We start from the raw sequence: 57,671 nt of genomic DNA, 5'->3' as shown, positions 1-57,671 counted from the left end.
AAATGTTTTAATTTTAAAAAACCACTAGTGTAAAATGGTTTGATGTGAGGGGTATGTATTTTTATAAAGTTGAGTTTTTTGAATTTTAACGTGTTAAATATATTTTACTATCTTAATTTTTTTTGTTTTTTATAGTGCTAATTATTTGAAAGTGTAAATTATTAACTTGAGGGTGGTTTGGTTGTAATTATGGGTTCGGATAAGTTGGTGGTTTAAATTGTTTAATTTTATTGAAATAAAGACCTAATATGGCTGAATAATATATTGGTTATATCGAAATGTTTAAAGTATCGAGTTGTTAGTTAAATTAATTATCTACTACTTTTAGAAGAATTCTTTAGAGGTGTTAAATGAGTCAAGGTTTGGATGAAATAGAGGTACGTCTTACTATAGAAGAAGACTGGGAAATTCTTAAAACAGTTCGTTTGGAGTCACTTCTAGATAGTCCCGATGTTTTTTCTGCCACTTATGCCATTGTTGAGAAATATAGTGAATCTGAATGGCGTGATAGGGCTGCGCATAAAACTAAATATCAATATATTTTAGCAATCAAAGATACCCAAGCTATTGGAATTGTTGGCGGGATACAAAATTCAGCTCATGATTTTAACTTAGTGGCGATGTGGGTAAATCCTAAATTTCGTGGAAAGGGAATTGCAGATATTTTGATCTCTACTATTAAGGAGCTAGCGATTTCTAAAGGGCACAATAGGATTGTATTAAGTGTATCACCTGGAAACTCTAGAGCTGTTGATGTTTATTCTAGACATGGTTTTGTTTTTATATCTGAGTGGGAGGTTTTACCACTTAGTTCTGGTGAAAAAAATCAAAAAATGGAATGTTCCGCATTATTTTAATTTGCATTAGGAACTGGTCAAAAATCAAAATGTGCAAGATTATATTCTACTATTTAGTAGGTGAATATGTTGAGTACTATTAAATTAATTTTGGAAGTATAATTAATGAAGTCATTAATTAAAAATTCAACTAATTTTTTTCCTCTTTCATTTGAACAAGAGCAATTTCTGTCCAAGGAGGAGGTCAAATGTGTTAATGAATTTAATAATATATCTGCGATGACTCGACTAATTGGGCAAGTTCAAATACCAGAGATGCTAGCTGCCTTGAATGAAATTGTGCGTCGTCATGAGATATTTCGTACCACATTTAATATATCTGACCAGTTTTTAGTACAAACCATTGCAGCACAATCCTTTAATCATTTCCTGATTCATGCTCTTAAAATTATGATTTATCTCACTTTTAATTGTTTTATTGGCTTTTGAAAAGTTATTTATAATTTTTTTCTTTATTGTCATATATTTATTCAAGTTTTCTTTAATTTTTTGAATTTCTTTTAACGTGAGTTGTGGTTGTGATTGGATGCTTAAGTATTCATCAATCAAAAAGTTGTAAAACTTTAGAAAGGATCTAATTCTATGACCAATTGTTGTGTAATTGGTATGGTCTGTATTTCTTAGCCGAATAAGATTGCTATCAACTTTTTTATTATTTTCTAAATAGACAATGAAATTATCAATTTCACCTTGAATGATCTCAAAATTGTAGGATGTCGAGTAGAACGACTCACAAAAGGATGTTGAAAACTTTTCATGCCAAAATTCATACCAAAATTTTATTGCGATTAAATCTGCATGCTGTGTGGATATGCTTTGAAATCTAAGGAATTTCATTGTGTACAGCATAGGGTACAAACATGGACAAGATGAATTTAGATCAAATAAAAGAATAATTTGATTTTCGTTTGAGACTTTCTTTTCTAAATGAATTGTTTTTAAAGCAAACATAGTAAAGTTTATGAAGTATTCTCAAGGTAAACATATCATATTTTATAAGTGAAATAGAAATCACTTAAGTTATTGAATTTTGGTTTAAGTAAGAAGGATATGAAGTTATGGTTAGGTGTATCGGATTTAACATAAAATTACGTTATGCGACATCAAGCGCAAAAGAGAAGGGCGATAAATTCGCCCTTTTTTATTTATAAATCTAATAGTCTGGATCGACATAGATTATCAGTCTTTTTTTAGTACTTCTTCACGATATTTCATTACATCGGAAGTTTTTATATCTTTTAGATGTTTTCTTATAAGTGTATGAAGAACATCAGATTCTTTTATGCGTGACTTCGTTTCAATCATCATATTTAAAGTAAGTTCCTGAAGCATTTCTTCCTCTTCATCTCGAATTCTAACTGTAGTGGACATTTAGTTGCTCCATGTGATTTGTAATTTATATCGTATTACATGTTGTTTTGTAACATCTGACATATTATTTTTCAGTCAAATGTAACTTGTGACAAATTACAAATGACTAAAGAACAAGCTTTTGAAGACGTATCTAAGATTATTTTCGACCGTGCATGTCAATTAATTGTCGGGGGAAATCCTGCTTACGAATCAGAGATGGTTCTTTTTCACATTGAAATGGTCATGACAGAGTGGGGCTATCGTTCTGCAAAAGTTGCTGAGTACTGCGATTCACTAAAACAAGAAAACGACATCATGCGTAATATGGGGATTGAATAATGTTGAACAAAAAACAATCAATACCGCAAGTTTGTACGTGGGGAATGGGATTTTTAGATACCCCCATTAATAAGATGCCGGTAAAGATTTATGCGTGTAAACCCACATTTGTACAAAACTGGAAGCTATGACAGATCAAAGGGCGTTTTAACCAAGGCTGACTATGTGTACATGCGCGATCTACTGGAGACTGTGCTAGAACAACTGCAAAATTCAGAATTAGATAACGATAAAGAAATAGATCAGCTCAAACAGTTTTTTATTAAGTTAGATCATCACATCGATAGGCTGCGCGCGTAGATTTCGGCATAACGTATATTATGTTCATTAGCGTACTCGGCATTGTGAATATAATTTTACTGAGATTCACAATGTCGAGCTGTAGCACCAACTGAGGTTGCGTAGGCTACAGTCTTGGATATTCTATTTAACATAATATACATTATACGTAATCTAAGTCATTTATAAAAAGCCACATCATCAATTGTGGCTTTTTATAAATGACTTAGATTACGTCAAATTCAATTCGACGGTTTTTCTTACGACCATCTGCAGTCGCATTATCAGCAACAGGTTTGTTCGAGCCTAATCCTTCGACGCTTAAACGTTCAGCTGCAATACTTTTATTGATCAAATAGTTTTTAACAGCTACAGCACGCTCTTTACTTAAAGCAAGATTCTTTGCAGCGTCACCTGAACTATCTGTGTGTCCAATAATTTTAACCTTTTTTCCACCAACCTTATTCAGAGCCACCGCCATTTCATCTAAGATTTGAGTTCCACTCATAGCCAAAACTGCACTGCCAGATTCAAATTCTATAATTCTGTTTTTAAGTGCTTCATCTACAATTTGCTGCTCAGCCTGATTGACAGAAAGCTGCGCATTTAAGCGATACGGTGGTGTTACTAAACTTTGGAATAAGTTTGTTGTTGGCTGAATTTCATTTGAACTCGATATTTTTCCATTAAGTTCCATTTGCGTACCACGTACAGAAAGTTTACCTTGGTGAACTTTTTTTAACTCTGGAACCACCATATTCGCAACAGATTCACTCCAACCATTCGGAGCATTAACTGCTTTAACCTTTATTTTATCAATCACTTGGTCAGTGCCATAGACACTGTACATCTTGTTCAAAATGATTTGCTTACTGGCATCATTTGGAACAACACCTTCAATAATAATCGGTTCAGCCCAGACATTCACGCTCAAAACCAACGTTAAAGTCAGCAGCCATTTATTCGACTTAAATCTATGATTTATTTTCATATTTTATTAATCTATAAAAGTTTTTTTAAAAAGTTTCACAGCTTGTATTAAGCTCAATTGCCGCTCACACAAAGCTTGCTCCAGCGTTGCCAAACCTGCATTTTGCTCTAAATATGCATCAATCCAATTGGCTTGAACCAATGAAACCCAGTGATCTGAATCTAACTTTTGCGTGAAAATTTCACTTAAAGTCATAATATCTGCCCCTTGAAAGCCAAAAAGCAGTACCGGTTTTTCGCTATGCAAAATCCCTATCAGAAGCTCAGCATTTTGATTTTGAATAAAAAAACTAATTAGATTGACCCAAAAAGCTGCAATTTCATAGCAGTAGCTAGAGTTATTAATAGGTAAAATCAACACTTTAGTTAAGCGACTAGTACCATGTTGAATGACGGGCTGTAACAATAACCCGAGTCCAATCATGCTTTGTGCAAGCTCGTAACTGCTCATTCTTAGTAATTGAGCAAATGAATGTATCGTATGGTGTTCATAAAATGCCGAAACTTCGCTGTGATTAAAAACTTGTATCTCATTATTTAATTTAGATAATTTATCGAGCACGATATTAGGGTCACGTATCGAACGTACCACACGATTCTTTTGAAATAAGTCGATTAAAGTTTGCTTATAGCGATATGGCGCATAAATAATATTATCAAAACTATTTTCAACTTCTAATAAATGACTCAATACCATTGGAAATTGACGGCCAGAACTATCGTGACTGGCAATCAAATTTGCCACAAGAAAATTATTTTCTTGTGGATTGGCAATAAAAAAGTCTAATGAAGGTAGCTTTTCATACGCTTGACTAAATCCCTCTGATTGCATGGCATGTTCTAATGCTTCAGTAATCCACTGATCAATTAGTTGAATTAAGGCATACTGACCGCGTGTTTTTAAGAAATCACCACGTGCAGGACATTTTCCGTAATATAAAGCTAAAGTCCGCAGTTCATCCATCGCAATACTCCTTACAACCTAGCCACTTTCTAGAAATCATAAACGAGGCTCCTGTATACCTGGTGTTGGAGCTTTAGGACTTGCAGCTGTTGCTGAAGGTGTGGTTTGCGCTGCCACCACACGTACGGATTTATTGGTGACAATTTGATCGACCAGTTGCATGCCATTGTAACTGCGCTGCCCGCCTACTCCACCATTGGCGTCCCCGCTGATTAAACGGAAATTGACTTTTACTGCAAGCTCTGGATTTTGCTGATTTCTCCAAATCATTTCATAGCTTCCGCCACGTTGCGTTCGCTCAGCACCATCAATTAAACGATTAATACCATATTCACCAGGTGCCTCAAAAATCGTATGCGTTTTCCCATCTAAATCAATGGCTGTAATACGTGCACCTGGAATTGCTCCGGCATTTGGCCATACAAAATTCACCCATTGTTGAATACCGTTTTCATAAAGCATTCTTTGTCCATCAATATCAATGGTATAGGATAAAAACTTAGGATTTTCAATTGGGTAAAATTGAAAATTGGATTGCGCCGTAGCCGCAGGTGCAGACGAAGCTTGATTTAACGCTCCTGTTGCCATCCCATTACTTGGCGCAACATAGCTTTGAAAATTCATTACAAATTGTGGATTCAAGCTGATCCCTAAATCTTTCCACGTCTTAGAAGTCAAGGTATAACCACGACGAATAACAAGTGGATCAAGATACTCTTTGACATAACGCGCAATACTGCCATTTTCGCCAAGAATCTGGCTAATTTCATTGCTTGTTGCTTGCAGTGTCGCTGAAGAGTTAAATGGATATTTTTTACTCAGGTTCGTATTGAAAGGTTGGTAGACTTGCATAACCCATAGCTTATTCATCTCATCTTGCGCTGGGAGAATTAAACTTTCAAATGATTGTGTCAGTGGCGACATCAACAGCTTTTGGAGCAGTTTCTGATCAACCTCAGATAGGCCAACTGACATTTTTTCATCGACCAACTTCTGCGTTGTATTAAAGACAGAATTTTGCTCATTAATGGTCGACTTAACCAAACTCATCGCAGATGGCCCAATATCACCTGAGCTTTTCAAGTCATTGAATTTACTTCGAACTTGAGCTAAAGATTGCATGTATTCATCAAGCAAAGACTTATTTTGTTGATCATCACGTTTACGCACCAACTGATAAAACATTTGGAATTCTTTAGAAATCGGGCCTTGCGCTTGATTCATGACTTTAGCATCAATCTGAGTTTCATCTCGTCTTAATACTTTGCGTTTAAACCAAGCCACAAAACCTGTTTGTGGCGCTGCCAGCTCCGCCATTACGACTGGATTGTCCCAACTGGTTTCTTTCGCAACGCGATCAAAAACACTACGAATGGGTGAGTTTTCAGGCTCGCCTAAAACTTGGACAAAGCTCGCCTGTTGTCCGTAATCCTTAGCTTTGGCATAATGTATCGCACCTAAAAATTTCCGCCATTCCGCAATATATTCTTTTTTATAGAGTTCTGTGAGCTGTTTACGGATTTGATCTGGGCTACCACTAAATGATAAGTCATCCGACTGTGTGCTGTTGAGTACCCAGTCTTTGGTATCCGTAGGTCGTTTTGCAACTTCATCGATGGCTTGTTCAACATATTCTGACCATGCAGCATGTGTAAACATACCCGGTAAGGCATAACTGCCTAAGATTGCATTTTGATTGGCATCGCCAAGCATTTGCTTTATGGTTAATGCTGGATAACGGACAGCCGCACGCATTTTTAATTCATTATAAACTCGGTCTCGTGCAGGCATTCCACGAATAACAGACAGAAGAACTTGACGCGTTTGATCCACCACCAAGCTGTCTGAGCTGAGTACTGGAAATTTAGGATCGCCAACTAAAGTCATGCTATACGACAAAATTTGCTCTGCCTTTTGGATCATTTCTCCGCGCGGCATTTGACCACGATTATTATCCAACCATGAACGCCAGAAACGTGTGACTTGATCACTTAAATGACTTGCATCCATATATTGAGTATTACCCATCATTAAATAGGCTTTTAAAGCATTGTATGCATCTTGTGGATTTGCATCATTAGGCTCTAAATATTGCTGGGTTTTCGCAACAGGTGTCAGCTCTACATTTGCATGGTTTGTGCGCAATTTTTCTTCATTGCTTTTCACCCGCTGTAGATATTGGGCAATATTTTGTTGTGTTGGAATCAAGACGATTTGCTCAACACCCTTTAAATATTCTGTTTTTAGCTTCTCCTGCAGCTCATCTCCCTGATATAGACCAAAACCCAGCTTTAAAGGACGATCTTCTTCAAATTGGTCCAACTGCTGCATACGTTCCTGTAAAATCAAGAGTGCACTCAGTTGTGTAGACAACTCTTGACCCGATTGCTTTTCAAGTAAAACGACTTTGTCTAAATCGGCTTGTACGTCTGCAATCAATTGCTGATTATTCCGATAAGACCACACCCATAGACTTAGAATAATAGCTACACCAAATAAAGCGGCAACAAAGGCAATATAACGCTGACGCTTTCGGCTAGGGTTAATATGTTGTTTAACGAGGTTCTTGTCTTTGAGAATAATGTCAGAAAATAAACCTTTTAAAAAATAGCCATGGTTTTGAGAAACTGAGCGCGTTGGAATGCCATTTTCATTGTCTAAACCTTTTTGCAATAAAAAGTCTTGAGCAATTTGCTCGGTCATTGGACTTTCAATAATGCCTTCTTGCAGCGCACTGGTGAAATAAAAGCCACGGAAAACAGGTTTAAATTGATAAGGGTTATCTTCAAACAGTGTGCCGATAAATGTCTTTAACGCAGGCTTTAAGCTCTTAAACTCTAAAGGAAATGTCATGACACTTGGAGAAATATTCTGCGAATGTCGGCGGCTGAGATGTGTCGTACTGACGCCTTTTAAACCGTCATATAAAATTGAATAATGTTTTTCAAACAATTCAACAGCATTATTGGCCCCATCGGTTGTATAAGGCAGTGTTGCCCCCCAAACCTGATCAAATTCACCGACTTCATAGCATTCAAAAAACTCAGTAAAACCTGCAATCAAATCCATTTTAGAGAAGACCAAATAAACAGGCGAAAAAACCTCTAAACGCTCAGTAAGATCTTGAATTCGTGCACGTAAATTCTTTGCCAGTTTGATCGACTTTTCTGGACTGTTACTCACCAACTCAGCAATACTGACAATCACAATCAAACCATTGATTGGTGCTTTGGAGCGGTTTTTTTTCAAAATATTTAAAAAACCTAACCATTCAAAATGATCTTCCGCATAAACGGAATAACGCCCTGCAGTATCTAATAACACGCCTTCTGTTGAAAAAAACCAGTCGCAATGACGCGTTCCGCTGAGTCCAGCAGAAACTGATTTTTGATGGGTTTCTTCAAAAGGAAATTTTAAACCTGAGTTATAAATGGCCGAACTTTTACCCGCAGCAGGATTACCAATTACCATATACCATGGCAACTCGTAGAGTGCAGCATTGCCCTTTTTATCTCCCAGTTTTGATTTTCGAATCAACTGAATAGATTCTTTCATTTGTTGCTGAATCAAATGAAGTTCATCTTTGTTTTTTTGTTTGCCATATTCCGCATTGGTATCATGTGCAATGGCATCGGCAAGAGCTTCACCTTGTGCTGCATGTCGACGACGTACAATGAGTAAATAAATCCCCCACAGCATCACCCCGAATACATAACAAATCATTAAAGGCCAAAAGATTTTGGCTGGAATGACGTTATACATGGCCATTAGTGCGACAAAACCCGATATGGCCATAATGGCTTTCGGGTTGCTCACATACTGCCAAACATAACCTAAGACGTTATAAAATAAAGAATTCACAATACTCTCTTATTCTTTTTTAATTTAAATGGTTGGTTCTATAGGGATATTACTGTCTTCACACGCATGTAGAAAACAATGTGTAGACAATTGATCAGTGCTATAAATCATCGCCATCAACTCATCAGGCAAATGCATACTCAACATAAATCCAAATACTTTGGCCAAATGCTGCGTATGTCCAAAGCTTTGTTTGGTATGAATGAAGTGATGCGATTCAATCCCACTTCGATCGAAAGTTTGGTTAAGTTTTTTCATGGTTTGAATGTCTGTAATATCATCGAGCATCAGCACAAAAGGCTGAATATCTTTAAATTGTTCTAATTGCTTCATCGGTGGGGATGCAAAATGATTGGCAAGATTGGCCTCGTTTAGTGCAATCTTGAGTTGTTTTAAGGGTTTGATATCAAGTAATGGTAAAGAAGATGATGCTAAGCACCAACTAGAGGCATATTCAGCAGGCAAGTAATGGTCGGTTAACCATGTTTTTTCATCAAGCAGTTCTTGGTCAATTTCTGAATCTACATTCAGGATGAACGTGATTTCTTCTGACTGCTGAGAAATTTGCTCCAATAACAGCATCCACTCTTTATAGGCTGTTTCTTGACTGAAATAATGGTGCTCAAGATGAATTTGCTGCGTAATCATGCCCAGTGAACTTAAATAATCCTGTACGACACCACTGCTTTGTTCTTCATTCCAAGCATGTAACATCGATTCAGGCAGCAGCATATGTATATTGATACGGTTTAATTTAGCAACCTGCTGCACATCAGGTTGTTCCTCTGGTTCATTGCTATCATATTCACTCCTAGGATCAATCCATGCCGGATGCATACGATACTCATAGGCCAATTCACTATCATAAAATAAGGCAGATTGCTTTAAATGCTGTGAGATTTGCCACAATGTTTCTGCATGTTGCTCTAGTTGATGCTCGATCAGGGCTTGGATTCGCAGATGGCGCGGATGATCAACAACTTCATCATCGTCCTGATTTGTAATGACATGATCTAGTGCATGTATGCGATAAGACAGCATCGGTAAGCCATAGGCATTTTGTAATTGCGTATCGAGCTCTGGGCTTTTAAATTTTTTAATCTCGTCAAGAATCTCGTCATTTTCCCCAAAGGCACTATATGCAGACGAGGAATAAATATTCAGGTTTAACCACTGAACTTCAACAGCTCCAGCCTGTTGGTTCTCATCATCCTGATGCTGCTCTACTTGTGCTTGTTTTTGTTGCTCTTTACGCTTTTGGTGAGCTTTAATTGCACGATAAATAAATACTGGAGACCATAAAATTACGCACAGAATCAATGGAAATAGAAGTAAATAATTAAGCAGGTCTGCCCCAGTTGGGTCATACTGAATATCACGCCAGTAAAAAATGACGATTCCTGCGACAAACAACAATAAGCTGCTCAAAGTACCAATAAAGAGCTTAAGCATGTCCCATCCCCATCAATGTATAACAGGTTTCGTGATTGTGTTCGGTCGGCATCGGCATTAAAAAAGCGCCTTGTGATAAACCAATGGTCATCGTTGAACTCAGCTGAATCGGTTGAATATCCTCTTTCCTCAGGATGATTCTTAAATCCACCCCAAGCGTTGGACTCAGCCAGCTTGCAAGTAATCGTTTAAGTTTTATACTCTCAGCTTGATCGGGTAAAAATTTTAAATACTCGGTGTATGAGACGGGGCCAACTTCTATTTCAATTTTTCCATCTATTTGACGGATATTTTCTCCACAAAAGGTATTAATGCCTAATTGATTATTGCCCCCCAGTGTGCTTCTTTGTTCAGGGGACAAGCGAAAGATCTCTTCCACAAATTCTTTAATTTTAAACGGTTGCTTAAACACACAGCCCAGCATGGTTTTTAGCGCATGTGCTGTATTATTTTGCCCCTGCATTAATCCAGCGAATTCAGCAAAATAATCATCTAAGTCCTGTTGCTCATGTTGAGCACTCACATAACCATTTAGTGCATGCAAAATATCGAGGTAATGGTTTTCTTGCTCAATCTCATAGCGAATCGGTAAATGGTAAGCTAAAGAGGCGTCCACATATTGCGCCGTGAGCTTGTGATTAAATAAACCTAAAAAATGAAGTGTTTCATTCCGTTGTATACGCGCACTTTGTTTAATTTTATTGGTATAGCTATACGGTAAGGTGCCCTGAATCCCAGTTAAACCAATCATTAAGTTGGTTAAGTGAATTTTTTCTTCGTCAAGGGTCAAACTCTCAATTTCGGCATTCGGGAAATTGAGATTCAGTGAACTATGAAACTTAAACTGCTTTGCCCAATCCCCTTCTTTTTGGGCATGGGGAGCTTCCGCATGACGTAATAATCGCGTGGCCTGAATAAATTCAAAAGCGTTCGGTTGTTCAACCAGTACGTCAACTATAGAAGTGTCTTGCCACCAACGTTCTGCACGCATTGGTATAACTCCTGTTGAGATTGAGCATCTGAAATAACAACATCGACAAAACTGTTCATCTGGACTTTTAGATTAAAGACATGCGACAACAACTGACTAAAAATATACAGGCTATGTCCTCGAAACACTTTCGAATCAACCCCTAGATTTACTTTCAACCCTCGTATAAAGAGTGGGAATGGTTTTGCATCCACCATCTTTTGCTTTAATTCAAAACTAACCGACTGAATCGCATTAATAATAAGGTGGTTTTCTTTGAGCTGAGGCAGGTTATACAGTTCAAGCAATTCCTGAATATGGCTTAAAGCATCGCCCTTGGTGAGAGATAAAGTATTTAATGATAAATGCGAAATGATCCGCCATTGCTCTTTTTTATTTTGTTCAAAGTAATAGGGTTTATTCGGTCTTTTTAAAACCACAGCTCGCCGTGCCAGACTACTGTCATTCAAATTTAATATATTGTTGGCTTGGCTCAATGCCTCATGGGGTAAATCACGATTGGAGCATAATAATTGCGTACTGATAAAATCAGATTTGGTTGTTTCAGGTGATAAATGTTTTGAAATAATACTATAACCTGTTTCAACATATTTATTTTGTAGCTGTGCCGAATTCAAACTATAAAAAAACTGAGTCTCATCCTTTTGATAATGACTCATCGCAAAGAATGGATAAATGTCAAAAGTAGTTTGATCTTTATTTGACTTTTCACGAATCATTTGCATTTTAGTAATCGAATAAGTTTGATAAAACTCAGGATGATGAGCATCGGTAATTAAAGGATATTCGAGTTGTTGATGATTAATTTTTTGAGGTTCAGCCTGTTTTTTAAATAAATTGATAACTGGTACTACATATAATTTAAAGTTCGCGATATTCAACTCAGAATAATTTCGAATATTGACCTGATCATTTAAATTCAGTTTAAGATGAATCAAAATTTCAAACTGATTTTGCTCTTTTTCTAAATATTTTAACAAACCTAAGTTCATATTGAGGAAATTAAATTTTTCAGAAAAACAGAAATATTCCATCAACAGCCGGTATGCATGATGTGTATGTTGATCCAAGGGCAACAGACTTTCAGTTTCAGCAAAACCCATGATACTAAACGGATTTGTGATGTCGATGACGCGATGACCAACCTTTAATGAAAATCCTGTACTCGACTGGAACACAGCATCCAAAACTTGTAGTGGAAAATTGGATATCGCATCCAAATAAATAGGCAAATTTTCTTTTTCTAAAATTCGATGTGCCTGATTAAAAATATTAAATCCTAAGCTAAGCGTTGCATTTTGATTTAAATGCATATGCGCACTAGGATTGGTTTTAAAATTGAGATGACTAAGTTCAATGGGTAATAACTTTAGTTCTTGTGTGGTGCTAAATTCACACTGTACACCTTTAAAACTTCTTGATTTTATTGCAGTATTTTTAGGAATAAGATGAGCTTCAGTTAATTGTTTACACTTATTTAGGTCTTCAAAACTGACCACAGTACATGCAGGAAATGGTTTGAGGTATTGAGGGAACATCACCTCAAACAAAGACCGAGTAAAGATGTCGTAACTGTCCGCCAGTTTCTTATCGATTCTTGCTGCAATTAAAGAAAAGGACTGAATTAAGCGTTCTATATGTGGATCATCTACTTGCTCTTGGTTTAAGGATAAACGCTGAGCGATTTTTGGATATTTTTGCGAAAACTCACGGGACTGCTGCCCAAATTCTTGTAATTGTTTTTCGTAGTACGGTAATAATTCTTCAATCACAAATCAGCCCCATTAAGCTCTTGCAGAAATAACATATTGTTGTGTTGTCGGTTTGAGCAAAGCATCAAAAATCACGGGTTCATATAAAGGATGAATATTTAAATAGGCTTGAATACTCAAACACAACGCCCCCATATTCTGTCCATCAAGCAACATTTCGACTTTGATTTGTTTCAGTCTCGGCTCATGTGCAGTAATAGACGCTGCAATCGACTGGCAAATTTTATCGCGATCGGTCGGATTTGCAGTCGATAATCCAACAAAATCAATGATTCCAAATTGAACAATGGACTTTTTCACCAACGGAAAAGCATCAATTGAATCATTAAAATTCGCCATACGACTGTTCAACAAATCTTCTAAGTCGGTCGCGACGGATTCACGTAGCTCCTGAAGAGACATCCCCAATCGGTCCTGTTCAGTGGTCGGTAGTAATCGGTCAAATAGCGTTTTTCTAAACCCATAGGGATAAAGCTGATCTAGATTCATGTTGATTAAAATCATCTCGCATAAATAAAGGCCAACGTTGGTTAGCCTTTATTTTTTCAGTTATTTTTATGCAGCGTATGATGCAGTATTGTTTGATAGAGACCATTTCTTGGTCACAGCACCTTTTTGTGTGCCATTAATATCTTGCTGGTTATACGTCCATTCCACAGCAGCATATTTCAAACCAAACCCTTCAAGCGGAACACCTTCCTCACTTACTGTTGGCGTAACACTTGAAACCAAAACATGCTTCAATTTAATTTGTAGATACTTGATGCGCTTATCGCCATTTGCACGATAAAAATCAATTTGTACTTCATCAAAGGTATAACCCGCTGAACATGCTTCCCAAAGTTTTGGACTGGTTGCATCCAAATCTTTAACAAACAGCATATCAGAATGTTCAACACGTTCCGCTGTATGACCACCAACACTTGATGATGTTGCAGACTTTGGCTGACGAATATTGTGTGACCAAGAGTTCACCTCTAACCAGCCTTGGTGCTCTGTATCACGTGACTCGCCATCGACCTTATATTTACCTCTGAACTGTACGTATATGTCTTTCATTTGTAATCTTTTCCTATTCTAAAGTTATTATGTGTTGGCACTCAAATTAGTTTGAGGACTGAGGTAACTCAGTAACAAGTCGCAGTGATACTGACAACTCATCCAACTGGAAATGTGGTCTTAAGAAAACCACAGATTTGTAGTGCCCCGGTTGTGCTGGGTTCTCTACAACTTTGACAGATGCTTCACGCAGCGGATATTGCGCTTTCGCCTCTTGTGAAGCCCCGTCATCAAGCAAAATATATTGAGCCAACCACTCATTTAAAAATGTTTCAATGTTTCCAGCCGAAGCAAAACTTCCGACTTTATCGCGCATCATGGCTTTTAAATAATGTGCAATACGTGAAACGGCCATAATGTACTGAATTTGGCTAGATAAAGCAGAGTTCGCATTGGCAGAATCGCTATTATACTTTTTAGGTTTCTGCGTCGATTGCGCACCAAAAAATGCTGCATAATCCGTGTTTTTACAATGTACTAAAGGAATAAAGCCAAGATCACTGAGTTCTTTTTCACGACGGTCGGTGATGGCAATTTCAGTTGGACATTTAAAGACCACTTCACCATCACTGGTTTTAAAGGTATGAACAGGTAATCCCTCTACCAAACCACCACCTTCAACACCACGAATGGCAGCACACCAACCATGCATATCAAAAGCATTGGTCAAACGCGTACCAAAAGCATAGGCTGCATTCATCCACAAATATTCATCATGATTTTGCCCAGAGACTTCTTCCACAAAGTTAAAGCCTTCAGTCGCTGTACCTTCCTTAGGGTGATAAGGCAGACGCCCCAATACACGTGGCATTGTTAATGCAACATAGCGCGCATCATCACTTTCTCGGAAAGAACGCCACTGGACATATTCAGCGGTTTCAAAAATTTTGGATACTTCACGCGGACGGTCAATATCCGTAAAGGATTCCAATCCGAGGATGTTGGCATCTGCTGCAGAAATAAAAGGTGCATGTGCAGCTGCAGCAACATGTGAAATTTGTTCCAGCAAATACATGTCTGAAGGTGTACGATCAAACTCAAAATCGCCAATTAATGTGGCATATGGCGCACCACCAAATGACCCATATTCTTCTTCATAGATCTTTTTAAACAATGTACTTTGATCAAAGTCCGTTGCGCCTTGAAAATCCTTGATTAATTCTTTCTTCGTTGTATTCAACATACGAATCTTAATCAATGGATTAGATGGCGTTTCTTGGCAAAAGTAATATAAACCGCGCCATGTCGATTCAATTTTTTGAAATTGTTCATCATGGATAATTTTACTGAGCTGCGTCGAAATGAGCGCATCAATTTCAGCAATACGCTTATCAATCGATAATGTCATATTTTCTGAAACAGTAATCGTCCCCGCCATCACTTCTTTAGCAAGTTCGCCAATTAAACTTTTCGCTCGATCATGCTCTTCTTCATTTCGAGCAATTCGACTACGTTCAACGATTGAATCTAAAAGCGTAAATTCTTCAGTAGTATCTTGAGCAACTGCAGCGGATTGGGCATTATTCATTTTCAGCCTCCACACTCATTTTGCGTACTTGATCTGTATTTTGCAGAACTTGATCAAGTAGATCTTCTAAGCGCTCATTATTCGAAATTTTGTTACGCAAATCAGTTAAACGTTCACGAGCTTCCACTAATTTTCTCAATGGATCCACTTGCTGAACCACATTTTCAGGACGAAAATCTTCCATCGACTTAAACGTCAAATCAACAGACATACGTCCACCTTCTTCAGTCAATGTATTTTCAACTTGATAGGCTGCACGTGGTGCTAAAGACTCCATGACTTCATCAATGTTTTCCAAATCAACATTAATAAATTTTTTGTCTTTGAGCTTGGTTTTTTCTATTTCAGATGCCGCTGAGAAATCACCTAAAACACCAACAACAAATGGTAATTCCTTAATTTCTTTAGCATCACCAACTTCAACATCATAAGTCAGTTGTACCCGAGGTGGTCGAATACGCTGTAACTTTTTTTGGACGCTTTCACGTTTAGCCATATGAAAATCCTGTTTTTTATTATTTCAAAAATGAAAGTTTTTAAAGTGAATTGAAGGGATTTGTATTCGGTTTGCTCGCCACTTCTGTTGATTGTACTTTCTCAACTTTTTTGGGTTTTGCCACCTGAGCCGTTGTTTTCTTTGTGGTTTGTTTGGTTGAACTCGCAGTCTTACGCGTGGTTTTCTTTGGTGCTTTGATCACCACAGCCTTTGCATCACTCGTATCTGGCGCAGGCAAAGAATTACGAACGAGATTAGACAGCTCTTTGGCAGGCGGATAGGTTAAATCTGTAGATAAATAGCGCATTTCTTCTTGACGCATATGGTTTAACGCCGTATTTGCAATCGAAACGCCAGCTAAAAACCGAGTATCTGTTAATGATGTATGATTAATATTTCGCGCATTTAACTCTTCAACCAGTTGAAGTGCTTTATAACTTTTCCCAAGTTCTTGATATCGACTAGCAGCTTGAACCAATAATTTATTTTTTAGCTCATCATTTTTTTTATTTTTACTATCGCAAATCTGTGCATATAAATTTAGTAAATCATGATCAGTTTCACCATTTACCAATGGGTAATTTTTAATACACTTATTTTTTAAACTAATACCCTCTTCTACCGCTGCAAAAGCAAATGGTGTCGCCGTTAATAAAACGAATGTAGGTAAAATTAAATAATATTTTTTCAAAACTTGCCTCAAACCTTTATGAATAAAAATTAAAATTATTATCAGTAACTTCGATTTAAAATATACACACCCTAGGTAAATACTTTCTGCTTATATAATGCGCTTGGATTTAACAAAAATATGGCACCTAAAGTCAAGGTAAAAAATGTTACTCAAAAGTAACTGTGTTTGCTTTTTGTAATATATCTTCTTTTTTATCTAAATTTCATTTGTGTATTATGATGGCATATATATAAAATACCCGCCAAATAGCATTTATAATGGCTTGTAAAATGCTAATTTATAAATAATTTTATATTTACACTAAAAACACAGATAGCCATTGGCATATTTGTCTTGTAAAAACTTTGCTATAAAGCATGACTGAGTTACATATGAATAACCTTAAAATATTAATTAAGAAGCTATCTAATCATGCGCGTGTTGCTCTAGAGAAGTCTGCAAATAGTTGTATTAATCAACAAAATTATGAAATCGAAATTGAGCATTTTTTTCTTGAATTATTAGAACAACAAGAGCCAAATGATCTCCACTTATTGGTTGAAAAATATAAAATTTCCCATGATTTTTTAGTTAAGGATTTACAACTCAGTCTTTCCCAGTTGCCTAAAGGAAATACTCGCACCCCGATATTTGCTCAATCCATTATTCGTTTATTGGAGCAAGCGTGGTTACTTGCTTCAGCCGAACAAAATCCTGTCATTCGAACAGGTCATATTTTGGTAGCACTTTTAACAGCACCAGATTTGCATCAAATGGCATTACGCGCTTCGGGCCAATTTGAACTGTTCCCGATCGATACAATGAAGCATAAATTTTTAGACCTATGCTCAAACAGTATCGAACAAGATGTTTTACAGGAAACAGCACCAAGCGAAAGCACTGAGCCTGCACAGCATTTGGCTAAAAACAAAACGCCAGCACTTGATCAATATACAATTAACCTGACCCAAAAGGCACAAAGTGGCCTTATCGACCCCGTTATTGGTCGTGAGTTTGAAATACGTTTAATGCTCGATATCCTAATGCGTCGACGCCAAAATAACCCCATTTTAACTGGTGAACCGGGTGTAGGAAAAACGGCTGTCGTTGAAGGTTTGGCATTAAAAATTGTGAACAACCAAGTGCCTGATGCTTTAAAAAATGTTCAACTGCATACGCTTGATATGGGACTATTGCAAGCAGGTGCCAGTGTAAAAGGTGAATTTGAAAATCGCTTGAAACAAGTGATTCAAGAGGTTCAGTCTGCCACTCATCCTATAATTTTATTTATTGATGAAGCACATACTTTGATTGGTGCGGGAGGTCAAGCAGGCCAAAATGATGCTGCCAATCTATTAAAACCCGCACTGGCTCGTGGTGAGTTACGTACCATTGCAGCAACCACATGGGCTGAATATAAACAATATTTTGAAAAAGATGCAGCGCTCAGTCGACGCTTTCAAGTCGTTAAAGTTGAAGAACCAACCGAAGATGTCGCCATCGATATGTTACGTGCCATGTTACCAGTCATGGCCAATCATTTTAATTTAAATATTGATGATGAAGCTATCATCACAGCCGTACATTCTTCGCATCGTTATATTAGTGGCCGCCAACTCCCAGACAAAGCGATTAGCGTACTCGATACAGCCGCAGCGCGTGTAGCACTCACTCAAAACGCACAACCTGTGAAGTTAGATCAGATGCTTGCTCAACAACATAATCTCAAACTTGAATATGAGATTTTAGAAAATGAACATAAAAATTTGCCGATTCATCATGAGCGCCTACATGATCTAAAGCAAAAACTAGTGCAGCTTGAGTGTGAAATTGAACACACTCAAGCGCAATGGCAAAAAGAAAGAGCGCTTGTTGAACAGATAAAACAACGCCAACAAGATACAACGGTTCACAACGATCAAAAAGAGATTGCTGCGCTTCGTGAAGAATTAAGCAATGTACAAGGCCAGAATCCCTTAGTGTTTGAGCGTGTTAATGCACAAATCATTAATGAAATTATTTCAGACTGGACCGGTATTCCTGTGGGTAATATGGTGAACGATGAAATAAAACAAATTCTCAGCCTAGAAAGCAAACTGGCTGAGCGTGTTATGGGACAAGACTCTGCCCTACATCAACTGGTTCAGGGAATTAAAACATCTAAAGCAAAATTGGATGATCCCAATAAACCGCAAGGCGTGTTCATGTTGGTGGGTCCAAGTGGTGTCGGTAAAACCGAAACCGCGCTTGCGCTGGCGAATGAGCTTTATGGTGGAGAATCCCACCTAATCACTATTAATATGTCTGAATATCAAGAAGCACATACCGTTTCTTCTTTAAAAGGTGCTCCACCTGGATATGTGGGATATGGTCAAGGTGGTGTGCTGACTGAAGCCGTTCGCCGCAATCCTTATAGTGTGGTTTTATTGGATGAAATTGAAAAAGCACACAACGATGTTCAAGAACTCTTTTATCAAGTTTTTGACAAAGGTACGCTTGAAGATGGCGAAGGTCGAGTCATCGACTTTAAGAATACCACCATTATTTTGACCTCGAATGTAGGTTCGAATACCATTATGCAGGCGTGTTTGAATCAACCGATTGATACATGGCCAACCGCGGAAAGCTTAGCAGAGCAGTTAAAACCAAGTTTATATAAACAATTTAAACCTGCTTTTTTAGGGCGCATGCGTATCGTTCCCTATTTCCCACTGCATGATGATTTACTGATTCAAATTATCCATCATAAAATCAAGAAAATAACCTCTCGCCTTGAGAAGCAGTACCAAACCAAAGTTCAATATTCAGAGGAATTGGTAGAACTGTTATTAAGTCGCTGCACGGAAGTCGATAGCGGTGCACGAAATGTTGATCACATTTTGAATGCCAGTATATTGCCTGCTTTAGCCACAGAAATATTGATGGCTTTGGCAGTAGACAATTTGCCTAAAGTCATTCAGATTGATGTCAAAGATGATGAAATTACGTATGTTTTAGACCCTGTCGAAAAGACCACGGCTAAAAAGAAACGACATCCTGCTAAAAATAAAGCGAATCAAGTTTAATAGAATATAGAGTGTAAAATTATGAGCTTAGAAATCGAGTCTTTATTGTCTCCTATCTCAAGCGATCAACCATGTGGACAAGACTTGTCTTTTTCCAATGAATTCCACGCTATCAAAATTGCAAAAACTCAGGATGATCCACTACTCGATCAAGGCGACTGGGTCGCTGAACCTAAGCAAGCAGACTGGCATTTCGTTGAACAAAAATCTATCGAGCTGCTCACGGGAAAATCAAAAGATTTACGCTTAATGGGCTGGTTACTTGAAGCGTGGTCAAATTTATACGGATTCGAAGGCACCGCAAAAGCCTTAGAGCTTATGCATCGAACGCTAAATGAGTATTGGACACAACTTCATCCTGAAATTGAAGAAGAAGATTTAGATCAACGTCTAGGTTTGTTGCAAGGTTCCATTAATCATTTGATTCCACTGATTAAACAAGTCGCTATCGTGAATGTTCCTGCATTTTCACTCAGCGATTATGAAGCCTTACTGAGACAAAAAAATCATTTGTTGAAACAAGTAGAAAGTTATACGGAGGATGCCAATAGCTCTCAAATTTTGGAACAGTTTGAGCTGAGCTTGTTCAACACATCAAAATCATTTCAATATCAGAACTATCAACATTTTTCGGCGATTCTGGCTGAATGGTCAATTTTGAAAAGTGTGTTAGATACCTTAATGGGCTTAGATGCACCAAGCTTTGCTGCTATTGATACTCAGCTTGAAAACATCCACACCAGTTTAAAAAAGCTCTATAAAACCGATGTTTTTACCCAACCTGTAATGGCGACACATACGTCTGAGTCTTCTGCTGCCACAACGATAACAACACAGACACTTTCATTTACTCAGCACAAAGAACAAGAGATTGACATGAACATCGTCCATCCATCCAAAGGCTTTCAGGTTCAACCGCAAAATCACTTAGCAAACCGTGAACAAGCCATGCGGGTATTACAAGAAATTTCTGACTATTTCCAAGCTAATGAACCGCATAGTCCAGTAAGTTATATGTTACAAAAAACCATCAAGTGGAGTCAGATGCCACTACATGAATGGTTAAATCAAGTCATTAAAAACGAAAATCCACTGCATAACGTCCAAGAACTACTGGGCGTACAACAAGCAAATGAATCAAACGATTGGTAATCTAAATGTTTAAAGCAGAAAAAATACTTTGGGGTGAAGGTCTATTTTTACGCCCTCAACATTTTCAATTACAAGATGCGTATCATGAACAACGTCTGAATCATACCATTCGTTCCACGATTCCATTTGCCTATGGCATTCAAAATATTCAATTTGATGAGGCACAGTTACACACACATATCTTGGCACTCGAAAGTATTAGTATGATTTGGCAAGATGGTGAAATCTATCAAGCGCCGACACGTGATTTACTGCCAGAGCCAGTGTTATTAGATGAACTGAATTTACGTGGCGAAATCTTGGTTTATTTGGCTTTGCCGATTGTACAAGCCAATAAGAAAAATGTGAGCGCTGAAAATAGTGCGCAGTTCGGTCGCTACCACTCTTATCTGACCTCAACCCACGATTTATTTACAGATGCAATTGCAGCAGATATCACCTTATTGCGCCGCCGTGCAGAGTTTCGCTTGTTAGAGGCGAACGTAGAACCGAATCAAGAGCTGGATGGTTTTTTGTATTTAGCTTTAGCAAAAATTAAACGTCAAAGCTCAGGTCAATTTGAATTTGATCGTCATTTTATTCCGCCTATCTTGCATATTGAATCTTCTGAAAATCTTATCTCGAGTTTGAAACGCAGTTTAAATGTTATCAAAGCGAAAATTAAAACCATTCAAAGTAATAATCGAGAAAACGAGCAAAAACTGATTGAATTTCGCTCTGGCGACATTGTGTCATTTTGGCTGGTTAATGCACTCAACACAGCACACGCGACGTTGAATCATTTATTGCAATACCCGCATATCCATCCAGAGCGGCTATTCTTTGAATTATTACGTTTGACTGGCTCATTGCTGACTTTTTCAACGGCTCATGAGGTTGATCATTTACCTCGCTACCAACATCATAATTTACAAGAAAGTTTTAGTCAGCTCGATTTCATTCTACGTGAGTTATTAGATACGATTATTTCAAACCGCTACATCAGTATCCAACTCAAAGAAACACGACCATCCTATTGGTTAGGCAGTTTAGAGTCAGATAAAATCACCCGAGATTCAAGACTTTACTTGGCTGTTTCAAGCAGCATGATGCAAAGCCACGAACTGATTCAATTGGTTCCATTGCGCTTTAAAGTGGGCAATACCGTAGATGTGGAACAACGTGTCATCGCTGCACTCCCTGCAGTTCCTTTGCATCATTTAATGCAGGTTCCAACTGCTATTCCAGTGCGATCTGGTGTGAGTTACTTTGAAATTGAACCGAATAATGACTTATACCAACGCATGTTGGATGCCGAGTCGATTTGTATTTATATTCCAGCGGGTTTCCAAGATATTGCTGTTGAATTGATTGCTGTGATGAATGGCTAAGGAAATGAATCATGAATAATGCCCCTTCACTTTTTGATGATGGACAAATTGGAACTGGTTCAATTACTCAGCCCATGACCGCCAAAGTCACCAGTACAACCAACTTGGTTGACTTACTCCATGATGGTTTTTATATTGTATTTTTATTAAAAAACAAATATATACCGAGTAGTTCGACTGAATTTCGTGAAAAAATTCTTGTCCTACTCAACCGTTTTGAAAACCAAGCTCGAAAATTACAATTTTCATCAGATGACATTCAAGATGCTAAATATGCTTACTGTGCATTATTAGATGAAACCATTGTGACTCAGCAAGATGCACAATTTTTCGAGCTACAAAATAGTTGGTTAATCAGTCCCTTACAGCTTAGTTTATTTGGCTCGCAACTTGCGGGTTATCGTTTTTTTGAAATTTTAGAAGAGTTACGCCGTAAAGGAAATAGTCGATTAGCCGCACTTGAAGTTTATCATTACTGCATGCTCCTGGGTTTTCATGGTAGATATCGCATTGAATCTATAGAAAATTTAAACCATTTGGTCGCACGTGTGGGCGATGAAATTGACTATTTGAAAGGAAAAAAGGCTGCCTTTTCTCCTTTTGCATCGCTCCCCGATCAAATTAAACACATGATTCACCGTGAGCTTCCTTTTTACTGGATTTTACTTTTTCTAATCCTATTCGCGCTCTTATCCTTTGCAGGCTTGCGCTATATGTTATCAAAGCAAAGTACGAATTCTTTGGCCACATATGAAAATGTCATTTCTACGCCAACAGAACAGGCACATATTACTATTCATTTACCCTAAGAACTAACTCCATGGCTCATGAAAAACGGACTTCAGTCAAAATTTTGACGTCTACAAAAAAGAAAAATATTTCACCTATGCTCTATGCATTTGGTGGTTTTTTGGGTGGTGTCTTATTGATGGCCACTCTTGGTTTTACTTACTTTTTTACACAACAAAAAAATGATTCAATACACGTTAGCCAAAATTCTAGCGTCGATGTCACTGAACCCTCAGTCGATAATGAAGCCCCGACGCGGGAACCCGAAGCTATTTTTGAAGCGACTAAAGTCATCCCTTCTAAAAGTGTTCAACCTTCAAATGTAACTGAGCCGCCTGCTGATTTTCCTCAACCCAAAGAAGATGAATTAAGCAGAGCTTTTCTTCGTCCAGCTGAAACAGTTACTGCACCATCGATGAAGAGTGCTAGTCCGCAGCCCTTACCAAAAGAAAATAAGAAACAAAACTCGTCAACGCAAAGTTCGGCTACACCGAAAGATAAAAATCACGGCAAAGTGACTAAATCAGAACAGCCTGTGGAAAAATCCGAAGAATCTCCCACAGGCAGTGTACAAACCAAGATTACAACTCGTGCCGTCGAAGCCCCAATGCCAGCTACTATCAGACTATGATTTATGCTATTTTTTCGATTTTTCTAATCCTGGCACTAGGGCTCGGTTTAGCACTGTCCTATGAACTTAGAGCAAAATTAGCTGGCTTTTTTGTCGGGTTAATTCCTCAAGGAAAACAAAGATTTCAATCCGCTCGTCATTTTGCACAGCATATAAATCATGCTGCTGCGCCTGAGCAATTGCAATCACATTGGCATATTCAACAGTGGTGGATATTGGTTGCGGGCCTACTTCTATTTGCCAGCATCTTAATGTTTGCTTTTACCAGCCCCGTCACACCCACTAAAATCGAAGCGGATTATTTAAGACAATCGGATCCACAAATTTATGCCCTACTTGATGGACAAATTTTGTCTCCGCCACCAGAGATCGAAGAATCCTTAGTTGCTGCGGCCATAGTTGAAGCAAGTATGCTTGAGCAAGCGGATCTTAATAATAATTCTATTCAAGCCAGTGCTTTGAGTTACGATCCAAGTATTCAGGATGTACATTCAACTCATTCACATGACAATTTAGCAACGGCTGACCGTAAGTGGCACAAAATGAACCCACGCTATAAACAACGTCTACTGATGGTATTTAAAATAATGCGTGAGCAGCATGGATATGAACTGGTTTTACTGGAAGGCTATCGTAGCCCGCAGCGTCAGAATTCTTTAGCCAGCAATAAAAATACGACTTTGGCGCGTGGTTATCAGAGTTACCACCAATTTGGATTGGCGGCGGATGTCGCATTTAAGCGGGATGGAAAAGTCGTTATTTCTGAACGAGACCCATGGGCAATGCGTGGCTATCAGCTCTATGGTGAAGTTGCAGAATCTGTAGGTTTAACTTGGGGCGGACGTTGGAAGTCGATCCAAGACTATGGCCATACCGAATTTCGAATGCCGAATTTAAAGAAAACTGCGGAAATGGCTGAAAAGCTGACCTCTGAAGGACAACTTTCAGCTGCGAATTTGAGTTAATCAGGTTGAAGGCTGACTCAAATATTGAGTGATGATTTGCAAAACTTGCGCAGTTTTCTCTGCATGTAACCAGTGTCCAGCATCTGCCACCGTCTGAATCTGGGCTTGAGAAAACTGCGATTGGATAGCTTCTATATATTCTGGCTTTGCTACATAAGGTGAGTTTCCACCACGTATAAACAATGCAGACTTATGCCATGTTTCTATATTTTCCCATGACAGAATTTGGGCATAGTTCTGATACAGTGCATCTACATTAAACAACCACTTCCCTTTGCTAAAAGATTTCAAGAGAAACTGAATCACCATTTCTTCTTTGAGATATTCACGCATGATTTCTATGGCTTGTTGACGTGTTTCAATATCTGCTTTTTGTACTGCAATGAGCGCTTTAAAAATTTGCTCATGATGATTTTCTTTATAAGCAATAGGCGTAATATCCAACACCACCAGTTGATCTAGTCGATCTCCTGCGAGTTCGGTCACTTTCATCACCAGCTTTCCACCCATCGAATGCCCGATCAAAGAAAAGTGTTCGATGTTGAGTTCATCTAAAGTTTCAATTAGATCAGCTGCCATGACCTCATAATTCATCACATTGGAATGTGACGATAAGCCATGATTACGTACATCTACCTGTAATACATGGTGGCTTGAATAAAACTCCCGAGCCAACATTCCTAAATTACTTAAACTGCCAAATAAACCATGAACAAAGACCAATGTTTTTGCACGCGGCTGCTCATTTTGATGAAATTGATGATTTAGGATCATATGAAACTTACTTTATTTGATTACTATAGATATTGAATTTTTAATGGAAATAAATCAAATGACTTTTTATATTAAGCTCAATTTTGCTTAGGCTATTTTGAGTGGGAGATTTTAGCTTAGGCTAAATTTAAAAGCATGATGTACATGTCTGTTTAATATCAGATTAGATTCTTGAATCAGATTCTAAGCAAATGAAAAGATGCCGAATGCCTTAAGTCTTACTAATTTTGTATTTTAAAAATAATTCAGCGGAATTTTTAAGTAAGGAATACCATTGTCTTCTGGTTGAGGGAACTTGCCTGCAAACATATTGATTTGAATTGCTGGTAATATCAATTTTGGCATGCTTAACGTTGCATCACGGCGGTTTCGCATCTCGACAAAATCAACTTTTCCCGTTGTAGTATTGATATGAATGTTTTTATGCTTTTGCGAATAAACCGATGTCTCATATTGGTATTGATCACGACTTTCGGGTAAGTAGTCATGGCATAAGAACATCCGCGTTTGATCTGGCAATGTGTACAAAGTCTTCACTGAATCAAATAAAGCCGCCGCACTCCCCTTTGGAAAATCACAACGTGCCGTCCCATAGTCAGGCATAAACAACGTGTCCCCGACAAAAACAGCATCACCAATGACATAACTGAGACACGCAGGTGTATGCCCTGGTGTCGGAATATTATATGCTTTTATGTTGCCTATCAAAAATATCTCATGATCTGCAAAAAGATAATCAAATGACTGCTTGGCATTTAAACTCTTAATATCTAAGTGATAAATCTCACCAAAAGTTTGTTGTACGATCTCAATCTTATGACTAATCGCAATTTTTCCACCTAGTTTTTGCTTTAAATACTGTGCAGCACTTAAATGATCTGCATGCACATGTGTTTCTAAAATCCAGTCTACGCTTAGGCTATTTTCCTGAATATAAGCAATGATTAAATCGGCCTGCTCTGTTTTGGTCGTTGCCGATGCTGCATCATAGTCCAATACACTATCAATCACGGCGCAACACTGAGTGTCGGGATCACTCACCACATAACTAAACGTGTTGCTCGCTGTATCAAAAAATGCTTTTACTTGAGCAATTTGCATCATGGCATTTTCTCCATTACTTTACGATGTAGCAGTACACCAACGAACATCGCAATTATAAAATAGATCGCTTGATAATAACCCAGTCCAATCAAAGTAAAGCTCGGCGCAGGACAAATTCCCGCAATTCCCCAGCCTATACCAAATAGCAGACTTCCGAAGATCAGTTTTCTGTCGATTTTCGTATTTTTAGGAAGTTGTATGGCTTCACCATAAAAGGTTTGTGGATGTGGCTGACGTACAGCTTTTTGAAAAGGAATAAATGCAATCGCAATCGCCCCCATCATCACAAAAGCTAGACTGGCATCCCAGTGCCCAAAAATATCTAAAAAGCCAATCACTTTCGCAGGATTCGACATTCCTGAAAGCATGAGACCAATTGAAAATAATCCACCCCAAATGAATGCCCAAACATTTTTCATTTTAGATTGCTCCAAACATATGACGGACAACATACACAGTAATAAAGCCTGCGAACATAAAACTCATTGTAGCGATGATTGAACGTTTGGATAAACGACTGATACCACAAATACCATGCCCGCTGGTACAACCAGAGCCTAAGCGAGTTCCAAAACCTACCAATACGCCCGCAATAATTAACATGAAAGGTGTAGCTTCAATATAGATTTCTGGCTGAACAAAAGCGGCATATATAAACGGAACAATGAACAGGCCCAATAAAAACCACAGTGCAGGCGTATTTATGATCCCTTTTAAGTTTAAAACTTGAGAGACCAGACCACTGATTCCTGCAATTCGTCCATTGGTATATAAATATCCAACGGCGGAGATGCCGAGTAATATTCCACCTATAAAAGACCACGCAAAATCATGCATTGGTAAGCGCCTTAAAACAATATATGTTTTAATAATATATTTAATTAAAAAATAATCAAGCGTCCTTTGTATCTATGGATGCTATGCATGTCTATGGTCACTGTCTACGGGGTCTTTCATCTAGCTTTAGATATTTGAATGGCACTACCCGTCCGTTCTCGAAGCTTTTAGTCTTTTAGATAACACCTTAAAGCATTTTTTTACATAGTTATTCTTCACAATAACGTAAAAAGCTTGAATATATCCCCGAGGGATTTTGTATTCAGCCCTTTTTTAGATTAGAAATACTTAACTTCTCTCGCTTTATTTCATGATAGTTTTCATTTAAAGAAACTGAATAGAATTAGGGCACATCTCTACATCATGAGTATTATTCTCAGTTTATGAAACACATTTACGACTTTTGAATATTTTTTTATGCGGGCAGACACATGAAAAAGGATAAAATAATCTGCTCTTTTTCTGAGCAGTTTATTGAAATTCTGATAATACCCGTTCTGCAAACCATATTGGGAGCTTAGACACGGCGGCATTCATTTTTAAGGTTTCAGCTGCTTCTATTTCTGCAAGAAAAGACGCTTGTATACCGTCAGAAGAGTTATCAAACAAGTAGGCTCGATCACAGCACTCTATGGCTTGCATGAGCAGATCCATACTACGGTAGTAACGTTCAATAATTTTCTGCTCAGGAACAGGATGACCACCCACACTGACGCGATACTTGACTCGGGCAATATTGATTTGTGGATCTACTGTTGAGACATAATATAGATAGGTTTTATAACCCTGACGTTTCGCTTCTCGGAGAAACTCAACTTTAGAGATATGTGACATGACCGTCTCAAAAGTAAAACTGACTTTTAAGCGCAGAAACTCAAGCCGGATATAGTCAATAATGCGTGCACAGAGATAAGAATCAATTTCTTCGGTTTTAAACTCGATCTTCCATTCATCTAGCACAATTGGTTCATGCGCAAGTAAGGCCACGAACTGTCCCGCTTGAGGACGCTTCTTACTTTTTAGAAAAGTGACCAACTCTAAAGCTTTTAAGGAAGGATGATAATGCAATAAATCAATGCGTTGACTCTGTCTTAAGTTTTGTTCCAGTTCATCTGCATTTAAATATGCCCCAATATGTTGGGGCAAGAGGTAATCTTTAACAGTGCTTTTACCAGAACCATTCGGCCCTGCAAACATTCTTATTCTAGGTTGTCGAGGTGGCATATCAATCTATACGGTTGCGTGTTTCTTTTTACGTGTCAGTTTCGGTAAAACGCCTACATCGACATAAGCATGACTTAAGTCTTGTAAAACAGTTTCATTGCCATGAATATCGCGTTCAACCAATTGTTCAGCTTTTGCATAAACTACAGACGAACGAGTGGTTGCTTTTTGAAAAGCATCATGAAAAGCATGAATGGCAAGTTTAGGAATCATATCATCCTCATATTTGCCTACTTTAATGTCGGTATAAGCTGCCATACACCAACTCCTACTCAAACGATGGTTGATTTTTATTTATCTTAACACAATCGAGGACATTGTCTATTTATACAGCATCCTGAAACAATAAATTAGATCTTAATATCCACACTAATTTCATGCTGTCTTATTCGGTTACTTTACTTTTTAATCGTTTCGTATCTTCAACTTGTAAAGCTTTAGCCGTTGGACAGAAGGCACTTTCATTCATCCCTGCATCGGTCAGGCTTTTTTCTTGCTGCTCAAGATAACGGTTGGCCACCATCAGCATCACTGAAGCGGTACTTAACTCAATATTGGCTTTAGATAGCGCAGCAATTTGATGATATGCATCCATACGCTGACAAAATGCGGTTTTCATTTCTGTTGCTGTCGCTGGATTATCTTTTGCATCTAAAACGGTTTTGGTTGAATTCACAGTTGCTGTATATTCAGCCATCTTCTGATCATACTGTGCCTGAGTCAGCTTCGTTATTTCTGCATAACTCAGGGTTGATAGAAACGATGATAAAAATAATGAAAGGCTAAGCAACGTCCATGTTTGTTTTTTCATGTATTAAGACTCATCGCCTTCTTTCCATACGTCTTCATAGTCATCGCCATCAATCATAAAACGATAACCTTCACTTAAAGCCAAGTATGGAAGTACGTCAGGCAAGATATCTTGTAACTCACGTACAGTCATGGTTGTAAAAAAGTCTTGTCCTTCACCCAATTCACCACCATAAATAAACCAAGCGACATTCTCTTCAGTTTCTGGCTTTTTACGTAAACCGACAATGGGTTCTTGATTCAAAGTATGCACAGCAACAGCAACGACATCATCACCTTTTACTTCAACATAAGCCGAGTCAAATTCTTCACACAGTAGTTTTTGTTCCGCAATTAATTCATTCAATGCAGATTGTTGTGACTTTTGTGCCATGCGATGCTGCCCCTTTTGAGCGTCAATCTATCGATAGCGCATTTTAAAACATATTTAGGTCAAAGGCTGTTTTTATTTAAACAATTAGCACATAGGTGAACACTCAATAGCACTACAAATTTGGCATTCATTTTGCTTAACAGTATTACGTTTTATAAAAAAAGTAATATCGGGGCTAAGCAACTATGGGTTATGTCGCACGAGAACTCAGTCCTCAAAGCAAAATATTGCTGGGCTTTGGATCATTTCTAATACCAATCCTCATTTGGTGTGCTGTGAGTTATTTACCATTTATTTGGCATCCTCAAGTACAAATCACCAACTCTGGCAGTGTCTCTTTTTTACAAATCGGTAGCCGTGTAGACAAAAGTGTGTTCTATGCAGAAGCGCAAAATGCCGTCAATACAGGCACTGAACCGCCGCAAGGTAATTTGGTCAATCCTATTTATTTACCAGCACCCCACCAAGTTGCGACAGCCTTAGTGACGGCATTTACGACACCACCCACTCAAGCCGATGCACCATGGTTTCATCAAAGTCTTTGGCACAGTATCAAGATTGTATTTAGTGCTTTCTTTATTGCATCACTCGTTGGTATTCCATTGGGGATTTTATGTGGTTTTTCCAACAAAATTTCCCAGCTCACTGAACCCTTTGTTGAGTTCTTTCGCTACTTACCTGCGCCTGCCTTTGGTGCACTGGCTGTTGCAATATTAGGCATTAATGATGCACCAAAAATTGCCATCATCGTGATTGGGACGCTGTTTCAGCAAATTCTGATTATTGCCAATACTACGCGTATGGTGGACCGCGGGCTGATTGAAGCGGGTTATACCCTAGGGACGAATAAAGTAAAAAGTCTGTTTCACGTGGTCATTCCAGCGGCGTTACCCGATATTTACCGTGATTTACGTGTTTTGCTGGGCTGGGCGTGGACCTACTTGATTGTCTCTGAGTTGATTGGCACCACCACAGGGATCACTTGGTTTATTACCCAGCAAGCACGCTACCAGAACTTTGACAATGTCTATGCTGCGATTTTAATTATTGGGGTGATTGGCTTGGTCTGTGATGTGATTTTAATGAAACTCGGACAACATCTGTTTAAATGGAAAGCGGGAGCAAAATAATGATAACTACAGATATAAGAACGCCAGAATTCAATGCTCGTCAGTATTTTGATCACATTTATCAACGTCCTGTCATTTTAGAGGCCAAACAACTTAGTCAAGTTTTTCAGCATGGTAAAAACTCACGCACGATTTTAAATCAACTCAATTTGAAAATTCATAAGCGAGAGTTTATTTGTGTGATTGGCCCGTCTGGTTGTGGAAAATCGACCTTTAGTCGTGTTGTTGCGGGTCTAGACCCATATAGCAGTGGCGAATTACTAGTAGATGGACAGCCCATTTCAGGCCCTAGCCCAGAGCGAGGCATGGTGTTTCAAGGCTATACCTTATTTCCTTGGAAATCGGTTAAAGAAAATGTGATGTTTGGTCCACTGATGAAAGGTGCAAGTCATGCCTCAGCCGAAGCGGCTGCACGAGAATGGATCAATATTATTGGCTTAGAGAAGTATGAAAACCAATATCCGCATCAACTGTCTGGCGGGATGAAGCAACGTGTTGCGATTGCCCGTGCTTTAGTCAATGAACCGAAAATTTTACTGATGGACGAACCTTTCGGTGCGCTTGACCCGCATACCCGTCAGAAAATGCAAAAACACCTAATGGACCTATGGCAAAACATTGATATCACCATCATTTTTGTAACCCATGATATGGATGAGGCTATTTTACTGGCTGATCGTATCGTAGCGCTGAAAGCCAATCCTGGGGAAATTAAAGAAATTATTGAAGTGGATTTACCCCGTCCACGAAACACTGAACTGATGTCCAGCCCTGCCTTTAAGCTACTTCGAGAGCGAGTCGATTTCCTAGTACATGCACAAGAAGAAGAACTCGATCCAGCACTGGAAGATTTACCCAAAATTCCACGTATGACCCAAATTAGTACGCATAAATAATTCATTGATCTAGCCTGAGGGACGACCCTTAGGTTTTATGCACTGTTGGACGGCCAACACGAGGATTTTACTATGCAAGATAAATATGTCCTTCCACTGGTGGATATCAGCCTTTTAAATAGCCCAAATCTAGATGACCATATGCAAGTTGCTCAAGCGCTTGATCAGGCCTGCAAAGAAGTTGGTTTTCTCTACCTCAAAGGTGATCAATTTAAACCTGCATTATTTGCACAGTTATGTGACATCGCGAAGCGCTATTTTGCCCAAGATGACGCACTCAAAATGCAAAATTATATTGGCAAATCGCTGAATCATAGTGGCTATGTGCCTATAGGTGAAGAACAGTTTTCGAGTAACAGCTACGATTTAAAAGAATCTTATGATGTGAATTATGACTATCAAGGGTCTGCATTAAATTATCCCTTACTTGGCCCAACACAATGGCCAGATGATCCCGCATTTAAACGTCATGTCTCGCAGTACTATCAGCACTTAAAAGCAATTGGTCATCAGCTGTTTCGCTGTTTTGCGCTGGCTTTAGAGCAAAAAGAAGACTTTTTTGATGCACATATTCAACATGCACCCAGCCAGTTACGCCTCATTCACTATCCATATAACCCTCAAGCGACAGATGCAGAAGGCATCGGAGCGCATACCGACTATGAGTGCTTTACTTTATTACTCCCCACAGCCCCCGGTTTACAAGTCCTTACTAAGCAAGGCGAATGGATTGATATTCCTCTGCTTGAAAATACGTTGGTGATGAACATTGGTGACATGATGGAAATCTTGTCCAATGGCAAATATTTAGCCACCAAACATCGGGTCAAAAAAGTCCAACAAGAACGCTACTCCTTCCCTTTATTTTTTTCTTGTGACTATGACTATGTCATCCAACCGATTAATACAAATGAGCCACCTAAATATGCGCCACTGGCAGGTGGAGAACATTTGTTTAATCAAACGGCTCAAACCTTTCATTATTTAAAACAACGTGTAGCCAGTGGTGAGTTGGTCTTAAAGAATGCCGTTCCGCTTTATTCTTTTGGTCTGACTGAGTCAAACATGGAGTACACCCCATGAATTTATTCGAAACTCTAAGTCAACTAAAACCTATCACAGCTGCTTCAGGCAATGTACCAACCTATTTAATGGGCGCATTTCGGCGTAAGAGTATTAGCTTTTACAATGGTTTGACTGATGAAAATACGATTGTGTATTGGTTTCAGTCCAAGAGCTTCACCATTGACCTACGTCTCAAATCAGTAACAGATACACCTATCGTAGAGCGTCAAGCATGGGTCGGTTATACGCATTGGGATGCACAAACTGCATCATTGTCATGGGTGCTAAGTAGCAATTATCAGAACCATACCCAGTGGCCTGAGCCTGCAACCCTACATAGCATTGGCAATTGTATTTTGGAGTTTTCACCAAGTAATGCCTATGTTGAAGACTGGCGTCAACAAGCCAGTATAGGTTTATTTTTAGGACTACGCTTAGTCAAAGCCGTACATGTTGCCACGCAGCAAGAAATTTCACTCGATGGCGGTCTCATCATCTGCGGTGAGCATATGGCATATGCACAGTCACGTTTACCCCATATTCAACAGAATATAGACGCGTTAGGGGTTCTTTCTTATGTGGAGCAAAGTCCTTCTGACTTAAATCAAATTGAAAGCTATGAAGTATCAGTTTCAACTCAGGATCAACTCATTCAATATTCAAGCTGCACCCAAATGACTCAACAGCAACTCATTCTAGACGGTTTTGAAGTCTTTGATACTAAAACCCTCATACAGCGTAAATTGATCGATGGCGAAGCATATCAGTTGGTGTTTGTCGTGGATGTGTATGAACCTGAATACGCTTTTCAAAATGTAACATCTACCACGGCGGACAGTCAGGATTGGCTGAAACAAGAACAACATCACCTCATGCATCATGCAACTGTGGTTGCGTAAGGGAGCTTTAATAAGTTATGGCTTTTCTCTATTTATTGATCGCCGTGATTGCAGAAGTCCTCGCGACTTCTGCATTAAAAGCAACCAATGGTTTCACTGCACCTTTACCTGTCGTTTTAACCATTATCGGTTATGCAATTGCACTCTTTTTCTTAGGTCTAACGTTTAAATCGATCCCTATGGGGCTAGCTTACGCACTGTGGTCAGGTGCGGGCATTATTCTTATTTCTACAGTCGGTTGGATTTACTTTAAACAGCAGCTCGACTTTGCGGCGGTTGTTGGTTTAAGTTTTATGATTATCGGCATCGTGATTATTCATGTGTTTTCTAAAAGTACGCATTTATAAATACATGCCTTAAAATCTACTCTTTATTTAAAATTAGATCTTTCTTTGCTTTTTAAACACACTCATACAAAAAAAGCCCAAGTTAACTTGGGCTTTTAGTTTCTACGAAATCTTACTTTAACTCTTCAACCAAAGCTGGATAAATTGCACCATCAACATCCATTTCTGTTTTATAAATACCATTTTCAACGTTGAATTTGTTTACATGGTAGCTTGAGCCATAAATCGAGTCAAAACCTGAACCTTTTTTAAAGACGGTTTTATTGGCTGTCAAATCGAGTAAATGCGTCCCGCCAATAAATTGTTCATATTGTTTCGGATCGACGCCAACACGGTTAGACATAATTTTCACGGCGTCTTCATGTGTTGCAGGGTCATTAATATATTTGACTGTTTTATCCCACACTTGGATCATCTTTTTCCAATCTTCTTTATTGGCAGAAAGATGGCTCATATTTACAGTCAGCGTGTCATAAATTAAACCTGGCTTATCTTTAGAACTATAAATAATTTTAGACCCTGCAACAGACTTCAACGCTTGATTGGCTACAGGTTGCCAGACCGCAATTGCAGCAATGTCTGGACTTGCAAAAACTTGTGGAAGTTCATTGGTCATAGAATTGACCAATTTAATGTCACTGGTCTTAATTTTTGCATCTGTTAGTGCTGTACTTAGCAATAAATGGTCAACTAAGCCTTTTTCAGTGGCAATACTTTTGCCTTTTAAATCGGCAATGCTGTTAATTCCATCTTTTGCGATAATCACGTCATTACCTGCGGAATAGTCTGTCGCCATAATCATGACACCTTGAGTGCCCCCAGAGGCTGTGACTAGATTATCTCCATTGGTCACCAGTACTGCATCTAGCTGATTGGCTGCAAAAGCAGAAAGCGATGATGAATAATCAAACCATTTAAACTCAACATTCAACCCTGCTTCTTTGAGCCAACCTTTTTCAATTGCCACTTGCCATGCAACAAAACCCGGCCAATCACTGTAGCCAATCGTGATGTTTTTGGTGGCTGTGCTCTCAGATGCACTGTTTTTTGTTTCAGGAATTTTGGCGGTGTTATCACAACCTGCCAATAAAATAGTCGAAACAATAGAGACTGATAAGAACGCTTTTTTAATCATGATGCAATTTTCCCGATGCTGTAAATGTTTAAACTTGCTATGTATAGAGTGAGTCATTGAGGGCGGTGAACATGGTCACGATTTCAACGCGCTCTGTTTTTCATTTTGTGGAATCGGCGGCATCACTGCATCCATCAACTCCAAATGCCCTTTGATCACACCTTTCAAAGCAATGAATTGCTGGCTTAATGCTTTTAACTCTGTAGTTAAGCCCTGCAAAATCATCACTTCTAGAATTTTTTGCTCATCTAACTGAATATGTAGTGAGCTGACCACTTGTTCTAAAAACTGCTGCTGTAAGTCCAGCAATTGGACTCTAAGTGGCGTAACACTGGCGTCATAGAGCAAGGTAAACGTCCCCACCATCACGGCGTTACGTTGCTCCTGATCCGCAATCAAATGTTTATTGATCATGTCGACAATGGCTTGAGAACGGCTTTCATAGTGCTGATCAACAATTTTCTGATCCAATGCATCGACAGTTAATTCAGGCACAGTGATGCTGATCCGTGCCAATTTATGTTTCGGCACGTGCTTATCCTTTTTTTGGTGGGTCTTGCTTGATATAAATGCCCGCTCTAGCACTTAAGATGGCAACCACGAGCTGTTTAAATACAGTGAAGAATGCATTTAAGTCACCTTTGAATTGTTTAGACATTTGTTGCTCCTTTCGGTATTACCAAAAAAGGTTTTTGTAATACCTAGAACTAAGCAGAATACATGCCAATTTTTTTGATTAGATTGACAGCAACAGCGTATGAGAAAGTTTATTTTTTGTGCAAAATATATTTCTATTTTTAAGATTGATACATCAAAGTGCATTTCGGGCTATTCAGCTTGACTTTTCATCCGTCAAAGGCCCAATGTTTACGTCCCTATAGACAGAATACCTTCTGAAAATGAGATCTTATGTCCTCGCAAGTTTTAGTTTTCTCTCACTTATAAGCAAAAAAAATCGCCAGATGGCGATTTTTTCTTTTATTGATAAACTTTTTGGAACTCACCCAAAATTGGAGCTGAGACGCCATCTTTATACACATATCGAGAGATAATACCTCTATCCGTATAAATATCCATCTTGATCGAATCCGTTCCCTTTAACTTACTCATCAAATTTACAGGCGCTAAAATATAATTGGTCGAACGGTTGGCACCTAACACATGATCATGCTCAGTTGGCCCTGTGACAGCAAAAGTTTGAAAGTCTTTCTCATTTGTAAACTCAACTTTATGAATCTCATATTTATTGTAAGTACTGCTCAAATGAATTTTTAACTTAAGCAGCTCTTTGTTCGATTCATTCCAGCTCACAGTGACCACTGGACAAAGCTCATTCTGCGCACAAATGAGTAAACCTGTGGTACCCACATTTTGACGACTTGGGTCTGTAGAGGTTGTCGCACAACCTGAAAGCAACATCGCCCCCAAACTCATGAGTAGCCATTTTTTTGGCGATACGTTCGTTATCATTATATTTACTCCCAGAAACTTAAAAGGCTTTGAAATTCTAAAATGAAGCTTTGATTTTTCCCAGTCCCTATTTTTGACGAATCTGCACCTAAATCAAGCTTTTTCGTTCATTCAGTTTATAAATTTTAAAATTTATATCTCTTTATACAAATATGAAAGAAAAGAACCCCACTGAAAAGCTCGCTACTAACCAAGCACATGTATTCTTTCTAATATGCACTCTAGGCAAGCACTACCGCGCTTATACCTGTATATCAAACGAACGACTAAAAACTTTTCAAATTATATGCAAATGAATACTCAACTTTGCAAGCCTATCAAAACAGATGACAGAACATGACGAAGGGAACCGACATCCTTTATACTGGTTCTAAAAGCTCACCAAAGACACAGCCGCCGATGAAATTCTTTAGTTGCGCATCCTGTCAAAACCAAGTCTTTTTTGCCAACTCACAATGTGTGAGCTGCCAAACTACACTCGGTTATATTGCATCGGAAAAAGATATGGGGAGCTTTGAACAGCATAGCCCTGTTCTTTGGTTAGCGCTAAATGAAAAATACCAGACGAAGCGCTATAAGCCTTGTTATAACTATCAGCATCATCAAGTCTGTAATTGGGTTATTCCCGCAGAGAGCAACGACATCTACTGTGAGTCTTGTGTACTCACATATACCATTCCTACTCTCGACAACCCTGATCATATCGTCTATTGGTCACGGCTCGAACATGCTAAACGGCGTTTTCTGTATTTAATGCAACGCCTGAATATTATGCCAAGGCCCAAATATAACGATGATGATCGCTACGGACTCCGTTTTAATTTTCTCATGCCTGAACCAGAGCACCCTGTGCTGACAGGACATGCTAATGGTGTCATTACACTCAATGCTAGTGAAGCAGATGTCATCTATAGAGAAACGACCCGTATTAAAATGGGTGAAAACTACCGTACGCTTTTGGGGCATTTCCGTCATGAAAGTGGTCATTATTATTTTGACCTCATTAAATCGCTACATCCTGAGCTGGTCGACGAGTTCCGTCAGTATTTTGGAGATGAGCGTCAAGATTATAACGCAGCACTACAACGCCACTATGAAGATGGCGCACCGCAAAACTGGGACAAGTTTTATGTCAGCTCTTATGCCAGCACACACCCTTGGGAAGACTGGGCAGAAACGTGGGCACACTATTTACACATGATGGACACATTGGAAACCGCTTACTATGCAGGTTTAATCGTGCGCAATAATCGAAAAGATACGCATGACTTAAGCTTTTATGAAAATCCAATCGGCGCTCAAAATTTTGATTTACTCCTCAAACAATGGATGACACTGACTTTTAACTTAAATGCGTTAAATCGCAGTATGGGTTTAGAAGATGCTTATCCATTTACGCTATCAGCGCCAGTCCTCGATAAATTACGATTTATACATAAACATGTTTTGGGCAAAGCCTTTGCTCGCTAAATTGCTTGAGCTGAATATAAGCGTTCTTAAGTTATGTCTAGGGACACAAAAGATTGGACTGAATTTGGATGTAACTCGTTAGAAATTATCTTAAAATGAAAGACATCTTTAGCCTATATAGATAACGTCCGTGCTAAAAACTATGCTTTTAACGAGACATCATACTTTCACGCGACCAATCATTTTAGGGCTAACGATTGTTTTACTGCCGGCCTGCCAGTTGGTCAAAGTTAAAGAAAATAATATCCATCAGGCTATTCGTAGCAAGTCCGAAAATATCTTAAGCCACGAACAATTGAGTGCGGAAACCACCAGCTTACTCAAATTACTCAGCCTGACGCCACAGCAATGCACCGCTGAATTTGAAACATGCTTGAAGCGCTTAAACACACAGACGGATATTGCAGCAGATGAGCGCTATGCCGCCTTAAGTGAACTGTATTTGGCTCAAGCTTTCGAGTTTTCAAAACAACGCAACTGTACCCAAGCACAGCCTCACAGTGAAAATAATCACTGCTTAGAACAAAGCCTTGAGGCCTTCGACCAGAGTTTACGTTATAGCTATGTGTATTTATTTAAAATGCAAGAAAGCCCAAGTACCCGTGTTTTTGATCAAAGACAAATGCATGTCCGCACTTTTTACAATGTCGCTTTGTCACGTTTAATTACCACGGCGTACCGTACGCAGCCTTTTCATCAAATTCCTGCGCAACTCAACGTCCAACAACGTCAATATATTATAAATTTAGAACACTATCCTGAACTGAAAAGTAAAACCATTGACCGAGTTCAATCCAGTTATAATTTAAACTTCTCGGGTTTTGATCAAGTCAACCGTCAAGATGGTCTGGGCGCAGAGTTTGTGGTTGTAGCTGAAGCGGATCCTATTCATAAAAATGATTTTATCCTTGACCCGATATCGTTTTATCAAAATAAAACCAATCCCAATATCCATCCTGCACGCTATTTGTCCGTAACCGCAGCGGCACAGCCATTAAACCCTGAAAGCAGCATTGAAGATGTGCTTAATGGCAAAGCCATTTTTGAGATTGAGCTATTTAATCCTTATACGCAAAAGTATGTAGAGATTCATCAACAAAAATATATCCTCACGGCGAATTATTCTGTGCCTTTTGCCTACTGGCTGGCAGAAAATAAACTGGGCTCTACAGGCTACTTAACCCTGCTCGATAAAACTGAGCGATTGCGTATGCCACATGTCTATATGCTTGAACCTTACCAGCCGAATAAAAAAGTGATTGTACTTATTCATGGTCTCGCCAGCAGCCCTGAAACTTGGGTCAATCTGACCAATAACATTTTGGGTGATAAAGTTTTACGGGAAAACTTTCAGGTATGGCAGGTATTCTATTCAACCAATATGCCGATTGTTGAAAGCTGCTATCAAATTCATGCACTACTCAAACAAGCCTTTGCACAAGTTCAACCCAACTCTCGCTCGGCCAGTGACGCCGTGCTGATTGGACATAGTATGGGCGGTGTCATTAGCCGCTTACTGATAAGTGAACACGATATTTCTGAGCAAGTGATTCCACTGTTAAACTATGAGCAATACACTCGATTACAACAATACCCCGTAATCAAAGAACGTTTTCAATTTCATTCTGATTTACCCATTGGACGTGCAATTTTTATTGCCTCGCCTCACCGTGGCAGTGAACTGTCTGACCGCTGTTACATGGAGTTGGTGAAGAAAATGGTGAAGTTGCCGATCACTTTCTTTAACCAAGTGGATATACAGCTCAATGGTAGCTCAAGTACCAAAGGCATGGTGCAATCTGGCCCTGACGACTTAAGTCCAAAGTCACGCTTTATGGCTTTAACCAGTAACATCATGCCTGTATCCACAGTTCCTTATCATTCTATTATTGGTAATCACCGTCAGACCAATGACACACATGACATGAGCGATGGTATTGTGCCCTATTCAAGTTCACATTTAGAACAGGCAGTCTCTGAAAAAATCATTAAAGGCAATCATTCTGTGCATGAGGAAGCAGAAACATTATTAGAATTACGCCGTATTTTGAGGCTACATCTTGAGCAAAATCAGGCTCAATAATCAACAATACTAAAAATGCTCTACTGCTTGGCGATTTTTATCCGAATACTCTAACCCAGCTAAATAAGCATCGAAAACTTGAAAAGTAGCAGTTGTAAAACCTAAGGTACGGAAAGGTTTTGATATACTTGCTTTATCTAAAAATACATACATTTATCTGCTCGGAAATATTATGCACATTAAAAATCAAATTGTACTGGTCACAGGTGGCGCACGCGGTTTAGGTCTTGCAATTACACACACCTTAATCAATGAAGGTGCTCGTGTAGTCGTGAATTATTTGAACAGCCACGTTGCAGCGCAAACCTTAGTTCAGCAGTATCCCGAGCAGATCTTTATCTACCAAGCAGATGTTACAGACAATGCTCAAGTCAAAAGCATGTTTGACGCAAGCTTTCAACATTTTGGACAGCATATCAACGCCGTAGTTAATAATGCGCTGATTCAGTTCGAGTTTAATGGTGAGGCCCGCCCAAAAGTTCATGAGCTACGCTGGGAAACCATGCAACAACAATTTGAAGGTGCAGTTAAAGCCGCTTTGAATACTACCCAAGCGGCACTTGAAGGTATGAAACAAAGTCAGTTTGGGCGCATTGTAAACATCGGAACCAATCTGGTACAGAACCCTGTGGTGCCTTATCATGACTACACCACGGCGAAGGCAGCACTGTTGGCATTTACGCGTACCTCAGCGCATGAGCTTGGCCAATACGGCATTAATATCAATATGCTCTCTGGCGGTTTACTGCAAACCACCGATGCCAGTAAAAGTACACCCAATGAAGTTTTTGATTACATCGCAAATGCAACACCACTGCGTCGTGTAGTTACACCTGAAGAATTTGCCTCAGCCATTTTAATGTTCTTATCGCCATATTCTTGTGCTGTGACAGGTCAAAACTTGATTGTGGATGGTGGTTTAGTCAAAGGCTAATTGGCTTTAATCCTTACACTTTAAGTCAGCATGAATTAAACAATCCATTTTTAAAATTCTCAAAGCTTCAATACATTGAAGCTTTGTTTTAGGTTCAAGTCTTCTTCAAAATCTGCCTATCCAACCAAGGAATACAGTACGATGCTTTCTTTTCCCATTCGGCACCGACTGGCTGGTTTTTACTTCTTTTATTATTCCATTGTGGGCACTTTCATGCCGTTTTGGAGCCTGTATCTCGAAGATCAAGGCTTTAACTACAGTGAAATCGGTATCCTTTCCTCAATTGCGATCATTACCCGTTTTTTTGCTCCTTTTATTTGGGGCTGGATTGCAGATAAATCAGGGAAACGGATGCTCTTGGTCAGAGTCGCAACGTGGATGGAAGCTTGTATTTGGTTCATGATTTTTATCATTCCAAACTCCTTTCAGGCGATCGCCCTACTCATGCTGATCTTTAGCTTCTTCCAAAACGCCATTCTGGCTCAATTTGAAGGCGTTACGCTATTTTGGCTCGCGGAACAGCGCAGTGCTTTGTATGGAAAAGTTCGAAAGTGGGGCTCGGTCGGTTTTATTGTCGGGGTTTTTGGTATCGGAGCCTTATTAGAAATTTTACCCATCTCTATGCTTCCTGTTTTATTGCTGTGCATTTCTTTTTTGGCCTTTATTTGGTCATTTAGCATCAAAGAACCGACCACTGCACCTCATTCACAAGGGCAGCTCGAGCCATTGTTACCGATTTTAAAAAAACCCGTTGTCGCGGCATTTTTCGGTATCGAGTTTATTCTGCTTTTTTCGCATGCGCCCTTTTATAGTTTTTATAGCAACTTCTTAAAACAAGCTGGTTACTCAACCACAGAAATTGGTTTTTTGTGGGCTGTCGGTGTCATGGCCGAAATTATTATGTTTGCCATTGCTCACATTTTTTTCAAACGCTTTTCATGGCGACTCATGGTGTCTATTTGTCTTATCCTCACGGCGCTACGCTGGTTTATGGTTGGTTCTTTTCCACAAATCTTCGCGATCCAGTTCTTCGCACAAACCATTCATGCTTTTAGCTTTGGCCTATTTCATCTCATCGCCATGCGTATCATTTTCCAAAACTTTAGTTTAGGACAACAAGGACGCGGTCAAGCCCTGTATAGCACCATGTGGGGACTGGGTGTAGCGTCTGGAAGTATTCTTGCAGGACATTATTGGCACAGCCAGTCAGGCGAACTTATTTTTATTTTGGCAGGCTGTGCTGTGTTACTGGGCTTAGGTTTTGTTCGGTACTTACCCAAAGAAGTTCAAGCTTAAAAAGTTCTCTTCTGATCTGCACGCATAAATTGCAGCAGTTTTATTAATCAGCTTTCTAAACTTTGATTTCACTATATTTATGAAACCATGGCTGGGCCTGTTCAAGCTGACTAGCCAACTGTAAGAGCCGATCTTCACGGGCAAAAGGCGCAATGAACTGTGAACCAAGCGGAAGATTATCAGCATTCCAATACAAAGGTACAGACATCGCAGGTAAACCTGTGATGTTGGCTAGCTGAGTAAAAGGCACCCAACGCAAATTATCTTTCACAATTTTATCGACCAGTTTTCCTTGTGCCAGCAGGTGTGCTTTGCCGACTTTTAGTAAGCTTTTTAAAATTGGTTTTTGCCATGATGGGGTAGAAATTTGCCCATTTTTGGGCGCGACTGAAGCTGTCGCAGGAGTCAGATAAAGATCATGATGATCAAAAAATTGGTTCATTTTGGTGACATATACTCCCCAATTATTCAGATTATGAATATATTCTAAAGCAGTCGTTTTCGCACCAAAGGCAGCCAAAGCTAAAGAATCCAGCTCAAAGTCTCCTGCTGTGGTCGGAACGTGTTGCTTGATCTGCTCTAGCATATAAGAAAACTGACTAAACCACGTCGTGATGAAGTCTCTGGCCAAAGACATACCATCTATCTCAGGTTGTGCTTCGACCACTGTATGTCCTAGAGACTCCAACAAACGTGCAGTATGCTGCACAGCATGAATTGCATCTTTAGACACTGGGGTTCCGATAGGCGATTGAGTACTAAATGCAATTTTAAGTTTTTTTACAGGCTGCTGTAGACAGGCCAAATAGCTTTGGTTGGGCTGTTCAATTTTAAACAACGAGCTATGCTCTGCACCCTGCGTTGCATCTAACATCGCGGCACTGTCTCTTACACTTTTACTCAATACATGCTGTATCGCAGCGCCGTGCATTGCCTCACTCATATCTGGGCCCCACGGCGTACGTCCACGACTTGGCTTTAAACCAAATAAACCGCAATACGATGCAGGAATTCGAATCGACCCGCCGCCGTCACCCGCACCTGCAATCGGAACAATCCCTGCGGCCACTGCAGAAGCGGAACCACCCGATGAGCCACCACTGTTATGTTTTAAATTCCAAGGATTATGACAGGCTCCCCAAGCATCTGATTCCGTAATGCCTTTGATTCCAAACTCAGGAGTATTGGTACGGCCAAAGGTTAAAATGCCTGTGTTTTCCCAACGGTTTACAATTTCTGCATTATGTTCTGCAATATGGCCCGTACGTTTAAATGCTTGGCAGCCATAAGATGTTGGATAACCTGCATATTCTTGAAATAAATCTTTTACTAAAAATGGCACCCCTGCAAATGGACCAGACAATGCATTTTGTGCTCTGTTCTTGGCATAATCATGCATAGGAATAATAATCGCATTTAAAGCAGGATTGGTTTGCTGACTACGCTCAATTGCAATTTGTAATAATTCAGCGGGATGGATTTGTTTTTGTGCAACCAACTCAGCCAAACCCAGCCCATCATAACGAAGGTATTCAGAAAAATTCATTTTTATCCAAGTATATAGTTTTTATTGTTTTATACTTTTACTAAATTTTAACCTATGAGGCAAGTTGTACTTGATTACGTCCTAAAGTTTTGGCTTGATATAACGCCCGATCAGCACGATTTAACAAGCTCTGTAGGCTATTTTTCGTTGGTAGAACTTGGTGCACCACACCAAGGCTCACCGTCATGCTCAAAACAGCATGCGCCACTTGCGTTTTTGAAGTAGCGACAGCACGGCAGATACGTTCCGCAATGATTTGTGATTCAACTTCAGTGGTATTATTTAACACCACCACAAATTCTTCACCGCCCATACGTGCAAATAAATCCTGTTCACGCAAATTACTTTTCACCGTCGTGGCAAAGCTTTGTAGCAATACATCACCAATATAATGACCATATTGATCGTTCATTTTCTTGAAATGATCAATATCCAGCACAATGATACTCATCGATTTAACCAGATTTTCCTTCAATAAGTTTTCAGTTTGAGTGAAGAAAAAACGGCGATTTCCCACATGAGTTAAGGGATCATGGTTGGCTAGATAGAGCACTTCTTTATATAGATCATGACGATTACGACTCACAATACATAAAAGCAAAGGTGCAATCATCAACATGCACAGCCCTATACGCACCGAAATAGAAGTGGCCAAGAAGTTATCTGCTGTACGTGAAATATAATAGGTCGTTAAACTATGGTAAGTCACAAAACAAACCAAGCTGTTAATAATACTCACATAAAATAAGTTGTAACTTAAAGCCGCCCAAATGAGCCCTGCTAGAGGGAAAAGTAAGGCGCCTGGACCAAAGAAAAGATGAGTACATGCCACAGAAATTAAAACTGAGAGTAAGGGTAAAACATCGACAAACTGGGTTTCGCACTGTCTACGATTATTCCAAAGATACTTTAATTTCTTCGCTGCCGGAAAGGTTAAAATGAGGGGTAAAAGTGAAATACAATTTAGTACTTCCCCTGTCCACCAAATATAAAAATCAGCCCACAAGTCTTGCGTGCTCATAAAGGTGTGTGGCATATACGGAACGACCGCAACGGCAAATATCGCACTGGAAAAACATCCAAGAAAAACACAAACCAAGAAAAGATAAAGAAAATTTAAGCCTTTGTTATATGCACGATAATCAATTTGTAAATAATGTATAAAAAATAACGAAACGCCTACCGTCATAAAATTGGCGATCGTTAAAGCCAAAGTCAGCTCAATATGATTCCCTGTGACTAAATCTGCCGACATATAACCAATAAATGCACCCAACCAACCACCAACATTTCTGAGTGGCTTAAACCTTAAAAATAAGCCGATCAGTACTGCATTAGCTGGCCAAAAATAAGCGAAATATGCAATCGGTCGAGTGAATATCCCAAGCAAGCAGCAGACAAAAATCACCGCAGCAACAATCAAAAATGCTCGGCCATGCTGTTTAAAATTCAACGATACTTTTGTGAGCTTAACTGCGTACAAAATATTCCCTCATTTTTACATGAGTTATGATTAAACATCATGTTTTCTACTGTCCATTTGCTTGCAAAGGATGCATTGATGAAAACCATCACAGATTGACAATATTTACTAAATAAACTCTATCGATTGTTCGTTATGGTTTCAATATGATTTTTTGATTTATATCCTGAATCTAAATATTTACGATTAAATGCCGATATCACTCTAATCCATAAAAAAAGCCTCCGCATCGGGAGGCTTTTATCATCTTTGGACTTATTTCGCTTCAGAAGCTGCCGCTGGTGCTGATGCACCTGCTTCTTCAGACTCTAAAGGTGCAGCATCAATCATCTCTGGACTAACTTCAATATTGGTCACTGGTGTTTCAGTTGCTGAACTTTCCACTGGCATTTGTTCAGTCTCTTGTTTTTTGTCACTACACGCAGCAAGCGACAGCATCGTTACAGAAGCTAAAACCACCAAAGCCATTTTCATGTTAATCATTATTCACCTTCACATTAGTCATCAATTGCTTGAAACAATACTACTTATTTTTGCTCAAGTTTAAAGTATTCATTTGTGAGCAATCTTTTGAAATTAAGGCAGAATTATAACACCATTGAACAAAAATGATAAAAACAAGCTCGAAGCCAACTTGTTTTTTATCCCTTCAAGGATGCACCCAATTAAATTGGATACGCTGTCGCCACTTCCTGACTAATCATTGCCGCAGTTGCCGCAGATAGCGTCCAACCTAAGTGCCCATGTCCTGTATTAAAGAACACACGTTCTAACTTTCCACGGCGCACTACAGGCATCATATTCGGCATCATAGGACGAAGGCCTGCCCAAGGCACCGCATGCTCTGTCGAAACTTTAAAGTTACGGTTGGTCCAGTCAACAAGAGGTTGAATTCGATCTGCACGGATATCACGGTTATAGCCATTAAACTCAGCAGTACCCGCAACACGGAAACGATCTTTTCCTAAACGTGAAGTTACAATTTTTGCACTTTCATCCAGTAAGCTCACCCACGGCGCATTTTGCTGACTCTCATCATCATTCAGCATGACAGTAATGGAATATCCCTTTACAGGATAAACATTGACGCGTTCTTGGACCAATTCAGCCAATTGATAGCTACCCACCCCAGCACACACCACAACAGCATCGGCAGCCAACATCTCCACTTCATTTGGAAGCAGTTCAACATTTTCTGAACTGGGTTGTAACTTCACTTCAACACCTGAAGTTAAATGTTCGATATCTGTCACATCCATACCAAAACGATACTTCACACCTAACTTTTTGGTGACTTCAGCCAAACCTGTCGTGTACTTATGAATATCACCCGTCGCATCGCCTTCACAATAGAATCCAGCATAATAGTCGCCAGTCAGTGTCGGCTCAATTTGCTTAATTTCTTCGTTGGACACGCCAGAACGTTCAAGTCCACCTTTATTGAGTAAATCATTAACTCGAATAGCAACGTCATAATCTTGTTTATTATGATAAAAATGCAAAATACCACGTTTTTCTAAATTGAAGTCGATTGACTCTTTATCCGCAATTTCGAACAAGCGTTGTCGAGCCAATAAAGCCAAACGTACTGTTTCGTGGGTATTGGCCTCATAATGTTTAATATTGCCCAGAAATTCCATCAGCCATGCATATTTATGCACACTAAACGCAGGATTGAGCAATAAAGGAGCAGTTTTTTGAGACATCCATTTCATGCCTTTCAGCACTGTCGATTTTTGGTTCCAAACTTCAGCATTACATGCAGACAGTTGTCCACCATTTGCAAAAGAAGTTTCCATGGCTGGAAATAAATGCCGATCCACAACTGTCACTTGATAACCCAGTTGACTTAATTCATACGCAGTTGTGACGCCTGTAATTCCAGCACCAATGACAACGACATGACACATAGACACCTCCTTTTTATTGTTTGATGTCAACCCCATCTGTCATGTGTACCTGAGAGCTTCGACCTAAAACATCCCATGATGTTTTAAACCATCCCCTTCGGTGAGTGATTGAACACTTCTCTCCAGAGTTTTTTCATTATTACAGTCCTTTTGCCTGAGAGTTTCCGGGGTCGTTGCTCCTTCGGCGAATGCAGAACATTTCTCTCCTGCAATAATGCTTATTATTCTATGAGCAATTTATATACCATGTAATCACCCGATTGGAAACTGCTCTTAAAGTATTATCTTTCGTTTATTTTTATAGAGCACAACCTCAGCTTAGGGCAAGCGTTGCACTATACTGGCTAACATGACTATCTTTTGCTTCAAAAGAGGACGCATGCTGTCCGACATTAGCGCTATCCTGAGGTCATCTAAACATCTTTGAGCATGGGTACGGTCTATACTCTTCGGATGTTTCATTTTATTTTTACTCAACCTTAAAAGAATGAATGAGTTGTTCTGCATTTTGATAAATTTCTTGCCAATGCGGTAGTAACTCACTGTGAAAGCTTATAGTGATATAACTCGTATTAAACCCATAATTGGGCTGATGTGTATTAAATTCACAACTTGTTGCCCCACTCTTAAAATAAAGACATACAATAGTGAGACTTACCCCTTTACCTTTACGCTCTTGCCAATACACCTTTTTTCTAACACCGTCATCACTTTTTACCTCTATTTCATAGAGCCCTAAATCTGAGTTAAATGTTTTTGTTTCATCTACCCATATTTCACTCACCTCTTCTCCACTAGAAGAAAACATTCCTTTTCTTAATTTTCTTTTTAACTGACCAAAATAATTAAAGAAGTCTTTACTTCCCCACTCCTCTTTCCAAACGGAACGTTGGTTTAATGCGATTTTGATCACATCTTTATTTTCAGAATCTAGTTTAAAGCCTTCTCTAGATGCTTTCATTTCAGGCCATTTCACTTTCAAAGCAATACTTTGAATTTGATCATCACAGCCTTTGGCCTCGTGTTCTTCTTTGATATTTTTCCCCCAGTAATTAACACCTTGATAAGTCACTCTGCCAAAAAGTAAATACTGCTTATCAATAAGCATGTGCCGATCACCAAATTTTCCACAAGCATATAAGCGCGCTTTGACTTTTTCAGGGTCATGCATACTGTCATAGCCGTATATCAACAATGAAATAACCAAAACTGTGAGTAATGATAAAAATATAATGGTGCCTCGTCTGGCTGTGCTTATTTTTTTATTCATATCCCCCTTCCTTTTTTCTTTTAAAAATGAACTCTCTAAATTTTCTTACTCAGTAAGACCGAATGAAGATTCATCAACGGTTGACCTACATTGGCACTAAATAGGTAAGATGCCGTTTGATGAGTATCGTGATAGCCATAGCGCACATAATATGCCAACAACTCTTTTCTTACATTTAAGATTAGCTTTCATACGCAAATAAAAAAGTCAGACCGAAGTCTGACTTTAATGTGTACTCTCTTAAATATAAATAGAATTTTCTAGTATTCAATCGGTGCAAATGGTGCAACGACGTCTGCATTTTGAGCACGATGACGCAGAAAGTGATCCATTAAAACAATCGCAAGCATTGCTTCTGCAATCGGAGCCGCACGCACACCCACACAAGGGTCATGACGACCTTTGGTTAATACGTCAGTATCTTCACGATTAATATTGATCGTTTTACCCGGTGTGGTAATAGATGCTGTTGGTTTAAGCGCAATTGCAACACGAATAGTTTGACCACTCGAAATACCGCCCAAGATACCCCCTGCATGGTTCGCAAGAAAGCCTACTGTGGTTAACTCATCACGGCTCTCATGTCCAAACTGACCAGCAACGGCAAAACCATCACCAATCTCAACCCCTTTGACCGCGTTAATAGACATCATGGCATGGGCAATGTCAGCATCTAGACGATCAAAAACAGGCTCACCCCAACCTACAGGCACTTTTTCAGCCAAAATTTCAAGCTTTGCACCGCAACTGGTACCTTGTTCACGTAATGAAGTCACAAGTGCTTCAAAACGCGGTACGGCATCGACATCGCCACAGAAAAATGGATTATTAGGTACTTCATTCCAATCCAATTTTTCCGCAATTTCAGTCCCAATTTGGGTCACATGACCACGAATTAAAATACCAAACTTTTCAGCCAAGTATTTTTTCGCAATTGCACCCGCAGCCACACGCATAGCCGTTTCACGCGCACTTGAACGACCACCGCCACGGTAATCACGGAAACCGTACTTTTGTGTATAAGTATAGTCTGCATGTCCCGGACGGAAGCTTTGTGCAATGTTACCGTAGTCTTTCGATTTTTGGTCGGTATTACGAATGAGTAAACCAATTGAAGTTCCAGTCGTTTTACCTTCAAACACACCTGAAATGATTTCAACTTCATCAGGTTCTTTGCGCTGTGTCGCAAATTTAGATGTGCCTGGCTTACGACGGTTTAAATCTTTTTGTAAATCGTCTGCTGTAAGCTCGAGGCCCGGTGGAACACCATCCACAATCGCCATTAAGCCTACACCATGAGATTCACCACAAGTCGTTACACGGAAGAGTTGCCCTATACTATTACCTGCCATGTCTAACGACTCCTTTTATGCTTGAACAGATTGAATGAATAAATCACGGAATTGACGGCATTGAGCCGCAGTCAATGCAAAGATTCCTGTACCGCCTTTTTGGAACTGTAACCAGTAAAAATCAACAGTATTAAAGTTTTGGCGCATTGCCCATTCAGAATTACCCACTTCAATCACGATGAGACCATTTTCAGTTAAGTAATCCGGCGCTTGAGCTAACATTTTACGAACCAAATCTAAGCCATCTTGACCTGCCGCCAGTGCCAATTCTGGCTCATGATGGAATTCTTCAGGTAAATCTGCCATGTCTTCAGCATCCACATAAGGTGGATTAGACACGATAAGATCGTATTGATTTTCAGCAGGAATTTTGGAAAACAGGTCAGACTCAAGTAAAGCCACTTGATACTGTTTGTCGTGGTGTTCTGAGTTAATTTGAGCCACTTCTAAAGCTTCTTTAGAAATATCTGTTGCATCTACTTCGGCATCTGGGTAGGCATAAGCCAAAGCAATCGCGATACAACCCGAGCCCGTACACATATCTAAAATACGTTGTGGCGTTTTTGGATTCGGGTTTTCTGGCAAGTTATTGACTGCTTCACCCATTTGTCCATTTTCACCTAAGCAATAAGGTGCAAAACGGTTTTGAATCAATTCTGCAATCGGTGAACGCGGAATCAGTACACGTTCATCGACATAATATGGCTTGCCATCAAAATATGCCAAATTAAGCAAATATGAAGTCGGTACTTTTTCATTAATACGACGTTCTAATAAGCTTAAAACTTCTGCCTTTTCGCTTGGTAGTAACTTCGACTCTAAGATTTCAGCATCCGCATTCCAATCTAAAGATAAAGTTTGTAAAACCAAAGCTGAACTTTCAGCAAAATAGTCTTCTGTACCTTGACCTAAATGTGCATCGTATTGACGTAATGCTGTCACTCCAAAACGGATAAAATCACGAATTGTGCTTAAGTTTTCAGCGGCTTCCTGTATATGTTCAGGGCTAATAGTCGGGCGATCCACTAAAGGCGTCTCCAAGGTCATAATAAAAACGCCTTATGATACTCTGTTTTTCTATGATTTATAATGTTTTGATGCACAACAAACACATTTTCATACGCTTTGCTCTTATTTGCTGATAGGGCCTGTACGTGCTTCGTACATATCTGCACGGGTTTGTGTCATTTGCATCAGACATGAAATACGCTGTAATTCAGTCTTTTCATTTTTCACGATAGGTTTGTTATTACAAATCTGATCACGCTGCGCCAGCCATTGCTGATGAGACTGTTTAACCAATCCTTGCTCATCTACAGGAGCCTTCGCCAAATACGGCTTAAATACTTTCTTTAAGCGTTTCTTTTGTGCTTTATATTCTTTACTCATGCATGCATCAATTTCACTCAACACATTGCCAGTTTGCTTCATGCATGCTTCATATTTTTTAGTTGGGCCCATTGCATAGGCTGAACCACTGAACAATCCCACAACAAGCAATGCACTAAATATTTGTTTCAATTCCTTTCCCCAAAGCAAATTTTCTTCATTCATTTTTTAATCTAGTCATTCACAACATCTACGTGCTGCAGCGCTTTAATATAACATCCTATTTTGTATGAACATACTAACCTCTTATAAAATTTCCACCGCACAGCTTTTTACATGAAGTCACAGGCTTTGCATTGAAACCTGATCAAACAGCCTTATTATAAAGTGAGTTCTTCTGCCAATATTCCCCAAACTTATGAGTTATAAACACAACAATTTAATGGCGATGCGTGAACGCTATTGGAGTGACACCGAAAACAATCATGTCGACACTGAAAAAGCCTATTTCCAGAAGCTGTTACAGCAGCAAGGGATCTATGAATGTGCAACCCTTGAAGATGCTCGATACTTCTTTTTTAGCCTACCGAGCATCATCATTGTTAAAGGTTATGCACATGGATTTATGCACCAACCGGTACAAGAGATGATCCTCCAACACATACAAACGCATAAAGATGAATTGATTCAGAAAAATACCCTTAAAGTAAAATTTCGCATGTAACAATCCCGATTAGGCTGTATTTAGATGGTTGCTTAACACTTATGGCCTTTTTTAACTCGAGATTCAGCAAGTTGAACTTTTTTAATACGTGAATACACGATATTATCCGTTACAATCTAAAATGCTGCCCTTGCTGATGAAAGGATTTTACTGAATTATGTCAGATCACAACGATAAGCTTAAACAACTGAAAACCTCCTCTATGGATCGTCGTTTATCGATTGCCAAAGCTTCGTTGCTTGCTGGAACACGTTGGGCTGCTTCTAATGCGACAACTATGTTTTCTAGCGAAGAAGAAAAAGAAAAGAAACGCAAAAAAGCAATGAAAGAACAGGCCGATTATCTTGTTTCTGAAATAGGCAAACTTAAAGGTTCTATCGTCAAAATTGGCCAAATGATGGCACTTTATGGTGAACACTTTCTACCTGAAGAAATCACGCAAGCCTTAAATACTTTAAATAACCAAACAGTCGCTTTAGCGTGGCCTGCGATAAAACAGCAACTGCACAGCCAGTTGGGTTCTAAACTAGATGATTTAACAATCGATCATGAGCCACTGGGCACTGCATCACTGGCACAAGTCCACCGTGCAACGCGTAAGTCTGATGGTTTAGAGATGGTATTGAAAATTCAATATCCAGGCGTTGCTGAAGCCATTGACTCAGACATGAGCCTGTTTAAAAACATGCTTAAACTGACACGTATGGTGCCGCAAACACGTGAGTTCGACCAATGGTTCGATGAAGTTCGTGAGATGATGCACCGTGAAGTCAATTATAAAATTGAGGCTGCAACCACACGCCGCTTTGCTACTCGCTTAAAAGAAGACCCACGCTACATCGTGCCACAAATTATAGATGGCTACTGCACAGACCAAGTGTTATGTATGACCTTTGAACGTGGCGTACCAATTAATAGCCCAGTCATGCTGTCTCTTCCGCAAGAACGTCGCAACAAACTTGGCGAAGCATCACTTGAAATTGCGGTACGCGAGATTTTTGAATGGGGTGAAATGCAGACCGATCCGAACTTTGGTAATTACCTCGTTCGCTTAGGCAATGGCAATGACATCTTGGACAAAATCGTTCTGCTTGATTTTGGCGCAATCCGACAGTTTGATGAACACTTACTCGGTGTAGCACGTAAGCTCATTCATGCTGGGTTTAATCATAGTAGTGAAGAAATGGTTCAAGCGATGACAGGATATGAGTTTTTCGACTCTATCCCTCAAAGCATTAAACCCGATATGGCTAAAGTCTTCTTACTTGCAACTGAAGCATTCAGCAGCCCAAGCAATAACCCAGACTTACCTGCTGGTGTTATGGATGAACACTTTGCTTATGACTGGAAAGCAAGCCAGCTTCATAGCCGTGTAATGCAGCAAGCTTCAAAGTCGATGGCATCTCGTTATTTCAGTGTTCCACCGAAAGAGTTTATGTTTATCAGCCGTAAATTCATCGGTGCTTATACCTTTATGACTGTGATTGAAGCAAAAACCAATGTTCGTGCAATGGTGAAAAAATTTATCTAAAAGTACATTGACCAAAATGATGCAATGTCATTTTGGTCAATTGATCAATCAATTCAATTTCCAACAATTCCATAAAAAACTTTAAAAACAAATCATTAGAACAATTTAAAATACACCACATACCGTTTATCTTTGACAATACATCATGTCAGTCATGACATAGTTATTCGTATGCCGCTATGTCAGCATAAAACCACAGAATAATTCTGCTGGATGAAAATAATGACAAATATGGTAAATAAGGCGCAGGGATTTGGCTTATCACTGATCACAAAAATGGCAAGTAGCGACGTACTTGACCAATTAAAACTTAGAAAATTTATGGAGAAATCGCTTTATCAAGGCTCAAAAGCTGGCTATAAGACTCTATCAAAAACACAAAAAGCCTTTAAAACCAATAAAGATCTACATAAACAACGACTCAATAGTCAAGAAAAATCATTGTTTGATCTGAGCTATTCAGAAGATCAGCAAATGACCATCGACACCATGTCACAGTTTGCCGCCGATATACTTTACCCATTAGCCGCAAGTGCCGATCAAAATGAAACTTTTCCAACAGAACTTTGGCAATATATTGAAGAGCTAGGTCTGAACTTTTATGCTTTGCCTGAGGCACTCGGTGGTGTCGCTGCTGAGAAAAATATTTTGAGCAATATACTTATTGCAGAGCATCTGGCCAAAGGTGATTTTAGTTTAGCCGCGGGTATGCTCTCTACCTTTAGTGTAATTAATGCCATTACACAATGGGGTTCTGAGCAAGTACAAGCTTTATATTTAAATAGTTTTGTGCAAGACAGTAGCATTCGCGCTAGCTTTGCAATTCAAGAAGTTACGCCTGCTTTTAATCCTTACCTGTTAAAAACCAAAGCCATTTCATGTGATGGTCAATATTTTATTCAAGGTGAAAAGACACTGGTACTATTGGCTGAAAGTGCAGATATTTTCCTTGTCAGTGCTGAACTTAATGGCCAAGCTGAAGTTTTTATTCTCAGACGGGATGAAAGTATTCAGTTTAAAAAATCTCCCGCTATGGGACTCAAAGCAACGGAAACAGCAACTTTAATTTTTAATCAAACCCCTGCTTTACGCTTAGGTGATGAAGATTTCAACTACACGGCATTTTTAGACCTCGGCAATTTAATGTGGTGTGCAATGGCGGTCGGCACATGTGAAGCGGTCAAAAAATATTGTATTGAATATGCCAATGAACGTACCGCCTTTGGTGAACCAATTTCTCACCGTCAAAGTGTTGCATTTATGATTGCCGATATGTCCATCGAAATTGATGCCATGCGTATGCTCATTCTAAATGCCGCAAGTCTAGCTGAATCTGGGCAGACATTTCACCGTGAAGCCTATTTAGCACGCTTACTTTGTGCCGAAAAAGCCATGAAAATTGGCACCGATGGTGTACAGATTTTAGGTGGGCACGGATTCACCAAAGAACACCCTGTTGAGCGTTGGTATCGTGATTTACGTGCAACAGCGATTGTTCACTCTGGTCTACATGCATAATAAAAAGGAAAACTGGCATGAATTTACAAAACCCTAAAAAATTTAAATTACTGATTGATCAAGCCCACCAAGTGGCCATCAATGTACTTCGCCCTATCTCCCGAAAATACGACAAAGCTGAACACAGCTATCCTAAAGAACTGGATATGTTGGCATCTTTGGTCGATGGTATGAATGAAGGCGGTGAAGGTATGAACGCGGGTGCTGCTATCGGTAAGCGGGGCACCAATGAACAAGGCAATAAAAATGGAGTGAATCTCTCTACCGCTTTAAGTGTAATTGAAATGTGTTATGGAGACACCGCTTTACTTCTATCAATGCCCCGCCAAGGGTTGGGAAACTCAGCAATTGCAGCTGTTGCCAATGAAGAGCAGTTAGAGCTTTTCAAAAACACATGGGCAGCCATGGCAATCACTGAACCAAACTGTGGTTCGGACTCAGCCGCGATTCGCACCACAGCAATAAAAGATGGTGAAGATTACATCTTAAATGGTGAAAAGATTTTCGTGACTTCAGGAGAGCGTGCTGACGCTATCGTCGTTTGGGCAACGATGGATAAAAAATTAGGCCGTTCAGCGATCAAATCTTTTGTAATTCCTAAAGGAACTGCTGGCATGACAGTGGAACGTTTAGAACATAAGCTAGGAATCAAAGCCTCTGATACCGCAGTTATTCGTTTAATCGACTGCCGAGTGCCAGCCAATAACTTACTAGGAAATGCGGAAATTGACATTGCTAAAGGCTTTGCTGGCGTGATGGAAACTTTTGATAATACCCGTCCGCTCGTTGCAGCGATGGCTATAGGCTGTGCCAAGGCCTCACTAGAACGCATTAAAGAGATCTTCAGCGATTGTTTAGATCCTCAATATATAACCCCATACTTACAAACGACTCATATTGTGAGTCAAATTTATCGTATGGAAGCCGAATGGGAAGCAGCACGTTTACTGACCTTAAAAGCCGCATGGATGGCAGATAACAAGAAACCGAACTCAAAGGAAGCCTCCATTTCCAAAGCCAAAGCTGGTCGAATTTGTAATGAAATTACCCTTAAGTGCGTCGAACTTGCGTCAACGGTTGGTTACAACGAAGATGAGCTTTTAGAAAAATGGGCAAGAGATTCTAAAATTCTAGATATTTTTGAAGGTACGCAACAAATTCAGCAACTCATTATCGCACGCCGTGAACTCGGAAAGTCATCGAGCGAATTGAAATAATATAAAACATCTCATTCAGATATGTTGATGCCATAGTTTTTATAAATAGAAGATTATGGCCTCACATTGAAGTAATATAAAAGTAGAAATTACTGGACTTAAATTCATGCTATCTAACAACGGCTGAACTTATTTGTTGGGCTTCAAAAAACGTATCGCTATCACAGAACTTAGATTTATTGAGCAAATTTAATATTTGGAGAATAGTAAGTCTTACCAACTTAGATACTGCTTAGGCTATTTGTTATAAGCAAGAAGAATTTCTTTGACTTGTCCATGCAATCACCTATAAAAAAGTTAAATACTATGGGGTTATATGACAAAACTATCTTTGCAAGTGGATCTACTAACAGCATAAAATCTAGAATTTCAATTAATCGCCTCTATTTAGCTTAAATAAAGTACGGATTTAACAAAACCATAAAATAGTACCTTCTGTCTCAACTTGACTGTAATTGCACAGCTCAATATGATCTTCTCAGACATTATACCAATGGATATACAGTTTGCTGAATTATCAACGATACTTGCCAACATCTCATATTAAAGCTAAATCTGTTTTAATTTTAACAACAACTTTAATATTTACTGGTTGTTCATCACTTGGTGGCGGTTCAGTTGAAAAGCGTTCAGCAAAATTAGCCAATGGCATTCAAAAGGCATATGCTGTTGAACCAACAACAGCACTACGTATTGCACCTATGATTGTACAAAGTGCAGATCGTTATAATGTGGATCCATTACTAGTTGCAGCAGTCATAAGACAAGAGTCTAGCTATAGAAATTATGCCGTTTCCCCTGCTGGTGCTATTGGACTTACTCAAGTTATCCCACGCTATTGGCAACAAACCTGCCCTGGCGATTTATTTGAAGAGATTAATAATATTAATTGTGGCACCTATATTCTCGCTAGCTATAACCAAAAAGCAGAAAGTTGGCCCAAAGCTTTGGCTTATTATAATGTCGGTCCAACAGGATACCATTCGACCTGGAAAATGAAGCGTCAAGGAAAGAAATATGCCAAACAGGTTAAAGCACATCAAAAAAACTTAAAAGATGCTCTGTAACCTCTTTTAAATAAGACATAAAAGTCAGCAACTGCTGGCTTTTTACCATTTAGGCCCTTATAGATAAGCTATTTCACTTGTTCTCTATCTCTTTTTCCCTATTAATAATTATTTATTTTTATTATTTTAATCTTTTCAGCATAAAAAAATCCCCCTCTGCTTTAAGCGGAGGGGGATTTAGAATTAATGAGCTGGCGATGACTTACTCTCACATGGATAACTCCACACTACCATCAGCGCTAAGAGGTTTCACTTCTGAGTTCGGGAAGGGATCAGGTGGTTCACTCTTGC

The 57,671-nt window shown here is 39.2% G+C and carries 55 protein-coding genes, 1 rRNA gene, 1 pseudogene and 1 riboswitch; of the genes and pseudogenes, 23 read left to right on the top strand and 34 right to left on the bottom strand.

Annotation, left to right across the window (positions count from 1 at the left end; all coding sequences use genetic code 11):
- The first annotated feature begins 350 nt into the window (after window positions 1-350).
- Both HYI04_RS08260 and HYI04_RS08255 read left to right on the top strand, forming a co-directional pair.
- A complete protein-coding gene (locus HYI04_RS08260) occupies window positions 351-857 on the top strand; it encodes a GNAT family N-acetyltransferase (RefSeq protein WP_004692085.1) in 507 nt (168 codons plus the stop codon).
- Window positions 858-962: 105 nt separating this feature from the next.
- Entirely contained in the window at window positions 963-1,286 is a 324-nt protein-coding gene (locus HYI04_RS08255) for a condensation domain-containing protein (RefSeq protein ID WP_129556769.1), read from the top strand.
- On the opposite strand, the pseudogene HYI04_RS17030 reads toward HYI04_RS08255, so the two are convergent.
- Window positions 1,209-1,808, bottom strand: a pseudogene (locus HYI04_RS17030) (site-specific integrase); the annotation flags it as partial. The gene HYI04_RS08255 and the pseudogene HYI04_RS17030 sit on opposite strands and share 78 nt — an antisense overlap.
- 228 nt (window positions 1,809-2,036) lie before the next feature.
- A complete protein-coding gene (locus HYI04_RS08250) occupies window positions 2,037-2,228 on the bottom strand; it encodes a hypothetical protein (protein ID WP_004979651.1) in 192 nt (63 codons plus the stop codon).
- A gap of 102 nt (window positions 2,229-2,330) precedes the next feature.
- Here HYI04_RS08250 and HYI04_RS08245 point away from each other — a divergent pair, with 102 nt between their 5' ends.
- On the top strand, window positions 2,331-2,549 hold the full coding sequence (locus HYI04_RS08245; protein WP_178896064.1) for a hypothetical protein: 219 nt from the start codon (window positions 2,331-2,333) through the stop codon (window positions 2,547-2,549).
- A gap of 505 nt (window positions 2,550-3,054) precedes the next feature.
- Here HYI04_RS08245 and HYI04_RS08240 read toward each other — a convergent pair.
- From HYI04_RS08240 to HYI04_RS08190, 11 genes are all read right to left on the bottom strand, one after another.
- Window positions 3,055-3,819 (bottom strand): OmpA family protein, encoded by a 765-nt coding sequence (locus HYI04_RS08240; RefSeq protein ID WP_010326717.1) that lies wholly within the window; start codon window positions 3,817-3,819, stop codon window positions 3,055-3,057.
- A gap of 6 nt (window positions 3,820-3,825) precedes the next feature.
- Window positions 3,826-4,782 carry a type VI secretion system-associated protein TagF gene (gene tagF, locus HYI04_RS08235; RefSeq protein WP_010326718.1) on the bottom strand — a complete coding sequence of 319 codons (957 nt, stop codon included), beginning with the start codon at window positions 4,780-4,782 and terminating at the stop codon, window positions 3,826-3,828.
- Between the two features lie 36 nt (window positions 4,783-4,818).
- Window positions 4,819-8,577 carry a type VI secretion system membrane subunit TssM gene (gene tssM, locus HYI04_RS08230; protein WP_171293180.1) on the bottom strand — a complete coding sequence of 1,253 codons (3,759 nt, stop codon included), beginning with the start codon at window positions 8,575-8,577 and terminating at the stop codon, window positions 4,819-4,821.
- A 90-nt stretch (window positions 8,578-8,667) separates the two neighbouring features.
- Entirely contained in the window at window positions 8,668-10,095 is a 1,428-nt protein-coding gene (locus HYI04_RS08225; RefSeq protein ID WP_094148603.1) for a hypothetical protein, read from the bottom strand.
- On the bottom strand, window positions 10,088-11,086 hold the full coding sequence (gene tssG / locus HYI04_RS08220; protein ID WP_094148604.1) for a type VI secretion system baseplate subunit TssG: 999 nt from the start codon (window positions 11,084-11,086) through the stop codon (window positions 10,088-10,090). The genes HYI04_RS08225 and tssG overlap by 8 nt, the downstream gene beginning before the upstream one ends.
- The gene (tssF, locus tag HYI04_RS08215; RefSeq protein WP_010326722.1) at window positions 11,050-12,858 is read right to left on the bottom strand and encodes a type VI secretion system baseplate subunit TssF; all 1,809 of its coding nucleotides are present in this window, start codon (window positions 12,856-12,858) and stop codon (window positions 11,050-11,052) included. Before tssF ends, tssG begins: the two co-directional genes overlap by 37 nt.
- Before the next feature lie 12 nt (window positions 12,859-12,870).
- A complete protein-coding gene (tssE, locus tag HYI04_RS08210; protein ID WP_010326723.1) occupies window positions 12,871-13,347 on the bottom strand; it encodes a type VI secretion system baseplate subunit TssE in 477 nt (158 codons plus the stop codon).
- Window positions 13,348-13,413: 66 nt separating this feature from the next.
- Complete coding sequence (locus HYI04_RS08205; RefSeq protein WP_004693082.1) at window positions 13,414-13,917, bottom strand: type VI secretion system tube protein Hcp; 504 nt, start codon at window positions 13,915-13,917, stop codon at window positions 13,414-13,416.
- 46 nt (window positions 13,918-13,963) lie between these two features.
- Complete coding sequence (gene tssC / locus HYI04_RS08200) at window positions 13,964-15,445, bottom strand: type VI secretion system contractile sheath large subunit (RefSeq protein WP_004693079.1); 1,482 nt, start codon at window positions 15,443-15,445, stop codon at window positions 13,964-13,966.
- Window positions 15,438-15,941, bottom strand: coding sequence for a type VI secretion system contractile sheath small subunit (tssB, locus tag HYI04_RS08195; RefSeq protein ID WP_004979583.1), 504 nt, complete (start codon window positions 15,939-15,941; stop codon window positions 15,438-15,440). Before tssB ends, tssC begins: the two co-directional genes overlap by 8 nt.
- 40 nt (window positions 15,942-15,981) lie before the next feature.
- Window positions 15,982-16,632, bottom strand: coding sequence for a hypothetical protein (locus HYI04_RS08190; protein WP_094148605.1), 651 nt, complete (start codon window positions 16,630-16,632; stop codon window positions 15,982-15,984).
- Between the two features lie 359 nt (window positions 16,633-16,991).
- Between HYI04_RS08190 and tssH the strand changes: the two genes are divergently transcribed.
- From tssH to HYI04_RS08160, 6 genes are read left to right on the top strand one after another with little or no spacing between them, the layout of a single operon-like run.
- Window positions 16,992-19,679, top strand: a complete 2,688-nt coding sequence (gene tssH / locus HYI04_RS08185; RefSeq protein ID WP_372239164.1) for a type VI secretion system ATPase TssH — start codon at window positions 16,992-16,994, stop codon at window positions 19,677-19,679.
- 21 nt (window positions 19,680-19,700) lie between these two features.
- Entirely contained in the window at window positions 19,701-20,831 is a 1,131-nt protein-coding gene (tssA, locus tag HYI04_RS08180; protein ID WP_094148606.1) for a type VI secretion system protein TssA, read from the top strand.
- A gap of 5 nt (window positions 20,832-20,836) precedes the next feature.
- Window positions 20,837-22,201 (top strand): type VI secretion system baseplate subunit TssK, encoded by a 1,365-nt coding sequence (tssK, locus tag HYI04_RS08175; RefSeq protein ID WP_094148607.1) that lies wholly within the window; start codon window positions 20,837-20,839, stop codon window positions 22,199-22,201.
- An 11-nt stretch (window positions 22,202-22,212) separates the two neighbouring features.
- The gene (gene icmH, locus HYI04_RS08170; protein WP_005399426.1) at window positions 22,213-23,010 is read left to right on the top strand and encodes a type IVB secretion system protein IcmH/DotU; all 798 of its coding nucleotides are present in this window, start codon (window positions 22,213-22,215) and stop codon (window positions 23,008-23,010) included.
- 11 nt (window positions 23,011-23,021) lie between these two features.
- Window positions 23,022-23,621, top strand: a complete 600-nt coding sequence (locus tag HYI04_RS08165; protein ID WP_130235031.1) for a hypothetical protein — start codon at window positions 23,022-23,024, stop codon at window positions 23,619-23,621.
- Window positions 23,618-24,586, top strand: a complete 969-nt coding sequence (locus HYI04_RS08160) for a M15 family metallopeptidase (RefSeq protein ID WP_094148609.1) — start codon at window positions 23,618-23,620, stop codon at window positions 24,584-24,586. Before HYI04_RS08165 ends, HYI04_RS08160 begins: the two co-directional genes overlap by 4 nt.
- On the opposite strand, the gene HYI04_RS08155 is transcribed toward HYI04_RS08160, so the two are convergent.
- From HYI04_RS08155 to HYI04_RS08120, 8 genes are all read right to left on the bottom strand, one after another.
- Window positions 24,587-25,360 (bottom strand): alpha/beta fold hydrolase, encoded by a 774-nt coding sequence (locus HYI04_RS08155; protein WP_010326733.1) that lies wholly within the window; start codon window positions 25,358-25,360, stop codon window positions 24,587-24,589.
- A 234-nt stretch (window positions 25,361-25,594) separates the two neighbouring features.
- Window positions 25,595-26,464, bottom strand: coding sequence for an MBL fold metallo-hydrolase (locus tag HYI04_RS08150; RefSeq protein ID WP_029575026.1), 870 nt, complete (start codon window positions 26,462-26,464; stop codon window positions 25,595-25,597).
- Complete coding sequence (locus HYI04_RS08145) at window positions 26,461-26,883, bottom strand: DUF6691 family protein (protein WP_010326735.1); 423 nt, start codon at window positions 26,881-26,883, stop codon at window positions 26,461-26,463. Before HYI04_RS08145 ends, HYI04_RS08150 begins: the two co-directional genes overlap by 4 nt.
- Window position 26,884: 1 nt before the next feature.
- Complete coding sequence (locus tag HYI04_RS08140) at window positions 26,885-27,301, bottom strand: YeeE/YedE family protein (protein WP_010326736.1); 417 nt, start codon at window positions 27,299-27,301, stop codon at window positions 26,885-26,887.
- A 471-nt stretch (window positions 27,302-27,772) separates the two neighbouring features.
- Window positions 27,773-28,498, bottom strand: a complete 726-nt coding sequence (locus HYI04_RS08135) for a hypothetical protein (protein WP_010326737.1) — start codon at window positions 28,496-28,498, stop codon at window positions 27,773-27,775.
- Window positions 28,499-28,531: 33 nt separating this feature from the next.
- Window positions 28,532-28,783, bottom strand: coding sequence for a hypothetical protein (locus tag HYI04_RS08130; protein ID WP_010326738.1), 252 nt, complete (start codon window positions 28,781-28,783; stop codon window positions 28,532-28,534).
- Between the two features lie 127 nt (window positions 28,784-28,910).
- Window positions 28,911-29,336, bottom strand: coding sequence for a hypothetical protein (locus tag HYI04_RS08125; protein ID WP_010326739.1), 426 nt, complete (start codon window positions 29,334-29,336; stop codon window positions 28,911-28,913).
- 3 nt (window positions 29,337-29,339) lie between these two features.
- On the bottom strand, window positions 29,340-29,708 hold the full coding sequence (locus tag HYI04_RS08120) for a hypothetical protein (protein ID WP_004693046.1): 369 nt from the start codon (window positions 29,706-29,708) through the stop codon (window positions 29,340-29,342).
- Window positions 29,709-29,893: 185 nt separating this feature from the next.
- Between HYI04_RS08120 and HYI04_RS08115 the strand changes: the two genes are divergently transcribed.
- The 5 genes from HYI04_RS08115 to HYI04_RS08095 all read left to right on the top strand — a co-directional run bounded on the left by HYI04_RS08115 (window position 29,894) and on the right by HYI04_RS08095 (window position 34,045).
- Entirely contained in the window at window positions 29,894-30,838 is a 945-nt protein-coding gene (locus tag HYI04_RS08115; RefSeq protein ID WP_010326740.1) for an ABC transporter permease, read from the top strand.
- Window positions 30,838-31,734 (top strand): ABC transporter ATP-binding protein, encoded by an 897-nt coding sequence (locus HYI04_RS08110; protein WP_010326741.1) that lies wholly within the window; start codon window positions 30,838-30,840, stop codon window positions 31,732-31,734. The genes HYI04_RS08115 and HYI04_RS08110 overlap by 1 nt, the downstream gene beginning before the upstream one ends.
- A gap of 72 nt (window positions 31,735-31,806) precedes the next feature.
- Window positions 31,807-32,817 carry an isopenicillin N synthase family oxygenase gene (locus HYI04_RS08105; protein WP_010326742.1) on the top strand — a complete coding sequence of 337 codons (1,011 nt, stop codon included), beginning with the start codon at window positions 31,807-31,809 and terminating at the stop codon, window positions 32,815-32,817.
- Window positions 32,814-33,698 (top strand): hypothetical protein, encoded by an 885-nt coding sequence (locus HYI04_RS08100; protein WP_010326743.1) that lies wholly within the window; start codon window positions 32,814-32,816, stop codon window positions 33,696-33,698. The genes HYI04_RS08105 and HYI04_RS08100 overlap by 4 nt, the downstream gene beginning before the upstream one ends.
- Before the next feature lie 17 nt (window positions 33,699-33,715).
- A complete protein-coding gene (locus HYI04_RS08095; protein WP_010326744.1) occupies window positions 33,716-34,045 on the top strand; it encodes a multidrug efflux SMR transporter in 330 nt (109 codons plus the stop codon).
- 112 nt (window positions 34,046-34,157) lie between these two features.
- Here the strand turns inward: HYI04_RS08095 and HYI04_RS08090 are convergent, their stop codons facing one another.
- From HYI04_RS08090 to HYI04_RS08080, 4 genes are all read right to left on the bottom strand, one after another.
- The gene (locus HYI04_RS08090) at window positions 34,158-35,180 is read right to left on the bottom strand and encodes an ABC transporter substrate-binding protein (protein WP_010326745.1); all 1,023 of its coding nucleotides are present in this window, start codon (window positions 35,178-35,180) and stop codon (window positions 34,158-34,160) included.
- Window positions 35,181-35,255: 75 nt separating this feature from the next.
- Complete coding sequence (locus HYI04_RS08085) at window positions 35,256-35,711, bottom strand: CopG family ribbon-helix-helix protein (protein WP_010326746.1); 456 nt, start codon at window positions 35,709-35,711, stop codon at window positions 35,256-35,258.
- Window positions 35,712-35,715: 4 nt separating this feature from the next.
- Complete coding sequence (locus tag HYI04_RS16920) at window positions 35,716-35,838, bottom strand: hypothetical protein (RefSeq protein ID WP_256732956.1); 123 nt, start codon at window positions 35,836-35,838, stop codon at window positions 35,716-35,718.
- 320 nt (window positions 35,839-36,158) lie between these two features.
- Window positions 36,159-36,650 (bottom strand): hypothetical protein, encoded by a 492-nt coding sequence (locus HYI04_RS08080; protein WP_029575028.1) that lies wholly within the window; start codon window positions 36,648-36,650, stop codon window positions 36,159-36,161.
- A 399-nt stretch (window positions 36,651-37,049) separates the two neighbouring features.
- Here HYI04_RS08080 and HYI04_RS08075 point away from each other — a divergent pair, with 399 nt between their 5' ends.
- The 4 genes from HYI04_RS08075 to HYI04_RS08060 all read left to right on the top strand — a co-directional run bounded on the left by HYI04_RS08075 (window position 37,050) and on the right by HYI04_RS08060 (window position 42,433).
- Window positions 37,050-38,120, top strand: a complete 1,071-nt coding sequence (locus HYI04_RS08075; protein ID WP_029575029.1) for a putative zinc-binding metallopeptidase — start codon at window positions 37,050-37,052, stop codon at window positions 38,118-38,120.
- Between the two features lie 142 nt (window positions 38,121-38,262).
- Complete coding sequence (locus HYI04_RS08070) at window positions 38,263-40,203, top strand: triacylglycerol lipase (protein WP_178896063.1); 1,941 nt, start codon at window positions 38,263-38,265, stop codon at window positions 40,201-40,203.
- A 172-nt stretch (window positions 40,204-40,375) separates the two neighbouring features.
- Window positions 40,376-41,137, top strand: coding sequence for a 3-oxoacyl-ACP reductase (locus HYI04_RS08065; protein WP_178896062.1), 762 nt, complete (start codon window positions 40,376-40,378; stop codon window positions 41,135-41,137).
- 141 nt (window positions 41,138-41,278) lie between these two features.
- Entirely contained in the window at window positions 41,279-42,433 is a 1,155-nt protein-coding gene (locus HYI04_RS08060) for an MFS transporter (RefSeq protein WP_178896061.1), read from the top strand.
- A gap of 55 nt (window positions 42,434-42,488) precedes the next feature.
- On the opposite strand, the gene HYI04_RS08055 is transcribed toward HYI04_RS08060, so the two are convergent.
- From HYI04_RS08055 to HYI04_RS08020, 8 genes are all read right to left on the bottom strand, one after another.
- Window positions 42,489-43,979 (bottom strand): amidase, encoded by a 1,491-nt coding sequence (locus tag HYI04_RS08055; RefSeq protein ID WP_178896060.1) that lies wholly within the window; start codon window positions 43,977-43,979, stop codon window positions 42,489-42,491.
- Window positions 43,980-44,031: 52 nt separating this feature from the next.
- On the bottom strand, window positions 44,032-45,462 hold the full coding sequence (locus tag HYI04_RS08050; RefSeq protein WP_178896059.1) for a diguanylate cyclase: 1,431 nt from the start codon (window positions 45,460-45,462) through the stop codon (window positions 44,032-44,034).
- 255 nt (window positions 45,463-45,717) lie between these two features.
- The gene (locus HYI04_RS08045) at window positions 45,718-45,945 is read right to left on the bottom strand and encodes a hypothetical protein (RefSeq protein WP_178896058.1); all 228 of its coding nucleotides are present in this window, start codon (window positions 45,943-45,945) and stop codon (window positions 45,718-45,720) included.
- A 182-nt stretch (window positions 45,946-46,127) separates the two neighbouring features.
- Window positions 46,128-47,372: a D-amino acid dehydrogenase gene (locus HYI04_RS08040; RefSeq protein WP_178896057.1), complete on the bottom strand. Its 1,245-nt coding sequence runs from the start codon at window positions 47,370-47,372 to the stop codon at window positions 46,128-46,130.
- A 132-nt stretch (window positions 47,373-47,504) separates the two neighbouring features.
- Window positions 47,505-47,591, bottom strand: a riboswitch (glycine riboswitch).
- Between the two features lie 250 nt (window positions 47,592-47,841).
- A complete protein-coding gene (locus HYI04_RS08035) occupies window positions 47,842-48,642 on the bottom strand; it encodes a hypothetical protein (protein ID WP_256732955.1) in 801 nt (266 codons plus the stop codon).
- Between the two features lie 260 nt (window positions 48,643-48,902).
- Window positions 48,903-49,994: a chorismate synthase gene (gene aroC / locus HYI04_RS08030; protein WP_178896056.1), complete on the bottom strand. Its 1,092-nt coding sequence runs from the start codon at window positions 49,992-49,994 to the stop codon at window positions 48,903-48,905.
- A gap of 15 nt (window positions 49,995-50,009) precedes the next feature.
- Entirely contained in the window at window positions 50,010-51,020 is a 1,011-nt protein-coding gene (prmB, locus tag HYI04_RS08025; protein WP_178896068.1) for a 50S ribosomal protein L3 N(5)-glutamine methyltransferase, read from the bottom strand.
- A gap of 105 nt (window positions 51,021-51,125) precedes the next feature.
- Entirely contained in the window at window positions 51,126-51,515 is a 390-nt protein-coding gene (locus tag HYI04_RS08020; RefSeq protein WP_242759149.1) for a lysozyme inhibitor LprI family protein, read from the bottom strand.
- A 226-nt stretch (window positions 51,516-51,741) separates the two neighbouring features.
- Here HYI04_RS08020 and HYI04_RS08015 point away from each other — a divergent pair, with 226 nt between their 5' ends.
- The 5 genes from HYI04_RS08015 to HYI04_RS07995 all read left to right on the top strand — a co-directional run bounded on the left by HYI04_RS08015 (window position 51,742) and on the right by HYI04_RS07995 (window position 57,380).
- The gene (locus HYI04_RS08015; RefSeq protein ID WP_148826018.1) at window positions 51,742-52,047 is read left to right on the top strand and encodes a hypothetical protein; all 306 of its coding nucleotides are present in this window, start codon (window positions 51,742-51,744) and stop codon (window positions 52,045-52,047) included.
- Between the two features lie 157 nt (window positions 52,048-52,204).
- Window positions 52,205-53,578: an AarF/ABC1/UbiB kinase family protein gene (locus HYI04_RS08010; RefSeq protein ID WP_058869652.1), complete on the top strand. Its 1,374-nt coding sequence runs from the start codon at window positions 52,205-52,207 to the stop codon at window positions 53,576-53,578.
- Window positions 53,579-53,809: 231 nt separating this feature from the next.
- Window positions 53,810-55,096 carry an acyl-CoA dehydrogenase family protein gene (locus HYI04_RS08005; protein ID WP_178896067.1) on the top strand — a complete coding sequence of 429 codons (1,287 nt, stop codon included), beginning with the start codon at window positions 53,810-53,812 and terminating at the stop codon, window positions 55,094-55,096.
- Window positions 55,097-55,113: 17 nt separating this feature from the next.
- Entirely contained in the window at window positions 55,114-56,313 is a 1,200-nt protein-coding gene (locus HYI04_RS08000) for an acyl-CoA dehydrogenase family protein (protein WP_094148610.1), read from the top strand.
- A gap of 506 nt (window positions 56,314-56,819) precedes the next feature.
- Window positions 56,820-57,380 (top strand): lytic transglycosylase domain-containing protein, encoded by a 561-nt coding sequence (locus HYI04_RS07995; protein ID WP_010326766.1) that lies wholly within the window; start codon window positions 56,820-56,822, stop codon window positions 57,378-57,380.
- Between the two features lie 189 nt (window positions 57,381-57,569).
- On the opposite strand, the gene rrf is transcribed toward HYI04_RS07995, so the two are convergent.
- Window positions 57,570-57,671, bottom strand: a 5S ribosomal RNA gene (gene rrf, locus HYI04_RS07990); the annotation flags it as partial.

It is taken from the genome of Acinetobacter sp. SwsAc2 (assembly GCF_013391465.1).
Taxonomy (GTDB): Bacteria; Pseudomonadota; Gammaproteobacteria; order Pseudomonadales; family Moraxellaceae; genus Acinetobacter; species Acinetobacter johnsonii.
The sequence above is the reverse complement of the archived record's forward strand: the minus strand, read 5'-3'. Positions and strand labels throughout refer to the sequence as shown.

Excerpts from the sequence above, each read along its gene's own strand:
- HYI04_RS08145 (WP_010326735.1), bottom strand. The coding sequence starts at position 26,883 with ATGAAAAATGTTTGGGCATTCATTTGGGGTGGATTATTTTCAATTGGT.
- HYI04_RS08075 (WP_029575029.1), top strand. The coding sequence starts at position 37,050 with ATGAAATTCTTTAGTTGCGCATCCTGTCAAAACCAAGTCTTTTTTGCC.
- HYI04_RS08130 (WP_010326738.1), bottom strand. The coding sequence starts at position 28,783 with ATGGCAGCTTATACCGACATTAAAGTAGGCAAATATGAGGATGATATG.
- tssB (WP_004979583.1), bottom strand. The coding sequence starts at position 15,941 with ATGGCTAAACGTGAAAGCGTCCAAAAAAAGTTACAGCGTATTCGACCA.
- HYI04_RS08255 (WP_129556769.1), top strand. The coding sequence starts at position 963 with ATGAAGTCATTAATTAAAAATTCAACTAATTTTTTTCCTCTTTCATTT.
- tssG (WP_094148604.1), bottom strand. The coding sequence starts at position 11,086 with ATGCGTGCAGAACGTTGGTGGCAAGACACTTCTATAGTTGACGTACTG.
- HYI04_RS08115 (WP_010326740.1), top strand. The coding sequence starts at position 29,894 with ATGGGTTATGTCGCACGAGAACTCAGTCCTCAAAGCAAAATATTGCTG.
- HYI04_RS08015 (WP_148826018.1), top strand. The coding sequence starts at position 51,742 with ATGAGTTATAAACACAACAATTTAATGGCGATGCGTGAACGCTATTGG.
- HYI04_RS08150 (WP_029575026.1), bottom strand. The coding sequence starts at position 26,464 with ATGATGCAAATTGCTCAAGTAAAAGCATTTTTTGATACAGCGAGCAAC.
- icmH (WP_005399426.1), top strand. The coding sequence starts at position 22,213 with ATGAATAATGCCCCTTCACTTTTTGATGATGGACAAATTGGAACTGGT.
- HYI04_RS08080 (WP_029575028.1), bottom strand. The coding sequence starts at position 36,650 with ATGATAACGAACGTATCGCCAAAAAAATGGCTACTCATGAGTTTGGGG.
- HYI04_RS08135 (WP_010326737.1), bottom strand. The coding sequence starts at position 28,498 with ATGTTTGCAGGGCCGAATGGTTCTGGTAAAAGCACTGTTAAAGATTAC.
- HYI04_RS08125 (WP_010326739.1), bottom strand. The coding sequence starts at position 29,336 with ATGAAAAAACAAACATGGACGTTGCTTAGCCTTTCATTATTTTTATCA.
- tssH (WP_372239164.1), top strand. The coding sequence starts at position 16,992 with ATGACTGAGTTACATATGAATAACCTTAAAATATTAATTAAGAAGCTA.
- HYI04_RS08035 (WP_256732955.1), bottom strand. The coding sequence starts at position 48,642 with ATGAATAAAAAAATAAGCACAGCCAGACGAGGCACCATTATATTTTTA.
- HYI04_RS08100 (WP_010326743.1), top strand. The coding sequence starts at position 32,814 with ATGAATTTATTCGAAACTCTAAGTCAACTAAAACCTATCACAGCTGCT.
- HYI04_RS08055 (WP_178896060.1), bottom strand. The coding sequence starts at position 43,979 with ATGAATTTTTCTGAATACCTTCGTTATGATGGGCTGGGTTTGGCTGAG.
- HYI04_RS08205 (WP_004693082.1), bottom strand. The coding sequence starts at position 13,917 with ATGAAAGACATATACGTACAGTTCAGAGGTAAATATAAGGTCGATGGC.
- HYI04_RS08095 (WP_010326744.1), top strand. The coding sequence starts at position 33,716 with ATGGCTTTTCTCTATTTATTGATCGCCGTGATTGCAGAAGTCCTCGCG.
- HYI04_RS08245 (WP_178896064.1), top strand. The coding sequence starts at position 2,331 with ATGACTAAAGAACAAGCTTTTGAAGACGTATCTAAGATTATTTTCGAC.
- HYI04_RS08155 (WP_010326733.1), bottom strand. The coding sequence starts at position 25,360 with ATGATCCTAAATCATCAATTTCATCAAAATGAGCAGCCGCGTGCAAAA.
- HYI04_RS08160 (WP_094148609.1), top strand. The coding sequence starts at position 23,618 with ATGATTTATGCTATTTTTTCGATTTTTCTAATCCTGGCACTAGGGCTC.
- HYI04_RS08000 (WP_094148610.1), top strand. The coding sequence starts at position 55,114 with ATGAATTTACAAAACCCTAAAAAATTTAAATTACTGATTGATCAAGCC.
- HYI04_RS08240 (WP_010326717.1), bottom strand. The coding sequence starts at position 3,819 with ATGAAAATAAATCATAGATTTAAGTCGAATAAATGGCTGCTGACTTTA.
- tssE (WP_010326723.1), bottom strand. The coding sequence starts at position 13,347 with ATGAATCTAGATCAGCTTTATCCCTATGGGTTTAGAAAAACGCTATTT.
- tagF (WP_010326718.1), bottom strand. The coding sequence starts at position 4,782 with ATGGATGAACTGCGGACTTTAGCTTTATATTACGGAAAATGTCCTGCA.
- HYI04_RS08045 (WP_178896058.1), bottom strand. The coding sequence starts at position 45,945 with ATGATTAACATGAAAATGGCTTTGGTGGTTTTAGCTTCTGTAACGATG.
- HYI04_RS08065 (WP_178896062.1), top strand. The coding sequence starts at position 40,376 with ATGCACATTAAAAATCAAATTGTACTGGTCACAGGTGGCGCACGCGGT.
- HYI04_RS08110 (WP_010326741.1), top strand. The coding sequence starts at position 30,838 with ATGATAACTACAGATATAAGAACGCCAGAATTCAATGCTCGTCAGTAT.
- HYI04_RS08040 (WP_178896057.1), bottom strand. The coding sequence starts at position 47,372 with ATGTGTCATGTCGTTGTCATTGGTGCTGGAATTACAGGCGTCACAACT.
- tssA (WP_094148606.1), top strand. The coding sequence starts at position 19,701 with ATGAGCTTAGAAATCGAGTCTTTATTGTCTCCTATCTCAAGCGATCAA.
- HYI04_RS08005 (WP_178896067.1), top strand. The coding sequence starts at position 53,810 with ATGGTAAATAAGGCGCAGGGATTTGGCTTATCACTGATCACAAAAATG.
- HYI04_RS08260 (WP_004692085.1), top strand. The coding sequence starts at position 351 with ATGAGTCAAGGTTTGGATGAAATAGAGGTACGTCTTACTATAGAAGAA.
- HYI04_RS08090 (WP_010326745.1), bottom strand. The coding sequence starts at position 35,180 with ATGATTAAAAAAGCGTTCTTATCAGTCTCTATTGTTTCGACTATTTTA.
- HYI04_RS08225 (WP_094148603.1), bottom strand. The coding sequence starts at position 10,095 with ATGCTTAAGCTCTTTATTGGTACTTTGAGCAGCTTATTGTTGTTTGTC.
- HYI04_RS08010 (WP_058869652.1), top strand. The coding sequence starts at position 52,205 with ATGTCAGATCACAACGATAAGCTTAAACAACTGAAAACCTCCTCTATG.
- HYI04_RS08120 (WP_004693046.1), bottom strand. The coding sequence starts at position 29,708 with ATGGCACAAAAGTCACAACAATCTGCATTGAATGAATTAATTGCGGAA.
- tssK (WP_094148607.1), top strand. The coding sequence starts at position 20,837 with ATGTTTAAAGCAGAAAAAATACTTTGGGGTGAAGGTCTATTTTTACGC.
- HYI04_RS08250 (WP_004979651.1), bottom strand. The coding sequence starts at position 2,228 with ATGTCCACTACAGTTAGAATTCGAGATGAAGAGGAAGAAATGCTTCAG.
- tssC (WP_004693079.1), bottom strand. The coding sequence starts at position 15,445 with ATGAATAATGCCCAATCCGCTGCAGTTGCTCAAGATACTACTGAAGAA.
- HYI04_RS08105 (WP_010326742.1), top strand. The coding sequence starts at position 31,807 with ATGCAAGATAAATATGTCCTTCCACTGGTGGATATCAGCCTTTTAAAT.
- HYI04_RS08060 (WP_178896061.1), top strand. The coding sequence starts at position 41,279 with ATGCTTTCTTTTCCCATTCGGCACCGACTGGCTGGTTTTTACTTCTTT.
- HYI04_RS08140 (WP_010326736.1), bottom strand. The coding sequence starts at position 27,301 with ATGCATGATTTTGCGTGGTCTTTTATAGGTGGAATATTACTCGGCATC.
- HYI04_RS16920 (WP_256732956.1), bottom strand. The coding sequence starts at position 35,838 with ATGTCTAAACAATTCAAAGGTGACTTAAATGCATTCTTCACTGTATTT.
- HYI04_RS08070 (WP_178896063.1), top strand. The coding sequence starts at position 38,263 with ATGCTTTTAACGAGACATCATACTTTCACGCGACCAATCATTTTAGGG.
- aroC (WP_178896056.1), bottom strand. The coding sequence starts at position 49,994 with ATGGCAGGTAATAGTATAGGGCAACTCTTCCGTGTAACGACTTGTGGT.
- HYI04_RS08165 (WP_130235031.1), top strand. The coding sequence starts at position 23,022 with ATGGCTCATGAAAAACGGACTTCAGTCAAAATTTTGACGTCTACAAAA.
- tssM (WP_171293180.1), bottom strand. The coding sequence starts at position 8,577 with ATGGCCATATCGGGTTTTGTCGCACTAATGGCCATGTATAACGTCATT.